General features: G+C 64.1%; 45 protein-coding genes (2 of these 45 cut by a window edge). 18 read left to right on the top strand and 27 right to left on the bottom strand.

Features of this window, described 5'->3' with window-relative positions; genetic code table 11:
• Window positions 1-601, bottom strand: partial view of an NAD-dependent epimerase/dehydratase family protein gene (locus tag UB31_RS39355; RefSeq protein ID WP_045014654.1) — the 5' portion only. It extends 329 nt beyond the left edge of the window; only the first 601 of its 930 coding nucleotides appear in the window; its start codon is at window positions 599-601; its stop codon lies beyond the left edge, outside the window.
• A gap of 155 nt (window positions 602-756) precedes the next feature.
• On the opposite strand from UB31_RS39355, the gene UB31_RS39350 reads away from it, so the two are divergent.
• The gene (locus tag UB31_RS39350; RefSeq protein ID WP_045014653.1) at window positions 757-1,710 is read left to right on the top strand and encodes a sulfotransferase family protein; all 954 of its coding nucleotides are present in this window, start codon (window positions 757-759) and stop codon (window positions 1,708-1,710) included.
• Complete coding sequence (locus UB31_RS39345) at window positions 1,700-2,587, top strand: phosphotransferase family protein (protein ID WP_045014652.1); 888 nt, start codon at window positions 1,700-1,702, stop codon at window positions 2,585-2,587. Before UB31_RS39350 ends, UB31_RS39345 begins: the two co-directional genes overlap by 11 nt.
• 17 nt (window positions 2,588-2,604) lie before the next feature.
• Here UB31_RS39345 and rfbG read toward each other — a convergent pair whose 3' ends face one another.
• A complete protein-coding gene (gene rfbG / locus UB31_RS39340; protein WP_045014768.1) occupies window positions 2,605-3,672 on the bottom strand; it encodes a CDP-glucose 4,6-dehydratase in 1,068 nt (355 codons plus the stop codon).
• Window positions 3,669-4,439, bottom strand: coding sequence for a glucose-1-phosphate cytidylyltransferase (gene rfbF, locus UB31_RS39335; protein ID WP_045014651.1), 771 nt, complete (start codon window positions 4,437-4,439; stop codon window positions 3,669-3,671). Before rfbF ends, rfbG begins: the two co-directional genes overlap by 4 nt.
• A 269-nt stretch (window positions 4,440-4,708) precedes the next feature.
• Between rfbF and UB31_RS39330 the strand changes: the two genes are divergently transcribed.
• The 9 genes from UB31_RS39330 to UB31_RS39290 all read left to right on the top strand — a co-directional run bounded on the left by UB31_RS39330 (window position 4,709) and on the right by UB31_RS39290 (window position 15,848).
• Entirely contained in the window at window positions 4,709-6,748 is a 2,040-nt protein-coding gene (locus tag UB31_RS39330) for a hypothetical protein (protein WP_045014650.1), read from the top strand.
• Between the two features lie 215 nt (window positions 6,749-6,963).
• Window positions 6,964-7,926: a UDP-glucuronic acid decarboxylase family protein gene (locus UB31_RS39325; RefSeq protein ID WP_045014649.1), complete on the top strand. Its 963-nt coding sequence runs from the start codon at window positions 6,964-6,966 to the stop codon at window positions 7,924-7,926.
• A 42-nt stretch (window positions 7,927-7,968) separates the two neighbouring features.
• Window positions 7,969-9,273, top strand: coding sequence for a hypothetical protein (locus tag UB31_RS39320; RefSeq protein ID WP_045014648.1), 1,305 nt, complete (start codon window positions 7,969-7,971; stop codon window positions 9,271-9,273).
• A gap of 4 nt (window positions 9,274-9,277) precedes the next feature.
• A complete protein-coding gene (locus UB31_RS39315; RefSeq protein ID WP_045014647.1) occupies window positions 9,278-10,456 on the top strand; it encodes a CgeB family protein in 1,179 nt (392 codons plus the stop codon).
• 126 nt (window positions 10,457-10,582) lie between these two features.
• Window positions 10,583-11,029: a cupin domain-containing protein gene (locus tag UB31_RS39310; RefSeq protein ID WP_045014646.1), complete on the top strand. Its 447-nt coding sequence runs from the start codon at window positions 10,583-10,585 to the stop codon at window positions 11,027-11,029.
• Entirely contained in the window at window positions 11,026-12,159 is a 1,134-nt protein-coding gene (locus tag UB31_RS39305) for a DegT/DnrJ/EryC1/StrS family aminotransferase (protein WP_245306150.1), read from the top strand. Before UB31_RS39310 ends, UB31_RS39305 begins: the two co-directional genes overlap by 4 nt.
• The gene (locus UB31_RS39300; protein ID WP_045014645.1) at window positions 12,156-12,923 is read left to right on the top strand and encodes a class I SAM-dependent DNA methyltransferase; all 768 of its coding nucleotides are present in this window, start codon (window positions 12,156-12,158) and stop codon (window positions 12,921-12,923) included. Before UB31_RS39305 ends, UB31_RS39300 begins: the two co-directional genes overlap by 4 nt.
• Window positions 12,924-12,943: 20 nt before the next feature.
• The gene (locus tag UB31_RS39295) at window positions 12,944-14,128 is read left to right on the top strand and encodes a glycosyltransferase family 4 protein (RefSeq protein WP_245306149.1); all 1,185 of its coding nucleotides are present in this window, start codon (window positions 12,944-12,946) and stop codon (window positions 14,126-14,128) included.
• Between the two features lie 85 nt (window positions 14,129-14,213).
• The gene (locus UB31_RS39290; protein ID WP_082078820.1) at window positions 14,214-15,848 is read left to right on the top strand and encodes a tetratricopeptide repeat protein; all 1,635 of its coding nucleotides are present in this window, start codon (window positions 14,214-14,216) and stop codon (window positions 15,846-15,848) included.
• On the opposite strand, the gene UB31_RS39285 is transcribed toward UB31_RS39290, so the two are convergent.
• Together UB31_RS39285 and UB31_RS39280 are read right to left on the bottom strand one after the other, a co-directional pair.
• A complete protein-coding gene (locus tag UB31_RS39285) occupies window positions 15,845-17,425 on the bottom strand; it encodes a lipopolysaccharide biosynthesis protein (protein WP_045014643.1) in 1,581 nt (526 codons plus the stop codon). The two genes, UB31_RS39290 and UB31_RS39285, sit on opposite strands and share 4 nt — an antisense overlap.
• 178 nt (window positions 17,426-17,603) lie before the next feature.
• Complete coding sequence (locus UB31_RS39280; RefSeq protein WP_045014642.1) at window positions 17,604-18,302, bottom strand: hypothetical protein; 699 nt, start codon at window positions 18,300-18,302, stop codon at window positions 17,604-17,606.
• A gap of 276 nt (window positions 18,303-18,578) precedes the next feature.
• On the opposite strand from UB31_RS39280, the gene UB31_RS39275 reads away from it, so the two are divergent.
• Window positions 18,579-22,193, top strand: a complete 3,615-nt coding sequence (locus UB31_RS39275; protein WP_245306148.1) for an autotransporter outer membrane beta-barrel domain-containing protein — start codon at window positions 18,579-18,581, stop codon at window positions 22,191-22,193.
• Window positions 22,194-22,209: 16 nt separating this feature from the next.
• Here the strand turns inward: UB31_RS39275 and gspM are convergent, their stop codons facing one another.
• From gspM to UB31_RS39230, 9 genes are read right to left on the bottom strand one after another with little or no spacing between them, the layout of a single operon-like run.
• A complete protein-coding gene (gspM, locus tag UB31_RS39270) occupies window positions 22,210-22,803 on the bottom strand; it encodes a type II secretion system protein GspM (protein ID WP_245305418.1) in 594 nt (197 codons plus the stop codon).
• Complete coding sequence (locus tag UB31_RS39265) at window positions 22,800-23,837, bottom strand: PilN domain-containing protein (protein ID WP_045014640.1); 1,038 nt, start codon at window positions 23,835-23,837, stop codon at window positions 22,800-22,802. The genes gspM and UB31_RS39265 overlap by 4 nt, the downstream gene beginning before the upstream one ends.
• A 1-nt stretch (window position 23,838) precedes the next feature.
• Window positions 23,839-24,807: a type II secretion system minor pseudopilin gene (locus UB31_RS39260; protein WP_245306147.1), complete on the bottom strand. Its 969-nt coding sequence runs from the start codon at window positions 24,805-24,807 to the stop codon at window positions 23,839-23,841.
• Window positions 24,804-25,508: a hypothetical protein gene (locus tag UB31_RS39255; protein ID WP_045014639.1), complete on the bottom strand. Its 705-nt coding sequence runs from the start codon at window positions 25,506-25,508 to the stop codon at window positions 24,804-24,806. The genes UB31_RS39260 and UB31_RS39255 overlap by 4 nt, the downstream gene beginning before the upstream one ends.
• Window positions 25,505-25,915 (bottom strand): type IV pilus modification PilV family protein, encoded by a 411-nt coding sequence (locus UB31_RS39250; RefSeq protein ID WP_045014638.1) that lies wholly within the window; start codon window positions 25,913-25,915, stop codon window positions 25,505-25,507. The genes UB31_RS39255 and UB31_RS39250 overlap by 4 nt, the downstream gene beginning before the upstream one ends.
• Entirely contained in the window at window positions 25,893-26,432 is a 540-nt protein-coding gene (locus UB31_RS39245; RefSeq protein ID WP_045014637.1) for a prepilin-type N-terminal cleavage/methylation domain-containing protein, read from the bottom strand. The genes UB31_RS39250 and UB31_RS39245 overlap by 23 nt, the downstream gene beginning before the upstream one ends.
• Window positions 26,395-26,850: a type II secretion system major pseudopilin GspG gene (gene gspG, locus UB31_RS39240; RefSeq protein WP_045014764.1), complete on the bottom strand. Its 456-nt coding sequence runs from the start codon at window positions 26,848-26,850 to the stop codon at window positions 26,395-26,397. Before gspG ends, UB31_RS39245 begins: the two co-directional genes overlap by 38 nt.
• Window positions 26,851-26,875: 25 nt before the next feature.
• The gene (locus tag UB31_RS39235) at window positions 26,876-28,087 is read right to left on the bottom strand and encodes a type II secretion system F family protein (protein ID WP_045014636.1); all 1,212 of its coding nucleotides are present in this window, start codon (window positions 28,085-28,087) and stop codon (window positions 26,876-26,878) included.
• Window positions 28,088-28,091: 4 nt separating this feature from the next.
• Window positions 28,092-29,777, bottom strand: coding sequence for a GspE/PulE family protein (locus UB31_RS39230; RefSeq protein ID WP_502691326.1), 1,686 nt, complete (start codon window positions 29,775-29,777; stop codon window positions 28,092-28,094).
• Window positions 29,778-29,914: 137 nt separating this feature from the next.
• On the opposite strand from UB31_RS39230, the gene gspD reads away from it, so the two are divergent.
• On the top strand, window positions 29,915-32,299 hold the full coding sequence (gene gspD, locus UB31_RS39225; protein ID WP_082078818.1) for a type II secretion system secretin GspD: 2,385 nt from the start codon (window positions 29,915-29,917) through the stop codon (window positions 32,297-32,299).
• A 106-nt stretch (window positions 32,300-32,405) separates the two neighbouring features.
• Entirely contained in the window at window positions 32,406-33,002 is a 597-nt protein-coding gene (locus UB31_RS39220) for a prepilin peptidase (RefSeq protein WP_045014634.1), read from the top strand.
• Between the two features lie 136 nt (window positions 33,003-33,138).
• Here UB31_RS39220 and UB31_RS39215 read toward each other — a convergent pair whose 3' ends face one another.
• Window positions 33,139-33,699 carry a tetratricopeptide repeat protein gene (locus UB31_RS39215; protein WP_156175760.1) on the bottom strand — a complete coding sequence of 187 codons (561 nt, stop codon included), beginning with the start codon at window positions 33,697-33,699 and terminating at the stop codon, window positions 33,139-33,141.
• A gap of 81 nt (window positions 33,700-33,780) precedes the next feature.
• The gene (locus tag UB31_RS41075) at window positions 33,781-37,260 is read right to left on the bottom strand and encodes a CARDB domain-containing protein (protein ID WP_082078816.1); all 3,480 of its coding nucleotides are present in this window, start codon (window positions 37,258-37,260) and stop codon (window positions 33,781-33,783) included.
• Window positions 37,261-37,550: 290 nt separating this feature from the next.
• Between UB31_RS41075 and UB31_RS39205 the strand changes: the two genes are divergently transcribed.
• Both UB31_RS39205 and UB31_RS39200 read left to right on the top strand, forming a co-directional pair.
• A complete protein-coding gene (locus UB31_RS39205; RefSeq protein ID WP_349643884.1) occupies window positions 37,551-37,763 on the top strand; it encodes a hypothetical protein in 213 nt (70 codons plus the stop codon).
• Window positions 37,764-37,893: 130 nt separating this feature from the next.
• Window positions 37,894-39,087, top strand: coding sequence for a CaiB/BaiF CoA transferase family protein (locus UB31_RS39200; RefSeq protein WP_045014632.1), 1,194 nt, complete (start codon window positions 37,894-37,896; stop codon window positions 39,085-39,087).
• A gap of 108 nt (window positions 39,088-39,195) precedes the next feature.
• On the opposite strand, the gene UB31_RS39195 is transcribed toward UB31_RS39200, so the two are convergent.
• The 11 genes from UB31_RS39195 to UB31_RS39150 form a co-directional block, all read right to left on the bottom strand.
• A complete protein-coding gene (locus UB31_RS39195) occupies window positions 39,196-40,326 on the bottom strand; it encodes a right-handed parallel beta-helix repeat-containing protein (protein ID WP_197090920.1) in 1,131 nt (376 codons plus the stop codon).
• A 220-nt stretch (window positions 40,327-40,546) separates the two neighbouring features.
• Entirely contained in the window at window positions 40,547-41,074 is a 528-nt protein-coding gene (locus UB31_RS42765; protein WP_245306145.1) for an outer membrane protein, read from the bottom strand.
• Window positions 40,996-41,415: an outer membrane protein gene (locus UB31_RS42760; RefSeq protein ID WP_245306144.1), complete on the bottom strand. Its 420-nt coding sequence runs from the start codon at window positions 41,413-41,415 to the stop codon at window positions 40,996-40,998. The genes UB31_RS42765 and UB31_RS42760 overlap by 79 nt, the downstream gene beginning before the upstream one ends.
• A 164-nt stretch (window positions 41,416-41,579) precedes the next feature.
• Entirely contained in the window at window positions 41,580-43,097 is a 1,518-nt protein-coding gene (locus UB31_RS39185) for a tripartite tricarboxylate transporter permease (RefSeq protein ID WP_045014630.1), read from the bottom strand.
• 11 nt (window positions 43,098-43,108) lie between these two features.
• Window positions 43,109-43,651, bottom strand: coding sequence for a tripartite tricarboxylate transporter TctB family protein (locus tag UB31_RS39180; protein ID WP_045014629.1), 543 nt, complete (start codon window positions 43,649-43,651; stop codon window positions 43,109-43,111).
• Window positions 43,652-43,827: 176 nt separating this feature from the next.
• Complete coding sequence (locus UB31_RS39175) at window positions 43,828-44,802, bottom strand: tripartite tricarboxylate transporter substrate binding protein (RefSeq protein WP_045014628.1); 975 nt, start codon at window positions 44,800-44,802, stop codon at window positions 43,828-43,830.
• A gap of 237 nt (window positions 44,803-45,039) precedes the next feature.
• On the bottom strand, window positions 45,040-48,936 hold the full coding sequence (locus UB31_RS39170; protein ID WP_045014627.1) for a beta strand repeat-containing protein: 3,897 nt from the start codon (window positions 48,934-48,936) through the stop codon (window positions 45,040-45,042).
• Window positions 48,937-49,455: 519 nt separating this feature from the next.
• Window positions 49,456-50,253, bottom strand: a complete 798-nt coding sequence (locus UB31_RS39165) for an enoyl-CoA hydratase/isomerase family protein (RefSeq protein WP_045001386.1) — start codon at window positions 50,251-50,253, stop codon at window positions 49,456-49,458.
• Between the two features lie 24 nt (window positions 50,254-50,277).
• Window positions 50,278-51,477 (bottom strand): pyridoxal-phosphate-dependent aminotransferase family protein, encoded by a 1,200-nt coding sequence (locus UB31_RS39160; RefSeq protein WP_045014626.1) that lies wholly within the window; start codon window positions 51,475-51,477, stop codon window positions 50,278-50,280.
• A 117-nt stretch (window positions 51,478-51,594) separates the two neighbouring features.
• Window positions 51,595-52,878 carry an MFS transporter gene (locus UB31_RS39155; RefSeq protein WP_045014625.1) on the bottom strand — a complete coding sequence of 428 codons (1,284 nt, stop codon included), beginning with the start codon at window positions 52,876-52,878 and terminating at the stop codon, window positions 51,595-51,597.
• A 58-nt stretch (window positions 52,879-52,936) separates the two neighbouring features.
• Window positions 52,937-54,139: a pyridoxal-phosphate-dependent aminotransferase family protein gene (locus UB31_RS39150; RefSeq protein ID WP_045014624.1), complete on the bottom strand. Its 1,203-nt coding sequence runs from the start codon at window positions 54,137-54,139 to the stop codon at window positions 52,937-52,939.
• A gap of 133 nt (window positions 54,140-54,272) precedes the next feature.
• Between UB31_RS39150 and UB31_RS39145 the strand changes: the two genes are divergently transcribed.
• Complete coding sequence (locus tag UB31_RS39145) at window positions 54,273-55,010, top strand: GntR family transcriptional regulator (RefSeq protein WP_045001382.1); 738 nt, start codon at window positions 54,273-54,275, stop codon at window positions 55,008-55,010.
• A gap of 105 nt (window positions 55,011-55,115) precedes the next feature.
• On the top strand, window positions 55,116-57,671 hold the 5' portion of the coding sequence (locus UB31_RS39140; RefSeq protein WP_045001381.1) for an FAD-binding and (Fe-S)-binding domain-containing protein. 423 nt of this gene lie beyond the right edge of the window; the window shows 2,556 of its 2,979 coding nt (coding positions 1-2,556); its start codon is at window positions 55,116-55,118; the stop codon falls past the right edge of the window.

Here is a 57,671-nt window from a genome sequence, read left to right as displayed (position 1 = left end):
GCTCGCAGGCCGTCAGCGCCATGTGTCGTCTGGAGCGCAAGTTCCGGATCATGCTCGGGATCAGCCAATAGTCGGCGTCCCTTGGACCGTAGGTCGAAAAGATTCGCAGCCACGCCGCCCGCACCCTCCGCTCATCGCACAGGCGCATCGCCATCGATCCAGCGGCGAGCTTGGCCATGCCATACAGCGTCACCGGCCGCGCGGTGTCGTCCTCGCGGATCGCGCGATCATAGCGTCCATACTCGGCCTGCGATCCGGCACCTACAAATATTTTGGCGCCGGCCTCGACCGCGAGCCCGGCGAGCCTCACCGTGTCGGCGACATTAGTGGCCTGAACCGGGCTGTTGCGATCGGCCCCTGCGACGCCCCGCCAGGCCATGTGCACAACTGCCTCCGGCGCGAATGCGCCGAGCGCCCCGCGCAGCTGGTTCAAATCCTCCAGATCGCCGAAGATCGCGTGCAGCCGGTCATAAGCGTTACCGAGACGCCAGCGGGGGCTCTCAGGCCGTAACAGGACGGCCACCTCGTGTCCATGCGCCACGAGGTCTGTAACGAGATAGGAGCCCAGAAATCCGCTCGCGCCAGTCGCAAAAACACGCATGGTCTCCCAGGTAAATCAGCAATCCCCGGCCGTCAATGTCCGCCCCTCGCCCGAGCCGCATTCTGGCGCAGTCGAAGCCCGATCGGAGCTTGATTATCCGGCCCGTACAGCTAAACGGGTGGTCGGGATCGACGTTCGACGATGCAGGGTGATGCATGAGCGACTTCAGGCTGGCCATGGTTTCCGCGGGCTTCGAGCACGGCGGTAACGTCACCCATCGTCACTTCGACGGCCATCCCGACCTGCTCGTCTATCCCTTCGAGTCGCAGCTCGGAAACCGCAACTTCAACGACTTCCTCGCCTCGGTCGAGCGCGTGCAGTATCGCTATCCCGAATTCCCGGAAGGGCTGACGGCGACCGAGCTCTACGAGCAGATGATCGATGAGGAGCTGAAAACGTTCCTGCGCAAGCGCAACGGCTCCAAGTTCCGCGACGCCGACTGCGTTATGGACGAGAAGAAGCGCGTCGCCGAATTTGCGCGGATCGTGGGCGAACCCCCGATCTTTCGTCGTCAGGTGGTCGAGGCCTACTTCCGCTCGACCTTCGCGGCGTGGGAGAACTACTACACCAGGCCGCGCCCGGGCATGGTCCATGTCGGCTACTCACCCGCGATCGGTATCGACGCCGACCGCATGGTGCGCGACTTCCCCGACGTCCGCATCCTGCACATCGTGCGCAATCCGTTCTCAGCCTATCGCGACACCAAGCGCCGCCCGTTCCCGCAGCCGCTGACGAAATATTTGATCACTTGGAACATCTATCACTCGACGGTCGAGATGTTTGCCAAGATGTATCCGGAGAACGTACGGATCTTGCGCTACGAGGACCTCGTCGAGGACAAGCGCAAGTTTATGACGGAGGCCGCCGGCTTCATCGGCGTGCCGTTTGCCGACAGCATGCTCTATCCGAGCTGGAACGGCGTCGAGATCAAGGACTCAATTGCGCCCTGGGGAACCGTGCTCAAGAGCACCAAGGACTACAACCAGGCCGTCATCCAGGAACTCTCGGACGATGAGCGCAAGCAGATCGCGCAGGGCACCGCGGCGCTGGCCCGCCATTTCGGCTACGACCGCATCGACTATCTGAGCCCGCTCTATCGTGCTGGGTAAGATCGCGTTCTTCGAAACCGACGGCCGCCCCGACATCAGCGCCGAACACGCGCGCATCCTTTCCGCGCTTCAGCGACATCTGCAATTGTCCGGCCGCGACGCCGTCGTCACGCCGGCGCTCGGCGGCACGCTCGGCGTCTGCTTCGATGCGGAGATCGCGGGCGAGAAACGGTTTCTGAAGATGCATCTTCCAGGCGTGGACGCCGTTGCGAGCCTCGCCAAGGAAGCCGACATCCTCTCCTGGCTCTACGGCAAGACGATCGTGCTTGACCGTTTCGAAGTCCCGATTGCGGACGGAACGACGCGGCTGTGCCTGCTCATGCCGGCGCTCGCGCCGCTGCCCGCGCCGATGCAGCCTGCGGATGCCACCGCGATGGCACGCGGCTGCAGTGAACAGCTCGGCGACTGGCGGCCGGACAATCTTGCCTCGTTCGAGCACTATCTGGCATCCGCCGTGCGCGCCCTGAAGACCCTTTCGGACCTCGGCCTGCTGGAGCAAGCAAGTGCAACCGAGATGCGCCGGCTGATGCTCCTGCTCGAGGAACGACTTCCGGGCCTGCCTGCAGCGCTCTGCCACGGCGATTTCGGACCAAAGAACGTCATGCTCCAGGGCGCCGAGCCGCGCGTCATCGACTGGGAAGACGCGTTCGCTGGCATCGACGGCTACGACTATCTCTACTGGCTGACCTTCATGGAGAACCGGTCGTTCCTGCAGACGGCGGCCTTCGGCCGAACCGGTCTTGCGCCCGATATCGAGCGCGCGATCCTCGCGCTCGTCGTCCTGCTCAAATCCTACCTGGCGGTGCGCTCGGGTGCGTACCTGAAACACGCGGTCTCTCCGCAGGCGCGCATCGCCGAGATTCTCGAGCTGCGCTGATCACGCCACTTGGCTGATCACGCCGCCTGCGCGGCGCTGACGACCTGATCGAGCTGATCGAGCGAGAATGTGCGCAGGTCCCGGCCCTCGCGCAGCGCCTTGTACCAGTCGACGGTGAGGCGCAGGCCCTGCGCCAGATCGAGCCGCGGCGTCCAACCGAGCTCGCTCCGCGCCTTCGCACAGTCGAGCCTAAGATAGGCGGCTTCGTGCGGATGCAGGCCGGCATCGGCCGTCCAGCGCGCGCCGTCACCCCACAGTGCGATCAGCTGATCGACCACGGTCCCGACCGGCACCTCGCTTGCGGCATCGGGCCCGAAATTCCAGCCGCCGATGAAGCGTTCGTCGCCCGCCAGCCGCTCCACCAGCTTGAGATAGCCGAGCACCGGGTCGAGCGCGTGCTGCCAGGGCCGCACCGAATTGGGATTGCGGATGGGCAGCGCCTCGCCGGCAAGGAAGGCCTGCATCGCATCGGGCACCAGGCGGTCGCGCGCCCAGTCGCCGCCGCCGAAGACGTTGCCGGCACGCGCAGTCGCGACGCGAGCCGCGCCCTTGGCGTTGAAGAAGCTGCGGCGATAGGAATGCGTCACGAGCTCCGCACAGGCCTTGCTGTTGCTATAGGGATCGTCGCCGCCGAGACGGTCGCCTTCGCGGAAGGCAGTGCCCGTACCGTTGTTCTCGTAGCATTTGTCGCTGGTGACATTCAGGATCACCCGTACCGAGCTCAGCCGCCGGGCGGCCTCCAGCACATGCACCGTGCCCATCACGTTGGTCGCAAACGTCTCGACTGGCTCCTTATAGGACGGCCGCACCAGCGCTTGCGCCGCCATGTGGATGACGATGTCGGGCTCGGCCTCCGCCATCGCGGCACGTAAGGTAGATAGATCGCGGATGTCGGCGATGCGGTGCTTGATGTCGTCGGCGATCCTCGCCGTCACGAACAGCGAAGATTGATGCGTGGGCGCCAGCGCATAGCCGTAGACGTCCGCCCCGAGGCGGCGCAGCAGCAGCGAGGCCCACGCGCCCTTGAAGCCGGTATGTCCGGTCAGGAAGATCTTCTTGCCGCGCCAGAACGAAGGATCTGTCACCAGACCCTCCATTTGGCGCGGTTGCCGGCCCACTCGGCCTCGAGGAAGTTGCGATCGCGCAGCGAGTCCATCGGGTGCCAGAAGCCGGGATGCACATAGGCGCGCAAATCGTCGCCGCGCACCAGCTGCTCCATCGGCTCGCGCTCCCAGATCGTCTGGTCGCCTGCGATCAGCTTGCCGACCGACGGCGACAGCAGGAAGAAGCCGCCGTTGATCCAGCCGCCGTCGTCGCTCGGCTTCTCCTCGAAATCGACGACCCGGTCGCCCTCGATCGCGATCGCGCCGAACCGCTTCGCCGGCCGCACCACCGAGACGGTCGCACTGCGCCCGTGCGCCTTGTGAAACGCAATCTGGGCGGTGAGATCGATATCGGCGACGCCGTCGCCATAGGTCAGCGCAAAGAAGGGCTCGTTCGCGACATAGGGCAGCACCCGCTTCAACCGGCCGCCGGTTTGGGTGTCTTCGCCGGTGTCGACCAGCGTGACCCGCCAGGGCTCGGCAGTTTCGCGGTGCACTTCCATCCGGTTCTCGGCGATGTGGAAGGTCACATCGGACATGTGCAGGAAATAGTTCGCGAAGTACTCCTTGATCATGAAGCCCTTGTAGCCAAGGCAGATCACGAAATCATGGAAACCGTGTTCGCTGTAGATCTTCATGATGTGCCAGAGGATCGGCCGGCCGCCGATCTCGACCATCGGCTTCGGCCGCGTGCTGGTCTCTTCGGCAATTCGGGTTCCCAGACCACCCGCAAGGATGACAACTTTCATAAGCCGGCTCCGGACGGGAGGCCCCCTCCCTTTCACTTTCCAGACGGCTTCTATACGAACCCGAGGCGGCTGGAAAATCATTTGGTCTAAGGGACGAGGTGGCGAGATCCATCATCGATCGACGCAGAGGTCCCGCGGGATTGACGGCGAGTACAGATTCGGCCAACTTTCGGTTGCAGATGATGAGATCGAGGCGTTCGGGCCGAAAGTCGGTTGGGGTGTTCATAGCAAAAGTGCGGGAAGGCAGCTGGCGACGCGGAGCCTGGGGGTTGATAGCGCTGCTCTCTCTGGTTTGGTTCATCGTTTACCGGCAAAACACGGCGCTGCTTCCATATTACGCGGTTTCGGACATGGACCAGCTGACCACGCTGGACGTGCTCCTGATCGCTGGAGGAAAGCTGCCCGACCACGTCACTCACCCAGCCGCCGGCATGTATCTCTTCCTGTCCTGGAGCCAGTGGTTCGGCCGGCTGGTCGGACTCCTGCATATGCAGGACTACACGGCGATCTATAGCTGGGCAAATCCGCTGCTCGGCATCGCGGAACTGACCGAGTTTCTCCGCGCCCATCTCGCATTTCTTGCTGTCGGCTCGGCCTTGCTGCTTACAGGCTCGCTCGCATTGGTTACCCGCGGCGGGGCCTTTTTCCTCGTGTTCCTGTTTCTCTGTTTCGCCGGCTCGCGATCGCTCGCGTACCATACGATTCTGTTCCGCACGGACATGTTCGCTCTGTTTTATGCGGCATGCAGCCTGTTCGCGGCCCTGTTTGCGGTCGAAACCGACAGAAAGCCGCTCTCCTTTGCTTTGACGGTCACATCAGGAATCTTCGCCGGGCTCGCGCTTAGCTCGAAGCTACAGATTGTCCCGACCATCGCGGCGACGCCGCTGCTTGCAATGCTGATGATGCACCGGAACCCGCAGCTGTCTGCCGGTTTAAACACGTCGCAGAGGCGAAATCGACGGGTTGCGACGATTTCGATCAGCCTCTACCTCGCGCTGGTCGCGATCGCGCTTTTCGTCAAGCTGCCGACGACCTTCTACCACTATCGGGATGCGTTCTCGATCACGCCGTTCTGCCTCGCCGTCGGCCTGTCGCTGGCCGTACCCGTCGCACTGACGGAACGTTTCAAGCACCAGCCGGATGGCCCGGTCTATCGCTTCGCCAGCTTCGCGAACCTGTTGGGACTTGGTTTTGTGCTTTCGATTCCCGCGCTGGCGCTGGCTTTCTCAAACGCGCTGACCGGCGGCTTCTATGCGCTGGCTATCGCCAAAATCATCTTTCTCGGCAAGTTCAACACCGAAATATTTGTCTGGCCAAGTTTATGGACCCAGTTCTCTTACGCACCGATTCTACTTCTTTCGCCAACCCTGATGCTCTGTCTGCTGGCGTTTGATCAGAGACGTGCCTTGAACTACGCCGAGCTCGCGCTTTTTGGGCTAATTTACCTGCTTTTTGTCATCTCGGTGCTGGTCTTCAATAGAGGCATCAATGGACAGGACATCATATATTCGGAGCCGCTGGGCCTCGTCTTGTGTGGCGTCCTTCTGCACGCGCTTTGGCAGCGACGCATCCTTGCGCGAATTGCGGCCGTGGGCTTCTCCTTGCTGCTGGCCGTCAATGTGGCGATACAGGGCCATCCGTCATCGCGCATTAGCGCGGAAATCGCGAACTATTTCGAGGAGAGCCGGCAGCTCGTCACCTACTTCGGGCGTGGGTCCCAGGGCCTGTTCGAGGGGCAGTTGCGACGCCTGTTCGTGCGCGATGACAACGGGCGCGAAATACCGGCACGATCGCGTGACGCGATCTTCGACGAGGCCGCCGACTATCGTACGATCATCTCGCAGGTTGGGTTCAGCCTGCCTAATCAACCCCTGGACTGGAGCCGCATTGGCGTGGTCGCCAATGGGTTAGCGCCCTATGGGCAGCAACGCCCAGCAGAAAGGTTCTCGAACGTCGCCGAAAATCTTGCCGGCGCGATATCGTTCATCCCGCGCGACACCCCTCCCAGGCGTTACGCGGATACGCTCGACAAGGTACTGAGTTTTCTTGGCGTGTTCTCGGGAGATCGGAACGCCATGCTTCGTCTGCATCCGGAGACCATTCGGACACGGCGCGATCTAGCCGTATTCGTTCTCGTCCCATCGGCGCGGAAGACCGAGTTGGAGGGGTCCGAAAATTTCGACGAGATCAAGGTGGGCGAGCAAAGCTATGCTGCGGTGGCAATACCAGCCCAGGCCACAGATACGTTCATGGCCAAGCTCGCGGCGTTTCCGGACCGGATCATCGTGATCAGGCGAAAGCATAGCTAGGCCCGTTCTCGCGATTGCGGGGGCGGGCAGGCCAACTGCAAAGACCACGCCCGCCTTACCCTGGCGCGAAACAAGTTCGGTGGAGGCGCGGCACAGAGGTATTAAAATACCCTCACGAAACAGGGTTGGCGATTCCGTTCGATCCCGATACCACTCTGCTCGCCTAGGTCGGCGAAGTCCTCCCCGCTCCGCGCAAGACCAACCCGGAATCGATAATGCCGTTTGAAAACTACAAGACCAGCCGCATCCTCGTGACCGGGGGCGCCGGTTTCATCGGATCGCACCTCTGCGAGCGACTGCTCGATACCGGGGCCGAGGTGGTCTCCGTGGACAATTATTTCACCGGCAGCAGGCGCAACATCGCCCATCTGATCGCAAATCCGCTGTTCGAGGCGGTCCGGCACGACGTCACCTTCCCGCTCTACATCGAGGTCGACGCGATCTTCAACCTGGCCTGCCCGGCCTCGCCGATCCACTACCAGCGCGACCCCGTGCAGACCACCAAGACCTCCGTGCATGGCGCCATCAACATGCTGGGCCTCGCCAAGCGGCTCAAGGCGCGCATCTTCCAGGCCTCGACCAGCGAGGTCTATGGCGATCCGCTGATCCATCCCCAGACCGAGGATTACTGGGGCAACGTCAACCCGATCGGCATCCGCTCCTGCTACGACGAGGGCAAGCGCTGCGCCGAGACGCTATTCTTCGACTACTGGCGCCAGCACAGCCTGCCGATCAAGGTCGCGCGCATCTTCAACACCTATGGCCCGCGCATGCAGCCCAATGACGGACGCGTGGTGTCGTCCTTCATCGTCCAGGCGCTAAAGGGCGAGCCGATCACCGTGTTCGGCGACGGCGGACAGACCCGTTCGTTCTGCTACGTCGACGATCTCGTCGAGGCCATCCTGCGACTGATGGTGTCTGCGGAAGACGTCACCGGCCCGATCAACCTCGGCAACAATTCCGAGTTCACGATCCGGGAATTGGCCGAGAAGGTCATCAAGCTCACGGGCTCACGCTCCAAGCTGATCTTCAAGCCACTGCCGCAGGACGATCCGCGGCAACGCCAGCCTGATCTCGCCAAGGCCAAGGCGGTCCTGAACTGGGAGCCGAAGGTCGCGCTCGAGGACGGCCTGAAGGAGACGATCGCCTATTTCAAGCACACGCTCGAAATCGCCTGATCCCGCTCGCAAACCCCGTCGTCCGCAGCGAGCCTGTCGACCATGAGCGCACCGTCCGGCATCATCCAGAATCTGCGATTGTGGCTGGACTCGAAGGCTGCGCTGGCGATCCTGGTGCTGCTGCACAATGCCGTCACCTGCCTGTCGCTGATCAAGGTCGCGACCTTCCAGTCCTATATTCACTTCAGCGGCGAGCGTGTCTGGATCGCGGTCGCCGTTGCAATCGCCTTCTCCGTCGTCTCGCTGCTGTTCGCCTTCACCCGCTTCAGCTTCGGCTATTTCGCCGGATTCTATTTCTACACGATGATCCTGGGTTTCCTGTGGATCGACGTGTTCTCCGAATACAGCTACCCGCGATTGCTCGCGGGGCTATCGGCGGCGTTGGCGCTGGTACTGTTCCTGCTGCCCGTGCTTTTCGTCCGGGCGCCGCTCCGACAGCTCATCGTGCTGTCGAATGCCCGTTTCGAGCATCTGCTCACGCTGATCCTGGTGATCTCCATAGGCACCATCGCCGTGGCCTCGACGTACAATTTCCGGCTGGTCGCGATCGCGCAGATCTACGACTACCGCGATGCGCTCGAATTCCCGGGGGCAGTGCGCTATCTCACGGGTTGGGTCTCCAGCACGTTGCTGCCGTTTGCGTTCGCCTGCTACTGGCTGCTCGGCCATCGCTGGCGCGCCTTGCTGGTCTTGATCCTGCTCCTCTTCTTCTATCCGATCACGCTGACGAAGTTCGCTTTCTTCACGCCCGCGTGGTTGATCGCGCTGGCCGCGGTGTCGCGCTTTGCGGCGATGCGGACTTCTGTCATCCTTTCGATCTTCATTCCGATGCTGATCGGCCTCATCGCGATCGTCGTGACAGGCGCAAGCCTCAACGGCATCACCGGCAAATATTTCGACCTGGTCAACATCCGCATGATGGCGACGGCGTCGAGCGCGCTTGATATCTACAACCATTTCTTCGCGAGCCATCCGCCGACTTGGTTCTGCCAGATCTCCGTCCTCAAGCCGCTGACGCACTGTCCCTATCAGGAGCCGCTGGCGGTCGTGATGCAGAACACCTACGGCTTCGGCAATTTGAATGCGTCGCTGTTTGCGACCGAAGGCATCGCCTCTGTCGGTCTTTATCTTGCGCCTTTCACCGCGCTCGCAGCGGGCCTCGTGCTCGCGGTCGGCAACCGCGCCTCGGCGGGACTTCCGCCCCGCTTCGTCCTGATGTCCGCCGGCGTGCTGCCGCACGTCCTGCTCAACGTGCCGCTTTCGGTCGCCATGCTCACCCATGGCACCGCCATCCTGTTTCTGCTCTGGTACGTGATGCCGCGCAACGTGTTCGAACAGGAGCCGTGACGCCGTGCGCATCCTGATCCTCAACGCCGACTATCCGCGCTTCCTCGCCTGGCTCTACCGGCGCCATCCCGGTCTGGAGAACGAGCCTTACGCGGCGCAGATGGCGGCACGAAACGCCAGCCTGTTTGGCGTCGCCGATTTCTACTCGCGCAATTTCGCAGGCCTCGGACACGTCGCCGCCGACATTCATGTCAACAATCCCTGGATGCGGGCGGCCTGGGCACGCGAGCACGGCCTTGCCGTCACCGAGCCGCAACCGCCCGGCGCGCCGGCCGCGCGCGACGCCATTCCCGGCTGGCTGCAACGCAGTGTCGCGCCGTTCAAGCCGATGCTGCGGCCGCTCGCGCGCAAGGTCGGCCTGAGCCCGCGCCTCGACGCGGAGGCGGAGGCGATCCTGCTGGCGCAGATCGAGGACTTCAAGCCGGACCTCGTCCTCAACCAGGATCTGTTTCACGTCGATACGCGCCTGGCGCGCCGGATCAAAGGGATCGGCCGGCCGATCCTGATCGGCCAGGTCGGCATCTCGCCCTCGCGCGGCCAAGACTGGTCGGTCTACGACCTCATGATCTCGCAGATGGCGGCCGTGGTGGATTTCTTCCGTGCCCACGGCGCGCGCGCCGAGGTGGTCCATCTCGCCTTCGAGCCTGACATCGTCGACATACTGCCTCCGCCACCGTCGCAGAGCTTCGACGTCACCTTCGTCGGCGCGGTGTCGGCGGATCATCAAGTGCGCGTCGCGCAGCTCGAGGCGGTGGCACGGCGCTATGATCTGAAGCTGTTCGGCAGCGGCCTGCACACGCTTCCGGCTTCCTCGCCGCTGCACCGCTGCTATCAGGGCGAGGTGTGGGGCGTGGAGATGTACCAGGCGCTTCGCGCCTCGCGGGTCACGCTCAACTCGCACATCGACATGGCCGGCCGCGAAGCCGGCAATGCACGGCTGTTCGAGGCGACCGGCGTCGGCGCGTTCCTGCTCACCGATTTCAAGGACAATCTCCACACGCTGTTTTCTCCCGAGACCGAAGTCGCGGCATGGCGCACGGTCGAGGACTGCCTCGCGATGATCGACCGTTATCTCACTGAGGACGCGGCGCGCCTGTCCATTGCAAAGGCGGGACAGGCCAGGACATTTGCCGCCCACACCTTCCGCCGTCGCGTCGAAGAGATCCTCGCTTTCGTCGGCTAAATCCTGCTGACGGACGCACCGATCGTCATATCCGGTCCACCCTTGACGGTCCCAGCCAAAATGGCCAAAGTGCCGAGCTTGGACGCTATGTCACTCTAATTACAGCGCTTTTTATCGAGGCCCAAGATGGAACACGTCGAACATGTTCGATTCGGCGACCAGCTTTATGCGATCATCGTGCGCGCCTCGTTTCGCGAGCCGGGGATCCACTTTTTTTCGACTCCGGAACTGTCGCAACAGCTCGCCTTCATGAGCCATCCGAAGGGCAAGAGCATCGAGCCGCATCGCCACAACAAGGTGACGCGGGAGGTGCACTACACCCAGGAAGTCCTCCTGATCCAGAAGGGCAAGCTTCAGGTGGACTTCTACACCGTCGAGGAAAAATATCTCGAAAGCCGCGTGCTCGGTGCCGGCGACATCATCTTGCTGTGCAGCGGTGCGCACGGCTTCCACGTGCTCGAGCCGCTCGAGATGGTCGAGATCAAGCAAGGTCCCTATTCCGGCGAGAACGACAAGACCCGGTTTGCCGAAGTCTCCCCGTCCGAAATCCGGATCAAGGGGCCAAACCTGTGACGACGCCTGTGACCGCGCCGTTCATTCCCGTCAACACGCCGCTGCTCGACGGCAACGAGGCTGACTATCTCGCCGAATGCATCCGCACCGGCTGGATCTCGTCGGAAGGACCGTTCATCAAGCGCTTCGAGCAGGCGATGGCCGAGGTCGCCGGACGGCGCCACGGCATCGCAGTGACCAACGGCTCGGTCGCGCTCGACATCGCCGTCCATGCGCTCGGGCTCGAGGAAGGCTCCGAGGTCATCATTCCGACCTTCACGATCATCAGTTGCGCCGCCGCCTTGGTGCGGGCCGGCCTCGTCCCCGTCGGGGTCGACTGCGATCCCGCGACCTGGAACATGACGGTCGAAGGCGTTGAGGCGGCAATCACGCCGCGCACCCGCGCGATCATGCTGGTCCACATCTACGGCCTGCCGGTCGATCTCGAACCGATCCTGGAGCTTGCCCGCAGGCATGATTTGAACGTGATCGAGGACGCCGCGGAGATGCACGGCCAGACCTATCGCGGCGCGCCCTGCGGCAGCTTCGGCGACGTCTCGACCTTCAGCTTCTATCCGAACAAGCATGTCACCACGGGTGAAGGCGGCATGATTCTCACCGACGACGACGCACTCGCCGATCGCCTGCAAGGCCTGCGCAATCTCTGCTTTCAGCCGCAGCAGCGCTTTGTCCACGAGGAGCTCGGCTGGAACGCGCGTATGACCAACCTCCAGGCCGCGCTCGGCGTCGCCCAGGTCGAACGCCTGCCGCGCACGGTCGAGATCAAACGCCGGATCGGCCGGCTCTATGACGAGCATCTCGCCGGCGTCGACCGCATTCGCCGCCCGGTCGCCCGCACCAACTACGCCGACAACATCTACTGGGTCTACGGCCTCGTGCTGAACGACGACGTGCCGTTCGACGCCAAGGAAGCAATGCGGCGTCTCGGCGAAAAGGGCATCGGCACACGGCCGTTCTTCTGGTGCATGCATGAACAGCCGGTGCTGCGCCGGATGGGCATGATGCTCGATGAATCCCATCCGAACGCGGAATACATCGCCCGCCGCGGCTTTTACCTGCCGAGCGGACTTGCTTTGACCGACGACGAGATCGCTCGCTCCGCGCGGGCGCTGAAGGAGATTTTGGCGTGACGGTGTTCGCCGACTACGCGCCCTGGTACGACCTCCTGTATCAGGACAAGGATTACGCGGCGGAGACGACGTTCGTCGAAGCTCGCCTGCGCGACCACGGCGCCGCCCCCGGCAAGCTGCTCGATCTCGGCTGCGGCACTGGCCTGCACGCAATCGCTTTCGCCCGCAAGGGATGGCGCGTTGCCGGCATCGACCTCAGCCATGAGATGATCGCAAGTGCCAAGACGCGCGCCGAGCAGGCCGGGCTCGCGATTCCATTCCGGCAGGGCGACGCCTGCGAGGCAGGCCCCGAACGCGATTTCGATGCGGTCGTGTCGCTGTTTCACGTCGCAAGCTACCAGACCAACCGCGACCGGCTCGAAAAGATGTTTCGCACCGCGCATGCGGCGCTGAAGCCGGGCGGACTGTTCTTCTTCGATTACTGGTATGGCGGCGCGGTGCTGGCGCAGGGCGTCGAGACCCGGGTCAAGGAGATCGAGCAGAAGCCGCTGCGCCTCACCCGTATCGCGCAATCCGACCATGATGAGCAGGCCGCGACCGTCACTGTGAACTACACGCTGTTCTGCGAGGACACGGATCGTGCCACGATCCGACGCGTCGACGAGGCGCACCACATGCGCTACTGGTTTCCGTTCGAGATCGACGCCGCTTTGCAGGCGAGCGGCTTACAGCCTGCCGGTCACTCCGCGTGGCTGACGCAGGATGCGCCGAGCACGAAGAGCTGGGCGGCCTACGCGGTCGCCAGAAAGAGCGTCACGCCGTGAGGCCGCTGCGGCTAGCCGTCATGCTGGAACAGGCGCTCGAAGTCGGCGGTGGCTTCCAGCAGCCGCTCAACGATTTGCTCTGGCTGCGCGACTGGGCGACGCAATCCGGCAACGAGATCGTGGTGTACTCGCCCTACCCCAAGACGCTCGAAATCCTGAAGGAGTTCGGCATCGAGGGGCGGCTGCGCAAGTTCGGCGTTCTCGACCACGTCTTCCTGTTCCTCAAATATTGTGGCCCCTTCGATCTCGTCCAGATCGCGCTAAAGCTCAGATCGCCGTTCGAGCGCGCCCTGATCCGCGACGGCATCGACGTTGTGCATTTCACCTCGACATCGAAGCGGCATTTGCTGCTCTACGAGCTGCCCTTCATCATCACGATCTTCGACGGCTGCCATCGCGACGCGCTGGAGTTTCCGGAGGTCCGGACGTTTGGCGAATTCGAGCGCCGCGAGATCCTGTTCCGCCTGGCAAGCACGAAGGCGGCCGCGGTGATCGTCAATGCGCCCGAGCTCATCGACGATCTCTGCCGTCGCTACGCCATGGAACGGGATCGCGCGGTCTGCATCCCGTTCTCACCCTCGACCTATGTCAGCCAATCGACACCGGAGGCTGCTGCGGACGCGGCGGTGCTGGCAAAGTACCGGCTGGAGCCGAGCTATCTGTTCTATCCGGCGCAGTTCTGGCCGCACAAGAACCACATGACGCTGCTCGCTGCGCTCGCAAACTTGCGCGAGCGGGGCATCACCGAACGGTTGGTGCTGTGCGGCTCGGATCGCGGCGGCCGCAACAAGATCAATGCGGCGATCCGCACCTACGGATTGTCGGACCAAATCTCCATCATCGGCTTCGTCGATTCCGCCGAGCTCGGCGCGCTCTACCGCGGCGCATCGGCGCTGGTGATGCCGAGCTATTTCGGCCCCACCAATTTGCCACCGCTGGAAGCCTGGGCCGTCGGCACGCCCGTCATTTATCCCGAAGCGTTCAAGACGCAGGCCGGCGATGCCGCGATCCTGTTCGACTATGACGACCCGCGCTCGCTTGCGGACGCGATCGTCGATCTACGCACCGACGGCACGCGCGAGCGGCTGCGCACGGCCGGCCAGCTCCGGCTCGCGCAGTTCGCACAGGAGACCGAGGCCGGCCGCCTTCAGTTCGCGCGGCACCTCGTGCGGCTGAAGCATCGGCTGGCGCTGACCACGCGCTGAGACGCTCTACAATTCCGCCTGAAATCTGCTCCTCGCTCGTTCAACAGATGACACGGAACGAATCATCCAATCGGATGGGGCAGGAATGAAAGATCGAACTGGAGAAGCCGCGCTCGCCGGAGCAATGGAAGCTGTTCTGGACCGCGGCAATCATATGATGGATCACGGCGAGGTCGCCAAGGCCGTCGAGGCCTACCGCGAACTCATCACCATCGCTCCCCAATTCGGCCCGGGATATCGCAATCTCGCATTAGCGCTCGAACAAGATGGAGAGCTTGCGGAAGCGCTGTCGGTATGCCGCCATGCGGTTGAGCTCCAGCCCGATGATCTCGAAGCCTATCTGGTCATGGCCAGCCTTTTGCTCAAGCTTGAGCGGACAGACCAGGCGGTTTCGATGTACCAACTTGCAGCTTTGGCAGCGCCTGCGAGGTCCGACGTCCAGGCCAGCCTGGCGGCTGCTTTGGTGCGGCAGGGACGTCTGGATGAGGCGAGCGCGGCGTGCCAAAAGGCAATTGAGCTTTCTCCGCAAAACGTCGGCGCGCATCTCAATCTCGGGATCATTCACAGCAAGAGAGACGATTTCGAAGGCGCGGTCGAGCTATACAGAAAAGCAATCCGGCTCGATCCGAATTCGCCGGAAGTCTCGACGAATCTGAGCATCGCGTTGAGCAATCTAGGCCAAGGCGAGGCGGCCATAGAGGCTTCTCGTCACGCAGTCGATCTTAGGCCTGCCGATCCGATGCTTCACTACAATCTCGCGATGCTTCTCTTGTTGGCTGGTGACCTCAAAGAGGGCTTCCGGGAGTTCGAGTGGAGGCATTCGCATCCCGCGCCGAGGTTCAGGCCCGGAACATTTAAGGTCCCGCGCTGGAGCGGAGAGCGTCGCAACGGCCGAACCCTGTTGATTCATGCGGAGCAGGGACTTGGCGACACTTTGCACTTTGCTCGCTTCGTGCCCGCAGCAGCCGCCACCGAGGGTCCGGTCGTTCTCCAGGTTCAGCCCCAATTGGTTGAGTTGTTGAGAGACAGCCTCGACGTGACCGTGATCTCGCGCAACGAGCCAGAGCCGCCGTTCGACCTGCATGTGCCGCTGATGAGTCTTGCCTACGAGCTTGGTGCCACCATCGAGACGATTCCACCAGCGCGACCGTATCTCGAGGTTGCCCCGGCAAGGATTGCCGAATGGCAACGCAGGCTTGCCAAATACTCCGGCCTCAAAGTCGGAGTCGTTTGGGCAGGAAACCCCGGCCATCTGCACGACCGAAAGCGGTCTCTGCCGGTCGAAGCCCTTTTGCCATGCCTTCAGGTTCCCGGCGTCCAGCTCTTCAGCCTGCAAAAAGAGGTCCGCACGAGCGACCGTCAAGCGCTCGAACGGCTGAAGGACAGCGTCGTTGATTTGGCGCCTCTTCTGACGAACTTCGCGGAGACAGCGGCAGCTGCCAGCGCGATGGATCTCGTGATCACTGTGGATACTGCCGTCGCACATCTGGCAGGCGCACTCGGCAAACCGACCTGGATTCTGCTGCCACATATTCTGGACTGGCGGTGGTTCTATAGGCGGGAAGACAGTCCCTGGTATCCGACCGTTCGCCTATTCCGCCAGCCTCGGCCCGGCGACTGGGAAAGCGTACTCAATCGGCTGCCCGGAGAATTGGGACGGCTCGCGATGCGACCTGAGTTTCGCCAGGAGCACCTCTCAGGCGACATTCCGCGCTACTAGGCCGGCACCAGCGCCCGCAGGCGTTCGCGCAGCGTCGCACTAAGGAGCGGGCTTGCGAGTGCGCCAACCGCGACCAGCCAGATCGCGCATTCCACGACGAAGTGCACGAGCCCGCTCCCCGGCACGAGCCCGATAATCGCCAGCCCGATCAGCCAGCCCGACGCCACGATGGCGACGGCCATGAGCAACAAGAACGCAACGTGCCTGAACGGCTGACGCAAGGTCTGCCGCATGATCACGAGCCCGAGCAGGCCGAACTGAACGAGGATGTCGCTCGCGACCACGGCCAGCGCGGCGCCGAGCGGTCCAAGCCGCGGGATCAGGACGAAGGACAGCACCAGGAAGACGACGAGCTGGAGTCCCTTGGTCCGGATCAGAAGCTCGCCGCGATTGCTGTGATTGGCAAAGACCAGTGCCAGCAGCGAGGGCGCGACCACGGCCGAACCGAGCAGCAGCGTCACCGCAAGCGGCCCGTCATAGGGAATGCTGCCATGGGTCCACAGCGCGAAGAAGTCCGGCCAGAATGGCAGGAGTCCCGCGACGATCAGGCAGGCAAGCCCGGTCACGAACACCGAGCCCTGGGCGTAAAGCCGACGCAGCCGCTCCTTGTCGCCGATCGCATGATCGTGGCCGAGCTCGGCGCCGAGCGGCAGGGTAACCTGGAGACAGAGCCCGCGCACCAGGCTCGCGATCACGCGCGTCAGCCCCCATTGCGCCACCGCGACGCGGTCGGTGACGAGCGCGGAGACCAGCAAGACCGGAACGTTGACGAGCGCGAGCTCGGTGATGTTGGCGACCGCAAACGGCAGCGCGCGGCCGAACTGCCCGATGCTCCAGCGCCAGGACGGCGGCACGAACGTCGACTGGCCGTCACGGCGCAGAAACGGAAACAGGCGTGGCGCATCGAACGCGACGATGAAGATCGTGAACAAAAGCTGCATCGACACGAAGGCGATCGCAACCGCAAGCAGGCTGCCGAAGGTCGCAAGCGCGGCGAGCTGGGCGATCTGGCCGAGCAGCAGCGCGGCATTTTGCAGCCAGACCGTCCGGCCATATTGGCCTCGGACGCGGTAGAGGCCGGAGGCGAGGTTGGCGGGCAAGGTCAGCAGCATGCCGAGCGTCATCACCAGCATCGCGGAATCGATCGTCGGCGTCGCGTGAAAGCCGAGCACCGCTGAGGGCGGTGCGAGATACACGGCCGCGCACAGCACGACGCCCAGCACCGCGACAATGGCGAGATAGATCCGCAGCATGGCGCGATAGAAGCTCGCGGTGCGCCCGTCGCAGTCAGCGCAGGACTTGAATGCGAGAAACCGGTTGATGGCGCGAAGCTGCAATCCCGAATCCGCCACGACGACGAGACTGCCGGCGGCATAGATCGCAAGCCACGCCGCAAGCAAATCGCCGCTCCAGACGTGCAGGAAAGCCGGAATCAGCAGCAGCTGCTGGGTCAGCCCCAGCACCATCTGGACCAGGTTCGCCGACCAGCCATGAATGAGCCGGCGGCCGCGCCCGGCACCGCCGGGTCCGCTTCGACCATCGGCCTTGCCCGGCGCGTCAGTCTGCGTGTCGGTCAAGCCGCATCCTTCCCGGCGAGCGATCGGCCCGGCGCGCCCGATCGGCGATCGAATCCCGCAATGAAGGCCGCCCGTCTGGCGCCATCGGATTGGGGCGTTGAAGCCGCGTCTTAAGGCCGTTGGACAGCTTAGGCAATGGCGTCCGAATTCATCCCCTTCGCGCGACCTGGTTCGGCGCTCAGAGCCCGTCCGACTCGCCGTTCTTCGGCACCGATCGCGGCACGAAGGGCGCAAATGACGTATTGGCTGTGGTCGGCATCGTCAGCTTGCCGTCGGCATCCGCAGGCGCAGTCGCGACTGCGGGCGGGCCGGCAGGCGCAGTCGTTCCGTCCGACCGCTGAAGCGCCAGCACCTCGCTGCGATCGCCTTGCTTGAGCGTCACCTCGCGCGGTTGGACCGAGGTCAGCGACCAGCCGCCCAGCGATTCACCTTGCCGCAGGCGGACCACCTTCTGATCGGTGCGGTTGACGAGGATCGCGATCGCATCGCCCTCGCCCACCACGGCCCCGACCAGCAACAGCGGCGGCGGCGCGTCGACCGGCTTCGGCGGCGCTACGTTGGCCTCTTCGACCGGGGACGCGGCAACCGCGCGCGGCGGTGGTCGGCGCATAGCCGAGAAGATCGGGCGCTCCTGGGTCACGGTCAGCGCCGACAGCGGCACCGACCACAACGGATTGCCACGGGGAGCCGGCTTGCTCGCAGCCTGCGCGGGTCGGGCAATCGGCCTCACTGCGCCGACATCGACGCTCTCTGCGGGACCGCTGGCGGCATCGTCGGACAGGATGTCCATGCGTGACGATGTGGCGGCCACGGTTTCGGCAATGCCGAGAACCGCGCACAGCACAGTCAACCCCGTCGGTCTCAGCCACCCGGACATCAAAATTCCCCTGCGACCGGCGGCCGCGCCAGCGCGCGGGCCAAGCCTTTCGCAGCAAACTAGGCCTGATGCGCCTCGCCTTCAACCCGCACCGGATCTGCTCAGACCCCGCCCTTTTTGTCCCACATGTTGCAACGCATAAAAATGTTGCCCAATGGCCACGATCAATGAAATTGCAAAGGAAACAGGCAGGAACCCTGCGCAAATGGACGTCCGTTCATTGCGGGTCGTCGCGACGCCGTGGGATCATGACGCGGAGCGATTTGAGAAAATCCGATGGCTGGACCGACAATGGCGCGTGAAACGATCGGATGCAGGCTACGCTCCGTCGTCCGCCATTCGCTGGCCACCCTGCTCGCGACCACGGCGCTCGGCGTCGTCGCCGCGCACGCCGTCGACGGCACCTGGACCGGCGCCTCTTCCAACGAGTGGACGGATGGCACCAATTGGACCTCGAATCCGAGCGTGCCGGACGGCACTGCCACCTTCACCAACACTGGCCTGAACAGCGTCACCAGCAGCGGCGTCGTCGATCTCGGCAGCGTGATCTTCACTGCCGCTCCGAACGCCCAAGCCTATACGATCACCACCAACGACATCTTCCTCGTCCACGGTGCCGGCATCTCGAACAATTCGACCAATACCCAGACGTTTACCGTCGGGGCCAGCATGATTTTCCAGAATTCGAGCACCGCGAGCGGAGGTACCAAGGCTGTCACGTACAATGTCGTCGGCGGCTCGATGACTTTCGGCGACACCAGCACCGCGGGTACGGCCATCATCACCAATGGCGGCGATGTCGAGTTCAACGGCAGCAGCAGCGCGGCAAGCGCTGCCATCACCAACAACGCCACGCTCAACTTCAACGAGACGAGCTCGGCTGGTAGCGCCAGCATCACAAACAATGCGGCGGGATTCCTGAGCTTCACCAGCACGACTTCGGCGTCCGCCGCGTCGATTTCCAACGCCGGGACGCTGATCTTCAACGGCTCCGCAACCGCCGGCAACTCCACCATCACGACCACCAATGGCGGCACCACCAGCTTCACCGGCACCAGCACCGGCGGCAGCGCAGTCTTCGTCACCAATGCCGGCGGCACCGTCGATATTTCCGGCCTGACCAACGGCGGCACGACCGCGGGCTCGATCGCAGGCGCTGGCAATTACGTTCTCGGCGCCAACACGCTGACCACCGGCAGCCTCAACACCTCGACCCAGGTCGATGGCGTGATCTCCGGCACCGGCGGCGGGCTGACCAAGGTCGGCACCGGCACGCTGACGCTGACCGGCACCAACACGTATACAGGCGCGACGACGGTCTCGGCGGGAACGCTGGCGCTGTCCGGGTTCGGCAGCCTCTCCTCGTCCAGCGTCGTAACGGTGAATGGAACGTTGGACATTTCCGGTTTGACGCCGTTGGATTCATTCATCACGACGCTGGCCGGCAGCTCGAGCGGCATCGTGCAACTCGGCATCAACAGGCTCGACATCACCAATGGTTCGACCGAGTTCGCAGGTTCGATACAGGGTGCCGGCGGGATCGAAGTTATTGGCGGAACTCTGACACTATCTGGCACCAACACCTATACCGATCCCACCCAGATCCAGGGCGGCGCCACGCTTGCGCTAAAGGGCAACGGCTCGATCGCAAATTCGCTATTTGTCTCATTCGTGCCCGGCTTCGGAGTTGCAACGCTGGATATTTCGCAAACGAATGTGGGCGCCTCGGTCGGCGGCCTTTCTGATTTGCTCAGTTTTGGAGTCGTGGCGCTCGGATCGAAGACGCTAACCATCACCAACGGCGGCCTCTTCGGTGGCGTGATTCAGGACGGCGGCATTGGCGGCGGCGCCGGCGGCAGTATCCTGATCGCGAATGGGGCTACGCAGCAGCTCTTCGGCACCAATACCTACGCCGGCACAACGACGATCGCCGCGGGCGGTGAGCTTGATCTCACTAACTTCGGCGGCACGAACGGCAGCATCGCGACCTCCAGCAGCGTCATCGCCAACGGCTTCTTCGATATTTCGGGACTGACCAACGGCGGCACCTCGATCAAGTCGCTGTCGGGCGCGGGTAACGTCAATCTCGGTGTCAACACGCTGACGATCACCAACGGCAACAGCACCTTCGCGGGCGTCATCGACGACGGCGGCGCCGGCGGTGGCCTCACGATGGCTGGCGGAACGGAAATCCTCTCCGGCGCCAACACCTATACCGGCGCCACCACCGTGAACGGCGGCAGGCTGGAGGTGGATGGCTCCATTGTCAGCGCAAGCACCGTCAATGCCGGCGGCACGCTTGCAGGCTCCGGCACGGTCGGCAGCGTCGCGGTGAACGGCGGTACGCTTGCGCCGGGCAGCACGGCGAACCCGTTCGGACCGCTGACGGTGAACGGCCCCCTCAGCTTCACTTCGGCCTCGACCTATCTCGTGCAGGTCTCCTCCACCAGCGCCAGCCTTACCAACGTCCTTGGCGCAGCCAACCTCGGCAACGCGACGGTGAGTGCGAACTTCATCTCGGGCACGGTCCAGAAGCAGTACAAGATCCTGTCCGCGATCACCGGCTTCGGCGGCACCGCCTTCAATGCGGCCGTCGTCTCCAACATGCCGACCATCAACGCGACGTTGAGCTACGACCCCAACAACGTCTTCCTCAACATCGGTGTCAATTTCACGCCCACCGGCGGCGGCCTCACCATCAACCAGCAGAACGTCGCCAACACGCTGACGAATTTCTTCAACACGACCGGCGGCATTCCTGCCGCCTTCGCCGCGCTGACGCCGGCGGGGCTGACCACCGCCTCGGGCGAGTTCGGCACCGGCATCATCCAGTCCGCGATCAACGCCGACGGCCAGTTCCTCAATTTGATGCTCGATCCGACGGTCGCGGGCCGCAGCGGCGGCTTCGCCAAGGCGGGCCACGTCGCGCAATTCGCCGAGAGCGATGACGCATCGGCCTACACCGCCCCGATGCGCCCCGCCACGCCGCGCGAGCGCGAGGCCTATGCGATGGCGACCAAGGCGCCGCTGCTGTCGTCGCAGCCGAGCAGCCGGTGGAGCGTCTGGTCGGCCGGCTATGGCGGCTCGGCGCAGGTCGGCGGCAATGCCGCGGTCGGCTCGCAGGATTTGACTGCGCGGGTCTGGGGCGGCGCGGCCGGCGCCGACTACAGGATCTCGCTGGATACCCTGGTCGGCTTTGCGCTCGGCGGCGGCGGCCTGAACTATTCGCTCGCCAACGCCATGGGCGCGGGCTCGGCCGATTTGTTCCAGGCCGGTGTCTACGGCCGGCACAATTTCGGACCGGCCTACATCTCGGCCGCGCTCGCCTATGGCTGGCACGACGTCACCACCAACCGCACCGTGGCGCTTGCCGGCGCCGACCAGCTCCAGGGCCGCTACAAGGCCGACACCTTCTCGGCGCGCTTCGAGGGCGGCTATCGCTTCACGACGCCGATGGTCGGCATCACCCCTTACGCGGCGGCGCAGGTCACGAACTTCAACCTGCCCAACTATTCCGAAGTCAGCCTCAATGGCGGCGGCCTGTTCGCGCTGAATTATGCCGCGCAATCGGTGACCGACACCCGCTCCGAGCTCGGCCTGCGCACGGACAAATCCTACGCAATGCAGAACGGCGTGCTGACCCTGCGCGGCCGTGCCGCCTGGGCGCATGACTACGATCCGAACCGCGCCGTCACCGCAATGTTCCAGACCCTGCCGGGCACCAGCTTCGTCGTGAACGGCGCCAAGGTCGATGCCGACTCCGCGCTGGTCGGCGCCAGCGCCGAGATGAAATGGCTGAGCGGCTTCTCGATCGCCGGCACCTTCGACGGCGAGTTCTCCGGCAACGTCACCAGCTATTCCGGCAAGGGCGTGTTCAAGTACAGCTGGTGAGCGCCGCGACGCGCTCCTATTTCCCCGCCTGCCACTGGCCGGAAACGCCCAAAATCACCCTGACGCGGCCGGTGGCAGCGTCGCCGAGCGCAGTGGCCTGCGGCACCTGGACGTCGAGCTGATCGATGAACAGGAACGGCATGCCGGCCTCGAGATCGTAGAGCACCTTCTGGAGCGCGGGCTGCTCCAGCTCGCAGCTCACGACGAGGCCGACGAAGCCGTCCTTGGTCTGCGCACCGGAGACGTCGACCTGCGAGGACTGCACCGAGCCGCCGACATTGCTGACCGCAGCCGCAACCCGTTGCAACAGATTGGCACCGGCAACCGTCACGGTCGGCCCTTCCAGGAACGGCGTCCCGGGATGCTCGGCCAATGCGGCCGCGGCATTCTTGGCGGCGCCCTTGCGGCCGCGCAACTGGTCGAGCAGGTCGGAGGTCTGCGCCAGGGCCTGGCGGTGGGCGAAGACGTCGGCGATCGACAGGCCCGCCATCAGCAGCAGCCCGCCTGTCACCGCGAGATAGAGCGTGACCGCGATCGGCCGCGAGCCGGTCAGCGTCCGCACAACGGCATTTCCGCTTCCGATTCCTGCGCTGCTCATGATGTTGCTCATGGCGCATTCCTCGGTTCGATCTGCGCCTCGATGTGGAAGCGCTCGCCGGGATCGGTGGAGCTGCGCGTCGTCGGGGCGTAAAAGGTCGCGCGGGTGAAATGCTGCGACTGCTCGATCAACGGGATCAGCGAGGGCGCATCGCGGGTGATGCCGGAGATCTGGACCTTGTTGCCGGCCAGATGCATCTCGGTGACGTAAGTGTGGTCCGGCAGAAGACGGCTCAGCGATTCCAGCACGATCACGCTCGCCGGCGTCTCGTATTTGCGCCGCTCCAGCAGCGCCAACGGCGAGCGCTCGCCGCCGTCGATGCCGCGGATCGCGGCGCGGCGCTGGGTGATCTGCTGCTGGAGCTCGTTCTCCTGCGTACTCAAACTGTCGGCCAGATAACCGGCGGCAATCGACCCGACAACCGCCGTGACGGCGGCAACGGCCAGCACCGCTTGCAGCGTTCGGCTCAGCCGCACCGGGTCGATCGCGCCGCGCGACTTCTGCTCGAACACCTTGATGCGCCCGCCCTCGGCCGCCTCCGTCACGATCGCAATCGCGGACGGATGATAGCCGGACACGGCCTCGACATAGCCGATCACCAACCTGCGCGGCGCGGCCGCGATCAGCGTGGTGAGGCTCTCGCTGCCCTGCGCGACCGGCGCGCTGCAACCGAACACGGCGTCACCGGCACTCCACGGCGTCAGCCGGTCGATCTGCGCCCGCACGATGCCGTCGAGGAAATCGGCCGCACGCGCCGGCAGCTCCAGCGGGCGGAACAGGAAACGCGAAGGCCGCAGCACGATCTCGACGCGGCTGCCGCGGACGATCTGCGCGAGATTGGCAGCCGCAAACTTGCCGTCCCCGAACGCGATCTCCTTGAGGCTGTTCTCCGGCTTCGCAGCTTCCAGCGCGAACGTGCCTTTCTCGTCCTCGACCAGCCGCACCAGGCGCGGCGCCACCATCCGCTCCAGTCCGGTGACGATGGCACCGGCCACCGTGCCGGTCCAGGCATCGAGAATGGTGCGAATGGAACTGAGCGAGCTCATCTCACAGAGGCTTTCCGGCGGAGCCATCGAAGGCGTTGTGCCACGACAATACACGATAGGGCTCATCGCCGCTTTCGAGAAGCAGGATGACGATCTCGGCCGAGCTCTGCCGGTGCGACGGTGCTTCGACGGCGACCGTCAGCCGGTAGGCCTTCGAGCCCTCGATCGTCGCACCGGCGCTGCCGGCAAGCCCGACCAGGGATTGCGGATTGACGTTGGGATCGGCGCGATCGCGCAGCACCTGTTGCAGCGTCTCCGGCGTCATGCCGGGCAGCGCCGCCACCACCTGCGGCGCGGCGTCCACCAGGTTCACCGTCCGCATGTTGCTGAACACGGTGACGAAGGGCAGCACGCGCTCGATTACGGCAGACGGAATGCCGCGTACGAGCCAGAGCTCGTCGCTGTGTGGAAACGGCGCATGGCGCGGCAGATAGGGCGCGCCGAGCGTGCGGTAGTAGGAATCCTCCGGATTGTCCTGGCCGGGCTCCGTCGACGATCGCCACGCCATGATCCGGTCGGCATAGACCGGTGCATCCATCGCGGAGACGCCGAGCGTCGTCATCAGGCCTGCGAGCATGGCCTTCGGCGCCATGTTGAGATCGATGCGCGCGGCCTCCGAGCGGAACGTCACGGCTACCCGGCCCGCGCCGACGCGGACGTTGAAGGTGCCGCTGGTCGGGCGCGTCGCCTCGTCCTGCGCGGTGAGCCGGTAGGCGGCGAGCTCGAGGCCGGCATTCATCAGTGCATCGGCCTGCAACCGGTCGGTGTTGACGGCGACCGTGACCGCGGTGTTGGTGACATAGCTCAGATAGATCAGCGCGAGCGCAGCCAGCGCAGCCAGCATCCAGAGCACGACGACGACGATGAAGCCGCGGCCATCGCCAAGTTTTCCCTGGCCAAGTGTTCCCCCAAGTGTTCCGCCAAATTTTCCCTGGCGAAGCGCCGCATGGTCGTGCCGCGCGCGGCTCAAAGCTGCTGCTCCTCTTTCTGCGCCTGTTGCGGCCTTGTACCCGCCGTCACGCAGGTCGTCGGATTCTTGGCCCGCGCGCATTCGGGCGGCGCGGTGATGTGAGGGATCGCCGCCGCCGACACCGCCAGCACCTGGCCCGTGCCGGCGTCACGCACCGTGATGCGAATGCGGTCCGGCAGTTGCGCCTGGCCGCGCCAGGTCGGCTGCCACTGCCTGTCCGGTCCGGCATAGGCGAAGCTCACGCGGAACGGCGCGCGGATCAGCACCACCTGATCGACGAAGCGGATCTGCCCGTCCGTCGGCATGGTCTGAAACGGCGCGCGCTCGCGCACCAGCGCCAGCCCTTGCGCGTCGGCCTTCTCGATCAAGCGGATGAATTCGAGCCCAGGACGCGCGCTCGGACCGAGCGCCGAGCGCAGGAAGGTCACCGACAATTCGGCGCCGTCGAACAACGGTGCCTTGGCGTCGCCGTTCAACGTCGTCTGCTCGGCGACCGACAGGTCGGCGACGATGCGGTCAAGACCGGTGGCGAGACGTTCGGCCCGCTGCACACGGGCGATACCGCGATTCCAGTTCGGCAGCCACTGCGCCGTCACGGTCGCGAGCGCGGCCAGGATCACCGTCATCAACAGCGTGGCCAGCAGCACTTCGAGCAAGGTGAAGCCCGCCTCTGAGGCGAGCGCGCGGTGCAGGCGTTTCATTGCGCGGGCCTTGATGCGAGGCTTGGCACCAGCTTCACCGTCGTGACCTGGATCGCGCTGCCGTCGGCGCGCTGGAGGCGCAGATTGACCGCCAGTGGCACGAAGCGATCGGTGGCGGGATTGCCGCCCGCCACATTCATCGGCGCGACGTCGACGCGCCAGCGGCTGCCGGCCAGCTCGCCGCTCTGCCGGCCAGGCTTCAGCACCGCCCGCGCCGGCAGGTCCGCAAGCAGCGTCTCGGCCGTGCCGGCCAGCGCCAGGCGCTGGTCGATCGAACGCGTGCCCTTCGCGGTGGTGGCGATGACCGAGCCAATGGTTCCGAGCACGATGGCAATGATCGCAAGCGCGACCAGCGTCTCGATGAGGGTGAAACCGGCGGCGCCGTCAGAGCAATTTCTGCGGGACAATCTCGACGCCTCCGGTCAACCAGTTGACGCGCACCTCGTAACCCATGCCGGGCCGCGCCAGCGCGATCACCCCGCCGCACGACATGCCCGACGGAAAGAAATCGATCGACCGTCCCGTGGCGCGGTCGGCGCAACGCGAGGCCAGCGTCGCCTGCACGATCACGTCATTCGGCAGGCGGATGGTGCGCCCGGTGACGCCGGAACGGATCGCGCGCGCCTCCGCATCCACCTGGGTTGCCACCCAAACCTGCCGGCGCAGCGCCGAATTGCGATCGGCTTTCAGCAGCGCGGCAGTCTCGACCGCGTAACTCTCCAGCTTCGCGCGCGTCGTCGTGCGCGGGATCGCCGGCAGGATGATCGCTGCGAGCAGGCCGATGATCGCGAGCACGCACAGGATCTCGATCAGCGCGAAGCCATGCGCATCCAAGCCGTGCGCGTCCAAGCCTTGCGCATCGAAGCCTTGCGCATCACAGCTTGCCTCAGCGCGTGCCGCTGACAATGTCGGCTGCTGTTCCACTGCCGCCTTCCTGACCATCCGATCCGAGCGAGATGATCTCGTAGGGTGCACTCGCGCCCGGCGCGCGATAGACATAGACGTGGCCCCAGGGATCGTTGGGTACCAAGCCACCGCGCAGATATGGCCCGTTCCAGCCGGCCTGGTTGTTGCTGCGCGTCAGCCCGGTGAGGCCTTCATTCGACGTCGGATAGCGGCCGAGATCGAGATAATAGAGATCGAGCGCGCTGGAAAAGCTCTCGATCTGGATTTTTGCCGCCTTGGCCTTGGACTCGCTGAGATAGTTTAGCACCCGCGGGCCGACCAGCGCCATGATCATCCCGATGATGGTGATGACGACGAGCATTTCGACCAGGGTAAAGCCGGCCTCTCCTCGATCTGCGCGCCGCCGGCTGCGCCTTGACGATGGATGTTTGGTCACCTCGAGCCCCTCCAATTACCCTCGCCTAACCGACAATCTGGCTCACCGACATCAGCGCCGTCATCACCGATGTGATCAGGCCGCCGACCACCAGGGAAATCGCGATGATCGCCGCAGGCCCCGCAATGCCGACCGCGCGGTCGAGCGTGCGTTGCAGCTTGACCTCGTAAAACTCGGCGACCCGGCCGGACAGCATCGGCAACTGCCCGGTCTCGTCGCCCAGCCTTAGCATGCGTACCGCCATTGCCGGCAACGCCTCTGTTTCGGCGAGCGCGTCGGAGAGTTTCGAACCATGGCGGACGCGGTCGGCGGCATCGCTCCAGACCGCGGACGGCCCTGTCGTCGCCATCATGTCGATCAGGATGCGCAGCGTGGTGGTGAGATTGACGCCACTGCCGAGCAGCAGGCCGAGATTGCGGCAGAACAGCGCGGTGCGGTACGAGCGCATCACGTTGCGGATGGCGGGCAGACGCGTGATCACATTGGTAATGCCGCGGCGGACGCGCTCCTGGCGCAACAGCAACCAGCCGGCGGCGATGGTGGCGGCAAGCCCGGCCAGCACCGCATCGGAATTGCCGCGCAAAAAGGTCGAGATGTTCAGGAACACGCCGACGATCGGATCGACCTTGGCGCCGAAATCCTGCAACACGCTGGCAAACTGCGGCAGCACGAAAGTGAGGAAGAACAGCAGCACGCAGCCGGCCGCGCCGAGGACGAAAACGGGATAGCGGATCGCATCCGTCAGCCGGCGCCTCAGTGCCTCGCTGCGCGCGCGTTCACCGGCCAGCACCTCCAGCACCTGGTCCAGCGACCCCGACGCCTCGCCGACCCGCACTAGCGCGATATACATCGCCGGAAACAGCCCCTCATGCCGCGTCAACGCCTCGGCAAAGCTCTCGCCGGAGACGACGCGCGCGCGGATATCGGCGACGACCGGCCGCAGCTTCCCGAAATCGGGATCGACCGCGAGCAGTTCCAGTCCGTCATTGATGCGGGCGCCGGCGCGCAACAGCAGCGCGAGGTCGCGGGTGAAGATGGTGACGTCTTCGGCCTTCGGCCTGTTGAAGAAGCTGAGCGCGCTACGCGCTGCGCCGCCCTCCTCCGGCGTGACGTTGTCGACCAGCACCAGGCCAAGCCGCTCGATCCGCTGCGCCACATCGCCGGGCGCCGGCGCGGCGATGGCCCCAGAGACCAGTTCGCCGTTGGCATTGAGCGCGCGGTAGCGATAGTTCGGCATGACTTCAGCGCACCGTCGTGACGCGGAAGACTTCAGGCACTGTCGTCAACCCGGCCCGGCATTTTGCGACCGCATCCTCCAGCATCGTCGTCATGCCGCCCCGCATCGCGGCGGCATCGACAGTGTGGGAATCGGTCTGCGGCCCGATCAGCGTCCGCACCTCGTCGGACATTTCGAGGATCTCGAACACGCCGTTACGGCCGCGATAGCCGGTGCCGCCGCAGCGCTCGCAGCCGCCCGCCTCGTGGACGACCTCACCGGCCTTGAAGCCGATCACGGCAAAGCGCGGGTCCTTGGCAAGATCGGCCTCGGTCAGCGCGTGCGGTACCTTGCAACGGTCGCAAAGCACGCGCACCAGGCGCTGCGCCACCACCGCGCGCAGCGTCGACTTGAGCAGAAAGCCCTCGATGCCGAGATCGATCAGGCGCGGCACGGCCGCCGCCGCGGTCTCGGTGTGCAGCGTCGTCAGCACGAGATGGCCGGTGAGTGCGGCATGGATCGCGATATGCGCGGTCTCGGCGTCGCGGACTTCGCCGACCATGATCACGTCGGGGTCCTGGCGCACGAAGGAACGCATCGCGGAGGCGAAGGTCAGGCCGATCGACGGTTTGACCTGGGACTGGTTGATGCCGGGAATCTCGTACTCGACGGGATCCTCGATGGTAAGGATCTTGCGCGTCGGCTCGTTGAGGATCGACAGCATGGTCGCAAGCGTCGTGGTCTTGCCGCTGCCGGTCGGCCCCGTGATCACGATCATGCCGTGCGGCATCGCGAGCAGCTGCGTCATCACGCTCTCGTCGCGTGTCCGGAGGCCGAGCTTGCTCATCTCGAGCAGGCCGCGGTCGCGCGGCAACAGGCGGATGACGGCGCTCTCGCCGTGTTGCGTCGGCATGGTCGCGACGCGAACGTCGAGTTCGCTGCGCCCGACGCGGACGCGCGCCGCGCCGTCCTGCGGCAGGCGGCGCTCGGCGATGTTGAGACTGGCGAGAATCTTGATGCGCGAGATCAGCGCCTGCGGCGGAATGCCGTGCGGTGACGGCAGCGCACGCAGCAGGCCATCGACGCGCATGCGCACTACAAGCCCGGCACGGAACGGCTCGACGTGAATGTCGCTGGCGCGCAGATCGACCGCGCGCTCCAGCAGATCGTTGAGCGCACGCACCACCGGCGCACCGCTGGCGAGATCGCGCAGGCTCTCGATGTCGTCGTCGGACTGCGCCGCGCGGCCGGCGGTTTGGTCTGTGTTCGCATCGTCGGCATCGGCTCGCTGATCGAGGACTGTCGTAATGTCCTCATATGACGCCACTACGACATCGACCGGTGCCCCGAACACGATTTCGGCGGCACGAATGGCGGCCGTGTCGGAGGGGTCCGCGACGGCCAACCGAAAGCCACCATCCGGAGCACCAAAAGGAAAGATCGTGGATTCTCGCAGAAATCGACGCGAAAAACCTTCAAGGCGAGGTGTCGTCGTCAGCAGTTGGGGAAGGCTCAGCCGAGGCAGCGCAAAATATTCGGACACTTCGTCGGCGAATTCCGCCGCCGAGAGATCGGTGGCTTCCCAGAATTCGCGCAACGGACGCGTGATCGCGGGATTGGCTGCCTTGTCCGCACGGACATGCGCGCGCGACGGCAGTGAATATTTTTCCAGGAGGTGCTGCCGGAAGCTATCGGCGGAGCGCTCTCGCATCGCATTCACAGCGTTGACCTTGTTACTTGAATGCAACAGCTTCTACGGGCACGGGAGGTCCTTTACCCTTGACTTATTTCTTAGCAAAAACATAATCGTGGCGCAAATTATTGCGCGTCCGAACCAAGGGGGATCGGATGCCTTTTTCTCGCAGCGTTGGTGGGCGTATTTTGTTTAAAGTGGTCCAGCCGCTTTCGCGCCTGCGCTCAGCGTTGACTGGAACGCTTGTCCTTTGCTCGTCCGCCTTCCTGCTTACCGCCTGCATCGTCACGGCTGATCAGTCGGTCGAAGCCGATCCGAAGGATCCGCGCGCACAGGATATTGTCGACAAGATCCGCGGCCTCGACCTGCAGCCGCGGCAACCTTCGGATGCCGGGGCAGGCGGCATTGGCCAGGCGAAATCGTCCAAGCCCGCGATCTATCTCAGCGATGGTGCAGCGCCGCAAGGCGGCGCGCTTGCCGAGCGCGACGATGGCGGCGGCAGCGGCTACGACCTCAACTTCGAGAATGCACCGGTGGCGACCGTCGCAAAGGTCATCCTTGGTGACGTACTCAACGTCGGCTACACGATCGATCCTCGCGTGCAGGGAACCGTGACGCTCGCCTCGGTGCGTCCGGTGCCCAAGGCGGACGCGATCTACGTGCTGGAGAATGCGCTGCGCATGTCTGGCGTGGCGCTGGTGCGTGACCGCACAGGCTATCGCCTGCTGCCGGCGCCGGAAGCAGGGCCCGGCAGCATCGACCGCTCGGCGAACGCCGCAGCCGGCCAAGGCATCACGGTGGTGCCGCTGCGCTATACCTCGGCCCAGAACATCTTCAAGCTGCTCGACGCCTTCGGCGTGAAGGCCTCGACCATGCGTCCCGACAGCGCGCGCAACACGCTGATCGTCAGCGGCAGCGGCAGCGACCGGGCAACCGCGGTCGACACCATCCTGTCCTTCGACGCCGACTGGATGCGTGGACAATCGGTCGGCATCTTCCCGGTGCGCAATTCCTCACCCGAGCCAGTCATCGCCGAGATCGAGAAGATCATGGATTCCGGCGAAGGCGGGATGGGGCAGAACGTGATCAAGCTCCAGCCGATCGCGCGGCTCAATTCGATCCTCGTGGTGAGCCAGAAGCCGGAATATCTGAAGCGCGCGCAGACCTGGATTGCGCGGCTCGACCGTTCCGACACCGATGGCGTGAACCTGAAGTCCTATCCGCTGCGCTACGGCAATTCCAAGCTGGTCGTGGCGATGCTGAACGACATGCTGTTCAACCAGAGCGCGACAAGCAACACGTCGCTCGACAGCGCGTCAAGCCAGGTCGCGCCCGGTTCGGGGATCTCGACATCGACCTCCGGCAATCCGGTCGCCTCGCTGAGTGCAATGCCGACCGCCGCATCCGGCGCCGCGACCCCGGTGACCGGAGCTCCGGGATCATCGTTCAGCGCCCGCCCCGCTCCGGCCGCGACCGCAACACCTGCGCAGGACAACGGCAACGGACTATTGGGCAGCGGCAACGGCGCGAAGTCCGGCGTCAACGGCATCCTCCAGAACGTGCGGATCACCGCCGACGTCACCAACAATGCCGTTCTCGTCTATGCCAACCAGGAGGCGCAGCGCATCGTCGAGCAGACCGTCCGGCAGATCGACCGGCCGCAGCGCCAGATCGCGATCGAAGCGACGATCGCCGAGGTGACGCTGAACGACCAGTTGAACTACGGCGTGCAGTTCTTCCTGGCGAGCCAGAAGGGCTCTATCTCCAACACGATCTCGGGCGTCAGCAATGCCGCGACAGTTGGCAGCGGCTCCGTCGAAGCCGCGTCGAACGCCGTCAACGCCGCGTCCGGCGCGCTGCTCGGACGTGTCTTGCCAGGCTTCAACTTCCTGATCGGTTCCGAGAATTCGCCGCGCGTCATTCTCGACGCGCTGCACGGCGTCACCGACGTCAAGGTGCTGTCGAACCCGTCGCTGGTGGTGCTGGACAACCAGCCCGCGACCTTGCAGGTCGGTGACCAGGTGCCGTTCTCGACCGGTACCGCGACCGTGCTGACCGCCAACAACACCGTCGTCAACACCATCGACTACAAGAACACCGGCATCATCCTGCGCGTGCTGCCGCGCGCCAACGCCAACGGCAATGTCGTGCTCGACATCGAGCAGGAGATTTCGAGCGTCGCGGCCGGCACCGCCGCCGGATCGCTGACGCCGACGATCTCGCAGCGCCGGGTCAAGAGCTCGATTGCGGTGACGAGCGGACAGACGGTGCTGCTCGCTGGCCTGATCAGCGAGACCGAGAACAAGCAACGGCAAGGCATTCCGGTGCTGGATTCCATTCCCGGCGTGGGCGACGCCTTCTCGCACCAGACCACTGCGCGCGCGCGTACCGAGCTGATCCTGTTCATCCGCCCGACCGTCATCAAGGACGGCGTCGATGCGCGCGTCATCGCCGAGGAGATGCGCAGCAAGATGAACGGCCGCCTGATCGGGACCAGCAATCCCGTGGTTACCGTCAGCCCGCCCAAGGTGGCGCGCTAGAGCGTTTTCGAGCGAAGTGGATACCGGTTCGCGTGAAGAAAACGCGTCAAAATAAGAATCCAGAGCCCCGTTCCGATTCCATCGGAGCGGAAAAGGCTCTAGGCGCGTGACGGACGAAGCGGCGCATGACGGGACGCGTGCCCCGCTCGTCCTCAGCCTCGCACTGCTCGTCAGCATGTTCGCAAGCCTCGTCGCCGCACCGGGAGCGGAAGGCCTCTACGGCGCGTTCCTCGCCGCCCTGATGCTCGCCATCGCCGCGAACGACGCCCGCCACTATCTCATCCCGAACGAGCTGACCGGGGCGGCCTTCGCGCTCGCCCTGCTCCGCGCTGCCGCGTTCGTGCCGGATGCGGGCGCCGAGGCGCTGCTCTGGCCGGTGGCGCGTGCTGCGGCCATAGCGCTCCCGCTGCTGCTCCTGATGGTTCTGTACCGGCGCTGGCGCGGCCGTGACGGGCTCGGACTCGGCGACGTCAAGCTCGCGGCCGTCTGCGGCGCTTGGCTCGATCTTGTGACGGTCGCCGCGGTGATTGAGCTCGCCGCGCTGCTCGCGATCGGCGCCTATGTCCTCAATGCTGCACTGCAAAGAAAGCCGCTGCGCGGGACCGCCTTCCTGCCGTTCGGGCTGTTCCTTGCCCCCACGATCTGGATCGGCTGGCTGGGCGAGACCTGGTACGTGAACTGGCTCGGCGGCTGGCCCGGCTAACGCGCGACAAGATCAGGATGAACCGTCGTCGCGGCGCAGGCCCGCGCCATCTCGCCGGCGGTCATCTTCTACTGTGCATGGGGGTTGTTTTCGATTTTTTTGTCGGACGGGGCCTGGAACCTCGACGGTCGAGGAGTCAGTGCTCGCGGCTCGGCGCCCATTCCAGCGCCCGCAGGCGGGCCTGGGCGATCTCCCCGCGCGTCATCTTGGTGGTGACGACGTCGCGGATCCGGGCCCTCGCCTCGCGCACCCGAGGCGGGGCGGCCGCTGTCGACAGGTTCAGCCATTTTGAGGCTTCGACGATGTCCTGCGGCACGCCCTGGCCGCGGTCGTAGAGCAGCCCGAGCGAATATTGGGCCCGGCTGTCGCCCTGCTCCGCCGCCCGGCGGTACCACATCGCGGCTTCGGTGTAGTTCTGCGGCACGCCGCGGCCGGTCTCGAACAGGAAGCCAAGATGGGACTGCGCAGCCGCATTCCCGCGCTCGGCGAGCGGAATGAGGATGCGGGACGCCGTCACATAGTCCTGCCGCTGGAAGGCGGAGAGGCCCCGGCCGAGGGATTGGGCGTGGGCCGGCGCAGCGAGAGCGAGCACAAGCCCGATCATCAGCAACACCCAGCGTCCTCGTCGCGTCGAGCCGCACATCCGCCGCAAGACCACACGGCGAAGCGCCCAACTACACTTATCAAGAATCTCCATGCCACTCGCTCCCCGCATAGGTGGCAAGATTAGTCTACGGATATCGGAGAATCCATAGCGGCAGCTGAAGCCGTGTTTCGATCAAACCAGATGATAGTCGCCGAAATGGTGCTGCGTGACCTCAGGCAGGGTGTCGAACACGAAGTGAGCACCCGCCGCGTCCGTCGTGGCAGCCTGCTCCAGGGTTTTGACCATCGACGCCGCCCCGAGTTCCGTGAGCTGGGCATGATCCGTCGAAATACCGCCGAGGGCTGACTGCCCGGTGCTCATCGAGGACAGCACGAAATTGTCCTGAACATTCGGATGCCCAAAGAACAGGGCGCCACTTGATATTTGCGCCGCCGGTGACGAGACGGCTTGCGCTTGCGCGACTGACGAGCTGCCCGCCGCCTTCACGGTAATCTGCACCACATTGTAGGTATTGTTGCTCTCGTTGCTCTCGGCAAGGTGGTTGTTGTAGTCGGCAATCCCGCCGACATAATAGGTGCCTGGCGCCAGATTGCCGGGCAGCGTCACCGTAACCGTCTGGTGATCGTAGTAGCCGGGCTGGCTGACGGTGGCCAGCGTCGACGATGTCGTCAGCGTCGTGAGCAACGTGTCCGACGTCGTGATGGTCGCGTCGGCCGAGAGATAGATGCCGGCAGTCGTCGGGGTCGCATCCACCGCGTTGCCCAGGTTCATGTTGTAGGCGTCGATCGTCACGCTATCGCCGGCCGCAACGGTCGTCTTGTCCACTGCCAGATATTCGATCAGATCGGGCTGCGCCGGCGCAGTCACCGTGACCTGCACCACATTGTAGGTATTGTTGGTCTCGTTGCTCTCGGCAAGGTGGTTGTTGTAGTCGGCAATCCCGCCGACATAATAGGTGCCTGGCGCCAGATTGCCGGGCAGCGTCACCGTAACCGTCTGGTGATCGTAGTAGCCGGGCTGGCTGACGGTGGCCAGCGTCGACGATGTCGTCAGCGTCGTGAGCAACGTGTCCGACGTCGTGATGGTCGCGTCGGTCGAGAGATAGATGCCGGCAGTCGTCGCAGTCGCATCCACCGCGTTGCCGAGGTTCATGTTGTAGGCATCGATCGTCACGCTGTCGCCGGCCGCAACGGTGGTCTTGTCCACGACCAGATATTCGATCAGATCGGGCTGCGGCGGCGCAGTCACCGTGACCTGCACCACGTTGTAGGTGTTGTTGGTCTCGTTGCTCTCGGCGAGGTGGTTGTTGTAGTCGGCAATCCCGCCGACATAATAGGTGCCTGGCGCCAGATTGCCGGGCAGCGCCACGGTGACCGTCTGGTGATCATAGTAGCCGGGTTGGCTCACCGTCGCCAGCGTCGACGATGTCGAGATCGTCGTGAGCAGCGTATCCGACGTCGTGATGGTCGCATCGGTCGAGAGATAAATTCCGGCCGTCGTCGGGGTCGCATCCACCGCGTTGCCGAGGTTCATGTTGTAGGCGTCGATCGTCACGCTGTCGCCGGCCGCAACGGTGGTCTTGTCCACGGCCAGATATTCGATCAGATCGGGCTGCGGCGGCGCCGTCACCGTGACTTGAACCACGTTGTAGGTGTTGTTGGTCTCATTGCTCTCGCTAAGCTGGTTGTTGTAGTCGGCGATGCCGCCGATGTAGTAGGTCCCCGGCGCCAGGTTGCCCGGCAGCGTCACGGTGACTGCCTGGTGGTCGTAGTAGCCGGACAGACTGACGGTCGCCAGCGTCGATGACGTCGCCAATGTTGTAAGCAGCGTGTCCGACGTCGTGATCGACGCGTCGGTCGAGAGATAGATTCCAGCGGTCGTCGGGGCCGCGTCCACCCCGTTGCCGAGGTTCATGTTGTAGGCATCGATCGTCACGCTGTCGCCGGCGGCGACGGTCGTCTTATCCACGGCCACGTACTCGGACAGGTCGGGATGGCCCGCCGCCGTCACGGTAATCTGCACTACATTGTAGGTGTTGTTGGTCTCGCTGCGCTCGCCGATCTGGTTGTTGTAGTCGGCAATACCGCCGATGTAGTAGGTGCCGGGCGCCAGATTGCCCGGCAGCGCGACCATGATGGTCTGATAGTCGTAGTAGCCGGGTTGGCTGACGGTGGCGAGCGTCATCGAGGTCGACACCGTCGCGAGCAGCGTATCCGACGTGGTGATCGTCGCGTCGGTGGAGAGATAGATTCCGGCAGTGGACGGTCCCGAGACGGCATCGCCGAGATTCATGTCGTAGACGTCGACCGTCAGGTTGCTTCCGGCCGGAACGGAGCTCTGGCTGACCGCTACATACTCTGACAGATCGGGCTGGGCAGGCCCGGTCAGGGTGGAGCTTGCCACTGTGCCACCGGCAAACTGGAGATATTCGACACCGGTGACGGTGTCAGTGCCGTCGGGCGAACCGGAGCGCTGATCGACCACAGTCAAGGTCTGCGTGACCGTATTGTAGGTTATCGCGTAATTGGCCTTACTGCCCGAATACACCGCCGTATCGGTGCCCGCGCCGCCGTCGATGGTATCGTTGCCGCCGCCGCCGGTGATCGTATCGTTGCCGCCGCCGCCCTTCAGTATGTTGGCGATGGGGTTGCCGATCATGATGTCGTTGCCGGAGCCGCCGCTGGCGTTGTCGATGTAGGAGCGCGCGTCGCCATTGTAGAGATACGCGTTGTAGACATTGCCGGACGCGTAGTGGCTGTTGCCGAGATAGGCCAGTTGCGTGGTCGAGAACACCGACGACGCGCCGGGATTGAGATTGATGCTGAGGTTCGTCGTGTAGTTCGACAGGTCGTAGGTATCGACGCCACCGCCATCCCAGACTGTCTCGTAAATGCGGTTGGCCGAGCCGCCGGCGCCGCCGCCCGGCGCGAGCTGCCCGACGCCGTTGATAAACTCCTGCCCCGTCGTCGGGCTCCAGGTGTAGACGGTGGCTCCGCTCTGGGTCGCGTAGTCCGCGCCATACAGCGTCTGGAGCGCGAGGATATCGTTGGCCATGTAGGTCTGTGGATATCCGTAGGCCTCGTTGGTGTAGCCACCCGTCACCGAAGCACCGACATAGCTGCGATAGCTCATGACGGTGTATTCGCTGTCGTCATGCGCGCTCGGCACCGCGACATTGGCGACGCCGCCCGTCTCCTGGCTGTGCTTGAGGCCGAAAGCGTGGCCGAGCTCGTGCAGCGCGGTCGTGAAATAATAATTGCCTAGCTGCGCCTGCGTGTAGTCGTAGTGCGTGCCGAACCACACATCGCCGCCCGCCGCATAATTGCCGGGGTAATAGGCGTAGGAGGTTGGATTGGCCGCCGGCGACTGCGCAACCATGATGTCGGCGCTGCTGGTGCCGTTATAGCTGATGCTGGCGTTGGTGTAGCTCTCGATCAGCCCGATCGCGTAATTGATCGCTGCCTGCATCTGGGTCGGCGCCGCCGAAAAGCCCGACGTCGTCGGCTCGCTGCTGCCGCCGGAATAGGGATTGGCGTAGGTATTGGCGGACGTGGGAAAGCTATAGCTGATCGTGCCGGTCCATTTGTAGCCCGACAGCATGCCGTCGATATCGGCGTTGTTGGTCGCACTAATGGTGACAGAGGTCGCCAAGGGAATCTCCGAGCAGCAAACCCCGTTCGATTCGGGGGCAGACAGCAGTTTCTAGCTAGAGAGTTGTACGTTTGGTTTAAATTTGGCGAAGCGACCCCGATCTCTTCAGCAAGGCCATGTTAGGCATCAAATCCCGTAGTCATACGGACCGGATCACGGTATCGGTTCCGGCGGCCCATCGTGATTTTGCAAGGGAAATCATGAGAAGATGCCCACTCTCAGCTGGCTTGGTCGGCGCTCTGATGGCGCTTTCAGGCCCCGATCATCTTCCCCTCGGAGGACTGCCTGTCATGGTCGGAAAAGCCAACGCGGACGAGGGCGGCAAGGCATTGCGCGCGCCCTCGGTTCCACCGGCCCGCGCCCCCTCGGCGGCGGTCGCGGAGGAATACGAGCTCGCCAGCCAGAGGGGGACGCCGGAGGCGTTCGAGCTCTTCATCGCGCGCCACGGGGACGATCCGCTGGCCGAGAAGGCGCGTGCCGAGTTGAAGCGCCTGACGCGCTGATCCCTTCACCGCAGCGAAAGTCGCGCGAGGCATCGCATTTTGGCAGGCGGCACCGGCGCCGAGCCGGACTTGCCGCATGATCTTTCGGCACTATGGTAGGGCCCGCAATCTGTCCCCGGAGCCTATCAAAATGCCCTTTCCGCATGCCTCGGAAGCCCTGTCGCGCTTCACCGTGCTCGATCTGACCCGCGTCCGCTCCGGGCCCACCTGCGTGCGGCAGCTGGCGGACTGGGGCGCCACCGTGATCAAGATCGACGCGCTGACCGAGGATTCCGGCGGCGAGCAGCCGGGCGGGCCGCGACGGGGATCCGACTTCCAGAACTTGCACCGCAACAAGCGGGCGATGACGCTGAATCTGAAGGACGAGCGCGGGCTTGCCGTGTTCAAGCGCCTCGCCGCCAAGGCCGACGTCGTGGTCGAGAATTTCCGGCCCGACGTGAAGAAGAAGCTCGGCATCGATTACGAGAGCCTGCGCGAGATCAATCCACGCATCGTCTATGGCAGCATCTCCGGTTTCGGCCAGGACGGCCCCTATCACAAGCGCCCCGGCTTCGATCAGATCGCGCAGGGCATGGGCGGGCTGATGTCGATCACCGGCGCACCGGGCGAAGGTCCGATGCGGGTCGGCATTCCCGTTGCCGACCTCACAGCGGGCCTGTTCTGCGCCATGGGCATCCTTACCGCGCTGCTCGAGCGCGAGGTCTCGGGCAAAGGCCAGTGGGTGCAGACCTCGCTGTTGCAGGCACAGATCTTCATGCTCGACTTCCAGGCCTCGCGCTGGCTGATGGAGAAGGAGGTCGCCAAGCAGGCCGGCAACAACCATCCGACCAGCATTCCGACCGGGGTGTTCAAGACCTCCGACGGCTACATCAACATCGCCACGACCGGCGGGCGGATCTGGGAACGCTGTGCGCAGGCGATTGGCGCCCCCGAACTCTACAGCCATCCCGATTATGCGACCGCGCCTGCGCGCTCCAAGAACCGCGACGCACTCAACGCCAAGATCGAGGAACGCACCCTGACCAAGTCGACCGAGACCTGGGTCAGGGAGTTCAACGAGGCCGGCGTACCCTGCGGGCCGATCTATGCTATCGACCAGATGTTCGAGGACGCGCAGGTCAAGCATCTCGGCATTGCACAGGACGTGCCGAATGACGAGGACCGTCACATCCGCCTGGTCGGCCAGCCCGTCACGCTGTCGCGCACGCCGAGCAAGATGGTGGCGCGCCCGCCGGAATTCGGCGAGCAGACGGAGGAAGTGCTCAAGGAGTTCGGCTTCGGTACCGACGAGATCGCCGACCTGCGGCAGCACAAGGTGGTGTGACACCACATGCGGGCTTCATCGCGACGATCAGAGAAAAAGCCCCGGAGAAACCGGGGCTTTTTTGCATTTCCGTGATTGACGGCCGATGGGCCGTGAATATCCATCAGGCTATTGCAGCCCGCTCGGATTGGTCACGCCCCCGATGGGGGTGATCGTCCCGCCTCCACCGTTGTTGGTGAAGCGGTTGTTGGTATAGGAATTGACGGTGCCCGATACGCCGGCGCTGTTGAACGAGAGATCGTTGTTGGAGAGGTTGACCGATCCTCCGGTCTGCTTGATGCCAACCGCATTGAAGGAGATCGTGGTGGCGTCGACGTTGATACCGCCGCCCGAGATCACAACGCCTCCGACGGAATTGCTTGACACGACCGAATTGCTAAGATGAACGGCTCCGCCGGTACCGACCGCAACACCGCTCGCAGCATTGAACACCTTTACATTGCTCAGCGTCGCGCTGATCAGGCCGCCACCCGCGCTTGCCACCGTAATGCCGCTACCGCCCATGTCCCGAACAGTGGTGTTCACCACGGTCAGGGCTCCGTTGGTGCGTTGATCAGCAATGCCGGTCGCCGTACTGGAGAACATGCCGTTGATCAGGCAGTCCTCGATATTGACGAAGCTTCCGGCTCCCGCGCCGAAGATCCGGATGCCGATAATGCCGCTGTCAAAGCCCTGGATGTTGATGTTGCGGATGTTCACCGTCTTGCGCGCGTCGCTAAAGGAGTCGAAGGCGATGTTGATGCCGTTCGTTCCGGCATTGAGGATCGAGGAGAACACCTCGTGACAATCGATGGTGATCGATTTCGTGATGGTCACCGCACCGAAACCGCCGGGATCGATGCAGTTGATCTCGCCGTTCACCGCTGTCTTCGAGATCGCGCCCGCGAAGGTCTTGCACGGCGCCGTGCGACTGCACGGGTTGACGTCGTCGCCGACACCGGACACCCAGGTTCGGCTGGCTTGTGCGCTGGCGGGACTTGCGAGGAGGAAGAGCGCGATGATCGCTCCGGCGATAGCAAATGGCGCAGCAAGGAATCGTTTCATTTCATCAGCCTCCAATAAAAATGATAACTGCAAATGGATCGTTCGGCTCCACAAACAGCGGCTACGCTGTAGCAGACAATTGCAACTCCGAGATGTTAACCATATCACTAGCGCGCGGCAACGCCCACGTGTCGCGGCGACCGCAAGACCACACATCGCAAGACCACACGTCGCGTTGAGCATGATTTGCGGCATGAGAAGCCAATTTGGGAGTCGCAGCAAATCATAGGACAGGATCGTTGCCAGATGCTACGATCAAGCTGACATCATGTGCTGCACACTATGTCGACGCGAATCGCCGAGCCGACGACAACCAAGGTGATGGTGTCCGCAACTGATCCACGCTGAACGACAAAGCCCGGCACATGCCGGGCTTTGCTTCTTGTTGGACGCCTCTGCTGATTTCAGAACTTGCTCAGTACTTCGCGACGACGGGGCCAGCGAACTGATAGTTGATGCCGGCGCGCAGGATGTGGTCGGTGAAGCGCGACGACACGTTGGCGGCGATCGCCGAGGCCGGCGCCAGCGTGAACGGACCGGAGCCGAAGCGGCCGAGATCCATGTAGAGATATTCGAGCTTGGCGCTCCAGTTCTGGGTGATCTTGCCTTCGACACCTGCGCCCACGGTCCAGCCAGCGCGCGTCGTCGAGCTCGAGCCGATCGAGGCGGCCGCGAGACCGGCGGGCGTGAAGCCGGTCATGGTGCCCGTGGTCTTGATCTCGCCGAAGGCCAGACCGCCAGTGCCGTAGAACAGCACCTTCGGGGTCGCCAGGATGCCGACGCGGCCACGGACGGTGCCGAACCACTGGAGCTTCTGATCGATCGTCAGGGTCGTGCCAGCGAGGCCACCAGCCGGAAGGAATGTCAGACCGGGAAGACAGGTGCCACCGGCCGGCGCAACGCCAGCGCAGTTGAAGATGGCACTGCCTTCTCGCCCGACCATTGCAGGTCGCCCTCGATGCCGTACACCCAGTTGGCACTCTGCCAGTTGTAGCCGGCCTGGCCGCCGGCGACGCCGCCATTCATGTCGAACGAGGCATTGGTGATGGAGCCGGCAGGCGGCGCAATCACAGCGCCGGTTGCCGTGTTGGTGTAGGAGACGTCTGTGCGCGAACGGCCCCAGCTGTAGCCGCCATTGGCGCCAACGTAGAAACCCGTCCAGCTCCAGACCGGATCGACCATGACCGGTGCCTTGACGTAGGGTCTCGCCGCCAGGTCGGCAGCCAGTGCGCCCGTTGCGAACAGCGACATCGCCGCGGCCATTCCGATCACGATCCGCTTCATGGAATCCCCTCCGCACAATTTTGTGATCAAAATATACGCTGCTGCTTGCCCAACGGCTGTGCCGCAACAGCAACATTCAGAAACAATACCGCCGTCAGCAGCTTCAGGATCGGGGCACCGCCGGAAGATTACTCATTTGATTTCAATATGACAACCTAACAACCCTAGCGCGACGCAGGCGTCGTCCGCTGCGTCCATCCGACGCGGCCGAGCAGGCCATCGATCACCGGCCAGAAAAGCAGCAGGATCGCCAGCGTCGTGATCGAGCCGACCAGACCGTTTGACCAGAACACCTTGAGGTCACCACCGGAGCCGATCATCGACAGCCGGAAGGCATCCTCGGCGCGGTTGCCAAGCACGAGCGCCAGCGTGAACGGCGCAAGCGGAATGCCGATCTTCTTGAAGACATAGCCGACGACGCCAAAGCCCAGCATCAGCCAGATGTCGAACATCGCGTTCTGGATCGCATAGGCGCCGATCGCGCAGGACACCACGATCATCGGCGCCACAGCGGCGAATGGCACCCGCAGGATCGAGGCGAAGATCGGCACCGTCGTCAGCACCAGCACGAGGCCGACGACGTTGCCGAGATACATCGAGGCGATCAGGCCCCAGACGAAATCCTTGTGCTCGACGAACAGCAGCGGGCCCGGATTGAGCCCCCACACCATCAAGCCGCCGAGCAGGATCGCGGCGGTGCCGGAGCCGGGAATGCCGAGCGCCAGCATCGGCAGCAACGCCGCGGTGCCGGAGGCGTGCGCGGCGGTCTCCGGCGCGAACACGCCTTCGATGCGGCCCTTGCCAAAGCTCTCCGGATCCTTGGAGAAGCGCTTGGCGAGATTGTAGCCCATGAAGGACGCCGCGATCGCGCCGCCCGGGGTGATGCCGAGCCAGCAGCCGATGAAGGAGGAGCGCAGCAGCGTCACCCAGTATTTCGGCAGGTCCTTCCACACGCTCAACACCACGCGGAGCGAGATGCTCGCGGCGTGGCCGCGCAGCGCTAAGCGCTCCTCCATCGTCAGCAGGATCTCGCTGATGCCGAACAGGCCGATGACGGCGACCAGGAAGTTGATGCCGCGCAGTAGCTCGGACGAGCCGAAGGTCATGCGCAACTGGCCCGACACCGTGTCCATGCCGACGCCGGCGAGCAGAAGCCCCAGCGACATCGAGATGACCGTCTTGTGCTTGGCCTCGCGCCCGAGACCGACGAAGGAGCAGAAGGTCAACAGATACACTGCGAAGAACTCGGGCGGGCCGAACTTCAGCGCAAAGGACGAGATCATCGGGGCGAGGAAGGTGATCAGGAGCACCGCGACCAGCGAGCCGATGAAGGAGGACGTGAACGCCGCGGTCAGCGCTTCCGCCGCCCTGCCCTGCTGCGCCATCGGATAGCCGTCGAAGGTGGTCGCGACCGACCAGGCCTCGCCGGGAATGTTGAACAGGATCGAGGTGATGGCGCCGCCGAACAGCGCGCCCCAATAGATGCAGGACAGCATCACGATCGCCGAGGTCGGATCCATCGTGAAGGTCAGCGGCAGCAGGATCGCCACGCCATTGGGACCGCCCAGCCCCGGCAGCACGCCGACGAAGATGCCGAGCACCAGCCCGACCATCATCAACGCGAGCGTCTTCCACGTGAGCAGGACGGCGAAGCCGTGAAGCAATAGACCAAACGCTTCCATCGCAATCAGCCCTAGTAGCCGAAGGCCGCTTCAAGCGGCCCTTTCGGCATGATGACGTCGAAGGCGATGTCGAAAGTGACGAACATGATCGCCGTGAACAGGAAAGCGGTGAGCAGCGACTTCCACAGCGCGATCTTGCCGATCGCCCGCATGAAGCCCGCGATCAGGAAAAAGCTCGCGACATACAGGCCGAGGAACTGCGTCACCAGGCAGAACAGCAGCGTCGGCACGAACACCGCCATCACGCGGCGCGCCTGCGCGCGCGTGACGAAGGTCTCGGATGTGGCGCGGCGCGCCAGCAGCACTGCGATCAGGCCATAGAGGCTCGCGGCGCCGAGGATGATGGAGAGATAGAACGGGAAATAACCGGGCTCGGGCCCGGTCGAATCCCAGGAGGCGCCGGCGCGCCAATTGTCGTAGCCGAGGATTGCGGCCAGCGCGAGCAGCAGGAGGCAGACGATGATTTCGACCGTGCTGGAGTTCGCCACAGAGGGCGAGTCCTCTTCAGGCGCGGTCGGATCGTCGACAACGATTTCAGAATCGGTTTGGGACATGGGTGAACAACAAGGCTCTGGCCAATCCCCTCGTCCCGCTTGCGGGGAGAGGGTTAGGGTGAGGGGGAGTCTCCACGAGGACGGTGAAAGCTGGACTCGTGGAGAGTCCCCCTCACCCGCATCGCATCTACGATGCAATGCGACCTCTCCCCGCAAGCAGGGCGAGGTGAAGACGGCTACTTCGCGACGAATCCGGCTTCGGTCATCAGCGACTTGTTCTGCGCATCGTCCTCCTCGAGGAATTGCACCATGTCCTTGCCGGTGAGGAAGATCGGCTTCAACGCCTGCTTTTCCATATAGTCCCTGTACTCCGTGGTCTGCGTCACCTTATGGAACAGCTCGACATAGAACGCCTGCTGTTCCGGCGTGACCTTGCCGGGCAGGAACATCGCACGCAGCATCAGATACTGCACGTCGACGCCCTCTTCCTTGCAGGTCGGGATGTCGGCCCAGGACTGCGTATCCGTCACCTTGCCGGTGTAGGAGATGCGTTCCTTGTCGAACACGCAGAGCGGACGCACCTGGCCGGCACGCCAGACTTCGAGATTTTCGCTCGGATTGTTGACGTTGGATTCGGTGTGGTTGCCGACGAGCTGGGTCGCGGCCTCGCCGCCGGACTTGTAGGGAAGATACGAGAATTTCGCGCCGGTCTTCTGCTCGAGGAAGACGGTCAGCACGTGATCCTCGCGCTTGGAGCCGGTGCCGCCCATCTTGAACGGAGCGGCTGCCGCCTTCGCGGCCTCGACGAATTCCTTCACCGTCTTGGGGCCGGCGCTGTTGTCCCACAGCACGAACTGGTCGAGAGCGATCACCGAGACCGGCGTCAGCTCGCGCCAGTTGAACGGAATCTTGGCCGACAGCGGCAGCATGTAGATCAGCGAATAGGCGATCAGCACCTTGTTCGGATCGCCCTCGTTGGACTTCATGTACATCAGCGCTTCCGCGCCCGAAGCGCCGCCCTTGAGCGAGACCACGATCGGCTGCTTCATCAGATCGTTCTTCTGGATCGCGGCCTGCATCATCCGCGCCATCTGGTCGGAGGCACCGCCCGCGCCGGCCGCGACCACGATCTCGACGGGTTTGGTCGGTTCCCAGCCGGCGACCGCCGGTGCAGCCCAAAGCGCGGCCGTCAGCGCCATCGCGGCATTCATTCCATGTCCCACGCGCATCGTCCCCAATTCTTGCCTATGTTCTTGTTCGGATTGGCAATTCGCGAAAACCAAAGGCGGATTGCATTGTGCGGTCGAACGCCGGCCAGTTCAAGCTGCCCAACGTCGCACCGCTTATGACTTTGGAATGAGATTGATTGCAAGCGCGGCCGGCCCGCAAAAAAGCGCGGGCCCCTTGCGGAGCCCGCGCCCAGCTCGCAAAGCCAGTGCGCCGATCGGCTACACCAGCAGGATGTCGTGCGGGTTGATCACCACGCCGGCCTGGACCGCCACGATCGCATGCGCCGATGCCTGGGTGCCGTCCGCGCTGAAATAGAGCGTCTGGTTGCCCGTGTCGAAGTGGAATTCGGCCGCGCCAGAGAACGTATTGTCGGCCGAAGTCTCGAAGGTGGGCGTCACATCCATACCGGGCGTCAAGCCGCCGCCGAAGCTGTTCGCGGAGATGGCAATGCGATCGTGCTGGCTCGTGTTGTTGAAGTCGGTAATCTGGCTGATAGCCGTCGGTATCTGTAGGAACGCGAAGGTGTCGTTGCCTCCACCGCCGGACATGACGTTGCCGCTGGCGGTGCCGATCAGAACGTCGTTGCCCGCGCCGCCGACGAGTTGCTCGGTGCCTTGGGTGGCGACCAGAACGCTGTCGCCGCTTCCCGCTGTCAGCGTGCTCGCGGACGCCGCGTTGTTCACCACGGTGTCAGTCGCGGTATTGCCTGATGTCGTCATCCCATCAGATGCGGTGTAGTTGAACGAACCGCCGATCGTAGCGTCATCCGTGAAGAGGGCGTAGCCGGAGGCCAAGCTGGCGGTACCTCCGGAGCTTCCCGTGACCGCGCCGAGCGAGACCTGGTCCGTCGCGTCGGGATCGGTGTCGTTCAGCGCCAGCGCCCAGCCTGGAATCGCGACCGAGCCGTTGGCGCCAGCATCCGTGACCACGGTCTCGCCCACAGCCGTGGGGGCATCATTGACACCGTTGATGGCAACCGAGACGTCCTGCACGGTGGAGGCGCCGTGGCTGTCGAGGACCGTAACGGCATAGGTCTGCACCAGCGTCTGCCCCTGCGCCAGGAACTGGATGTCGGCGTTGTTGACCGAGTAGTGCCAGGCGACTGATCCGCTCCCCGGTACCTCCGATACCGGATCGAGCGAGAACGTGCCGACATAGCCGCTGCCCAGGGGTGTGATACTTGCCGTATGCGTATCCGCGGCCTCGGCGTCGGACAACGAGATTGATCCGTCAGTGGTCTCCACCGCAGGTCCAGGCGTCGGCGAAACCAAGACGGCATCGAGCAACAGGCCGGCGCCGTCGGTGGCGAAGTCGAACTCCAGGGGTGTCGAGCCGCCTCCTCCATCGCCAACGACGTCGAACGTGAATTTGGTGAACCCAAACTCCACGTGGGTCGAAGCGAGAATCTGCGCGCCGTCCCAGAAAACCGAAAACGAGGAGGATGACGCGTCAGGATCGCCGGCAACCTCAAAGCTCAGCGTATAGTGCTGGCCGGCGACGGTGGCGATGTTCTGCTCCAGGAAGCCGTTGCTGAGCAGCGCGGAGTAGTCGCCATACTGGCCGCCTAGCACCAACTGGTCGGGGATGGCGCCCACCGCCGTCCAGCCACTCAGATTGCCGGCCTCAAAGCCGCCGTTGACGATGACCGCAGTGCCCGCGTCCTCGGTCAGCGTCCCGACCGAATTGGCCGCGGTGATTACCGGCGCGTCGTTGGCGCCGAACACGTTGAAGGTCAGCGTGGTGTCGTGGCTCTCTCCGAGGCCGTTGGTGACCGTGATCGTGAACTGTTCGGTCGAATTGTCCTCGTTCTGAAGCTGATCGAGCGCCGACGAGGCGGTGTAGCGATAGGAGCCGTCGGACTCGACCAACAGCGTACCATGCGCAGCGGCGATCGACGTGCCGACATTGGCCGCTTGTCCGTTCACAGCGGTGATGCTGAGCGACACGCTGCCGTCGCCCGGGCTGTCGGACACGTCGTGGATGGCATCGCCCTGGGCAACGATGCTTCCGGCGTCGATGGACGATGTGTCGTTGATCGTCGCGGTGACCGGATTGACGGTCATGGCGTCGGCCGCACCGGTCGCGGTGATCGTGACCTGCTGGGTCGAGCTCGTCGAACCGTCGCTCACCGTGACGACGTAGGTAGCCGTCAGCGTCTCGCCGGCGCCCAGGAAGTCCAAATCCCGGTCGGGCAGATTGAAACTCCAGTCGATCCCGCCCGTGCCGGAGCCAGTGGAATCGTGCAGCGCCGTCACGAGTGCGGCCTGCAGATCGTTCAGCGTGTCACCTGGAACGAAAGACGGATCGGCCGACCACACCGCAGAGGTGAGTGTCACACCGACCGAGTGGACATCGGACAGATCGACGTCGGTGAAATTCAGCGTCTGCACCGCCGTCGTGTCGGGCGCCGACGAGTTGGCCTGGCCGGGCTGCTCGGCGACCGAAGCGGATTCCGGCCCGCTGGTGATCGCAACCGCATCATTGGCGCCGGTGATGACGACGGAGACGGTCTGCGTCGAGCTGGTCGAACCGTCGGCCACCTTGATGTCGTAGTTCACCGTCAGCGTCTCGTTGGCCGCGAGATAGTCGAGGTCCTTGTCGGGAATCGCAAAATTCCAGTCGATGCTCCCGGTACCGGTGCCCGTGGAATCGTGCAGCACTGTTGTCACCGCTGTGGCGAGATCGGCCTGCGTCGCCGCCGGCGGCGTCGGCCCCGAGGTCGAGTCAAGCGTCGTCGTCACCGTATGCGTATCGTTGGTGTCCTGATCGGTGAAGGCGAGCGTGCCCGCCGGGATTGTCGGCGTCGTGTCGGGTGTCGGTGAACCCGTGACGACATCCTGCTCGGTCACAGTCGAGGATTCCGCGCCGCTCGTGATCACGACGGGGTGGTTGACGCCGAGGATCGTGATGGTGACGTCCTGGGTGGTGGAACCGCCGTGACCATCGTCGACCGCAACGTGGTAGACGAGCTTGAGCGTCTCGCCGCCGTTGAGGAAATTGGCCGAGGAGTTGGGAAACGCGAAATTCCAGTCGATATCGCCGATGACATGCCCGGTCGAGTCATGGAGTGAGGTTCCGAACGCCGCCAGCAGTTGCGCATTCGTCAGGGGTATCGAACCGCCGCCCGAGCGGGTCGCCGTGACCGTGGTCGAAACACTATGCACATCCGCCAGATCAATATCCGAGAACAACAGGCTGTCATGCGCGGTCAGATTACCGGTCGGACTGACATTCTGATCCTCAGCAAGAGCCGCCGATTCCGGGCATGACAGGAACACAGGCTTGTCGTTGGTGCCGACCACAGTGACCATGACTGTTTGCGTAGAGACGCCGCCGGCATGATCGTCGAGCTGGACAGTGTAGGTGATGTCGAGATGCTGGCCCGCCGCGAGGTAATCGAAGGCGAGATCGGGCGCGGAGAAGGTGGTGTTGATGGTGCCGGTGCTGGAGCCGGAAGTCTTGACGACGTTGTTGACATGATAGAACGCCATCAGCTCGGCGTTGCCGAGCGACCCCGGCAGCAGGCCTGCGATGGCACCGGAGGCGGATACGCCGATCACGGTCGCGGTATGGCCGGTATTGGTGAGATCGTCGTCGGTGAAGTTGAGCGCGACGTGAACCGTGTCAGGCGACAGCGACAGCGTCTGGTTCGCCTGCTCGGTGACGGTCGCCGTCGTCGCCATGTTGATCACCGGCTTGTCGTCGGTGCCGGTGATGGTGACCTTGACGGTCTGGATCGCGGTGCCGCCGTGATTGTCGGAGACCTTGATGTCGTAGGTCAGAACCAGCGTCTGGTTCTTGGCGAGGAAATCGAAATCGTCGTCCGCGTCGCTAAAATTCCATTTGAGCTGACCCGAGCCGTTGTGATCACTGAGGATCTGCGACTGCATCGCAGTCTGGAAATGCGCAAGCGAGAACGCCGGGATGATCGTTCCGCTGGAGAGCACGGCGGAGTGCAATGTCGCCGCAGTCGTATGCGTGTCGCTGTGGTCGCTGTCGGTAAAGGTCATCGTCCCGGACAACGTGTGCAACGTCGTCGAATCGGTGGCGTTGGCGAGTTCGGTGAAGCTGCCCGTCGCGGATGAGGAAGTGAAAGCCGGCGTATGATTGGTCATGGAAAAATTCCTGCCTGCGTTTGCCATGGAGACGCCGCCACATGAGGACGCGGCGACGCGACTAATCGGTCTGAGAACCCAGACGTGACTCAACGGTCTTGGCTTAAGAAGCTTGCTAGGAGTCTTGGCTTGTTCGCGAGGTCGTGCCTGGCGTCGGGATGGTCAGCGGCAATGAAATTCTGGCGCGTCTCGCGTCGTCGAACGTACTTCGCTACTTTTTCAGTACAATGACTTCTGGTTGCAGTGTGATCAGCCAAAAACAGCTCAAAAAATGGCTGACCTATCGGCTCTGAAAACGCGAGCGATAGCGTGCAACCTCGGCGATCTTATTCCCGAGGTTGTCACGGCGTCAATGTGGACGCAAAGGCGCGCTCATCGCCGCGGTTCCATTCACGTGGAACCAATTGAAAGATTTACGACAACCCGGCGCGAGATGAGCGGCTGACGATTGATCTCAACCATCGTCTGGGGCCTCGCTGTCGCATCGAGACGATGCGAACGGCGCGCGAGGCGCGGGCGCTACTTGCCCTTCCAATTCGGCGTGCGCTTGTTGAGGAAGGCGTCCATGCCCTCGCGAAAATCTTCGCTCATATAGGCCTTGAGGATCAGGTCCTCGCCCTGTTCGCGGGATAGCGTGGGGCGGATGCGGCGCACCGCTTCCTTCGTCGTTTCGAGCGTCAGCGGAGCATGGCTCGCGACGAGCTTTGCAGTCTCCTCGGCGCGGCGTTGAAGTGTCTCGACGTCCGGCACGATCTCGCTGAGCAGCCCGAGGGCCAGGGCTTCCGGGGCCTCGACCAACCGCGCCTTGAAGATCATGTCCTTGGTGCGGGCCGGTCCGACCAGCGAGACGATGCGGCTGATATTCGACATCGACAGGCAATTGCCAAGCGTGCGCGCGATCGGGAAACCCATCCGCGTCGTCTCGGTACCGATGCGGATGTCGCAACATGCGGCGATGCCGGCGCCGCCGCCGGTGCAGGCCCCCGCGATTGCCGCGATCACGGGCACGCGGCACTGCTCGAGCGTGCCGAGCACGCGGTCGATCCGTGCCTCGTAGTCGAGCGCATCCTGCGCGGTCTTGAAGGCGCGGAACTGGGAAATGTCGGTGCCCGACGCAAACGCCTTGTCGCCGGCGCCGGTCAGGATCAGCGCCTTGATCGAGCGGTCGCCGTTGATCTCGGTGCAGATCTCCGCCATGCGATCATACATGGCGAAGGTCATGGCGTTGCGCGCCTGGGGGCGGTTGAAGGTGATCCGCGCGATGCCGTCCGTGACGGAGTAGAGCAGGTCTTCGTTGGTCGTCGTCGGTGCATTCATCGCGCGCTCACTTTCCAAGTTACTTCAAGCCACTTGTGCCTTGGCCATCGGCACCACGTCGCGTCCCTTCAGGACGTCCATGGCCGCCAACACACCGCCGCTCCTGTGCGGAATCTTTGCAAGATCCAGGCCCATCTCGACGCCGGCGAGCGTGCCCATCAGCATCAGATCGTTGAAATGCCCGATATGGCCGATACGGAACACCTTGCCCTTGACCTTGTTCAGGCCAGTGCCGAGCGACATGTCGAAGTTGTCCAGCACCACCTTGCGGAAGGCATCGGCGTCGTGGCCCTCGGGCACGCGCACGCCGGTCAGCGCCGGCGAATGCGCAGCAGGATCGGCGCACTGCGTCTCCAGGCCCCAGACCTTGACCGCGGCGCGAGTCGCGGCGCTGTGACGCTTGTGGCGGGTCCACACGTTGTCGAGACCTTCCTCCTCCAGCATCTTGACCGCCTCGCGCAGGCCCATCAGCAGATTGGTGGCAGGCGTATAGGGGAAGGTGCCGAGCTTGTTGAAGCTGATGACCTCCTGCCAGTCCCAATAGGAGCGCATGCCCGGATTGGCCTTGGCCACCGCGAGCGCCTTCTCCGAGACGGCATTGAAGCCGAGGCCCGGCGGCAGCATCAGGCCCTTCTGCGAGCCAGCGACCGAGACGTCGATGCCCCAGGCATCGTGCTCATATTCCATCGAGCCGAGGCCTGAGATGGTGTCGACCATCAACAGCGCCGGATGCTTGACGCGGTCGAGCAGCTTGCGCACCTCGAGCGGCGGCGTCACGCAGCCGGTCGAAGTCTCGTTGTGCACGACGCAGACCGCCTTGATCTTGTGCTGCTTGTCGGAGGCCAAGCGCTTCTCGATCTCGGCGAGGTCGGCGCCATGGCGCCAGTCGCTCGGGATGAAGTCGACGTCGAGCTTGAACTTGTCGGCAATGCCGCGCCACAGCACGGCGAACTGGCCGGTCTCGCACATCAAAACCTTGTCGCCGGGCGCGAGCACGTTGACCATCGCCGCTTCCCAGGCGCCGGTGCCGGACGACGGGAAGATGATCACGGGCTGCTTGGTGCGGAACACGCGCTGCATCGAGGCCAGGACGGCAAAGCCGAGCTCGGCGAACTCCGCACCGCGATGGTCCAGCGTCGGCATGTCCATCGCCCGCAGCACCCGGTCGGGCACGTTGGTCGGTCCTGGAATCTGTAGGAAATGCCTTCCAGTATGCACGGTCATCGGCGTCCTTCCCGGTCTTGCCTTGATTTTGATGGCCGCCGAATAGCACCATTTGACCGGCTTGTCCCCTCTCCTTAGGGCGCCTCCCATGCATAACCGACGGACCTCCGCCGCCCCCTACTCCGCGGCCACCACCCGTCCGGACGGCACCTGCCCCTCGACCTCCTCAAACGGACGTTCCGGGTGCATCAGGAAGGCGGAGAAGCCGCCGAGCAGCAGCAGCCCCATCGACATCAGGAACGGCAGGTACCAATTGCCGGTCGCGTCGATCACGAAGCCCGCAACGAGCGGGGACACGATCGCGGCGAAGGCCGACCCCGTGTTCATGAGTCCGGACGCGGTGCCGGAATGTTTCGGGGCAATGTCCATCGGGATCGACCACATCGGGCCGATCACCAATTCGGCACAGAAAAAGCCCGCCGACAGACACAAGGCCACCACGGTGATGTCGTGCACGAACAGGATCGGCAGCAGCGAGAGCAGCGCGCCCGCAAATCCCGCAACGGTGACGCTGAGCCGCGCCAGACGGACATTGCCGGTGCGGTCGAGGATCTTGTCCGACAGCACGCCGCCGACGCTGTCGCCGACCACGCCGGCGAAGAACACGCCCGAGGCGAACAGCGCCGAGTTCTTGATGTCGAGATTGTAGTTGTTCTTGAAGAACAGCGGCAGCCAGTTGAGGTACAGCCACAGGCTCCAGCCGTAGCAGAAATAGGTCAGCGTCACCGGCCACATCCGGCCGAACAGCGGACCCCATGGCACGCGCGGCCGCTCGCCGGTCGGGCGCGGCGGCAGCGTCGCAAGCTCGGCTTCGGTGATGGAAGCATGCTCCTTCGGCTCGTTGCGGAAATACCAGACCCAGATCACGCCCCAGATCAGGCTGACGAAGCCGAGCACGACGAACGACCCGCGCCAGGTCAGCCAGACGATCAGGAGCGCGACCACCGGCGGCGTTATCGCATTGCCTAGCCGCGCGAAGGAATGGGTCAGCCCTTGCGCAAAGCCGCGGCGGTTCGCCGGGGTCCAGTATTGCATCGCGCGCGTTGCGGTCGGAAACGTCGCGCCCTCGCCGAAGCCGAGCGCGAAGCGCGCGACGAACAGCGCGGTCAAACCGTGCACGAAGCCGGTCATAATGGTAGCAGCCGCCCAGATCATGCCGCACCAAAACAACGTCTTGCGCGGCCCGAAATGATCGCCGACCCAGCCGCCGATCACCTGGAACAGCAGATACGGATAGGCGAAGGCGGAGAAGACCAGACCAAGCTGGGTGTTCGAGAGACCGAGCTCTTTCTGGATCTCGCTCGCGGCGGTGCCGATGTTCACCCGATCGACATAGGTGATGAAGTACATCGCGCAGAGCATCGCCAGCACGACATGCGTGGCCTTGAACCGAACTCCCATCTCCACCCCTCCCGAATTGCTGTTGTTATGATTGCCGCTCGCGTGTGCCCTGCGCGATTTAAGTGCCGACCACTTTCAGATGCGGCGACGCATTGCCCTGCGGCCGCTGCTCCAAAAGCTTCATCGCGACGGCTACGCCGCCGGAGCGGTGCGGCACGCCGGCAACCGACAGACCCATCTCCACGCCGGTGAGTGCGCCAAGCAGCGTCAGCGCATTGCATTCACCGAGATGGCCGATGCGGAAGACTTTTCCGGCGACTTTCGACAGGCCCGAGCCGAGCGACATGTTGTAATTCTCGAGCACAATCTGCCGGAACTGATCGGCATCATGTCCCGGCGGCATCAGCACCGCGGTAAGCACCGGTGAGAATTCGGCCGGCTCCTGGCAGAGTACCTCGAGGCCCCAATGGTTGACGGCGGCGCGCGTTGCGGCAGCTAACCGCTGATGGCGCGCGAACACGTTGTCGAGGCCCTCTTCGAGCAGCATCGCGATCGCCTCGCGCAGGCCGTAGAGCAAATTGGTCGCCGGCGTGTAGGGGAAGAAGCCCTTGGTGTTGGGCTTGAGCATCTCCTCCCAGTCGAAATAGGAGCGCGGCATCTTGTTGGACTTGGACGCGGCGCGCGCCTTCTCCGAGATCGCGTTGAAGCCGAGACCGGGCGGCAGCATGAAACCCTTTTGCGAGCAGCTGACGCTGACATCGACCTTCCACTCGTCGTGGCGGTAGTCGACCGAGCCGAGCGAGGAGATGGTGTCGACCATCAACAGCGCCGGATGACCCGTGCGGTCGATCGCAGCGCGGATCTCCGCGATACGGCTGGTTGCACCTGTCGAGGTCTCGTTGTGCACGACCATGACGGCCTTGATCGTATGAGCCTTGTCCTCGGTGAGCCTCGCCTCGATCAATGCGGGATCGGCACCACGGCGCCAGTCGCCGGGCACGAAGTCGACTTCGATGCCGAAGCGGCCGGCCATCTGGCGCCACAGGGTGGCGAAATGGCCGGTCTCGACCATCAGCACCTTATCGCCCGGCGACAGCGTGTTGACGATGGCGGCCTCCCAGGCGCCCGTCCCCGACGAGGGGAAGATGATGACCGGACCCTTGGTCTGGAAAATTGTCTGACTGCCTTCGAGCACGGTCCGGCCGAGTTCGCCGAATTCGGCGCTCCGGTGGTCGATCACCGGCATGTCCATGGCGCGCAACACGCGCTCGGGGACCGGGCTCGGGCCCGGAATCTGAAGGAAATGGCGTCCCTGATGCATGAAAACCTCCCTGGCGGCGGATTCTGGCCGGCTCATTTGGCTATTTTGCATTCATTTTTTGTCATTTCAATCGAAATTTGGTATTCGATTGTGGACGTCGACGCGACCAACCGAGCAAACTACTGTGCTGCAAATGAAATCCACGATTCCCGACACCGGGGTTCCGATCGCCCCGCCGGCCAGCAATGGTGGCGACCGCGAGGCAGCCTCGCTTCATGGCGAGATTCTGCTGCGGCTGCGCGACTATGTCGTGGAAGGCAACATTCCCGACGGCGCGCGCGTTCCCGAACGCCAGCTCTGCGAGATGCTCGGCATTTCCCGCACACCGCTGCGCGAAGCCCTGAAAGTGCTCGCCGCCGAGGGGCTGATCGAGCTCCTGCCCAACCGCGGCGCGCGGGTACGCCAGCTCAGCCAGCGCGACCTCGAAGAGCTGTTCGACGTAATGGCCGGACTGGAAAGCCTGGCCGGTCGACTGGCCTGCGAAGCCATTACCGACGACGAAATCGCGGCGATCGAGCAGCTGCATTACGAGATGTACGGCCACTATCTGCATCGCGACATGCACGGCTATTTCCAGACTAACCAGCGCATCCACGAGAGCATCGTCACGGCCGCACGCAACGAAACGCTGAAGACGGCCTACGCCAACTTTGCCGGCCGGATCCGCCGTGTCCGCTACTCCGCCAATTTCGCCCGCAAGCGGCAGCGCTGGGCGGAAGCGATGCGCGAGCACGAAGCCATCCTTGATGCGCTGCGCCGCCGCGCCGGCAGCGAACTGAGCGACATCCTGTTCCAGCATCTGCGCAACAAGCGGACGGCCGCGATCGAGCACCTGACCGAGCCCCAAGAGGACGCGCCAGCGTCACCCTGAGGTGGCCGGCTAGCTCATTTTGAATTCATAATATAATCGGTCAGAAACAAGAATGAATAATCCAGAGAGCGCAGATGGCCTCGCTGGATCACTCCAGGACCAGGGATGACAAACGCCTCCTCGCTCGAACGGCGCCTGCGCGCGGAAATGACTGGCGACGTCCTGTTCGACGGTTTTAGCCGCGGCCGCTACGCCACCGACGCCTCGTTCTACCAGATCATGCCGGCCGGCGTGGTGGTGCCCAGGACCATGGACGAGGCGCTGCGGGCGCTGGCGATCGCCCGCGACGAGGGACGCAAGGTCACGCCGCGCGGCGGCGGCACGTCGCAATGCGGCCAGACCGTCAATGACGGTCTCGTCGTCGATCTCTCAAAACACCTGAGCCGCATCCTGTCGCTCGACGTCGCGAACCGCACTTGCGTGGTCGAGCCCGGCATTGTGCTCGACGACCTCAACCGCCAGCTCAAAAAGCACGGCCTGTGGTTTCCGGTCGACGTCTCCACGGCCTCGCGCGCCACCATCGGCGGCATGGCCGGCAACAATTCCTGCGGCGGCCGCTCGCTGCGCTATGGCACCATGCGCGACAACACGCTGTCGATGGAGGCAGCGCTGGCCGACGGCACACTGAGCCGTTTTGGTGAGGTGTCGCGCGATCTCTCCGATGTCGGAGCGAGCGACAACGCGCGCGGCCTGTTCCGTGACATGCTCGATCTCGGCGCGCGCGAGGCCGACGAGATCGCAGCGCGCTTTCCACAAGTGCAGCGCCGCGTCGGCGGCTACAATCTCGATGCGCTCATGCCGCGCAATGCGCGCAACAACATGGCGCACCTGCTGGTCGGCTCGGAAGGGACGCTGGCCTTCACCACCAAGGTCGAGCTGAAGCTGTGGCCGGTGATCCGCAACAAGGCGCTGGGCGTCTGCCATTTCGGCAGTTTCTACGAGGCGATGGATGCGGCCCAGCATCTGGTCAAGCTGAAGCCGATCGCGGTCGAGCTGGTCGACCGCACCATGCTCGCGCTCGGCCGCGACATCGCGATGTTCCGCCCCATTATCTCTGCCGCGATCAAGGGCGATCCGGATGCCGTACTGGTGGTCGAGTTCGCCGAAGAAGACCAGGCCGACAATCTTCTGCGTCTCAAGCAACTCGGCGAGCTGATGGGCGATCTCGGCTTCGGCTGGAATAACGACAAGCGCAAATGGGGCGGCGTGGTGGAGATCACCGAGCCGGCGCTTCAGGGCGGCATCGCCGATTTCCGCGCCGCCGGCCTCAATGTCATGATGTCGATGAAGCAGGAGGGCAAGCCGGTCTCCTTCGTCGAAGACTGCGCCGTGCCGCTACCGCATCTGGCCGACTACACCGCGCGGCTGAGCGAGGTGTTTGCCAAACACGGCACCAGCGGCACGATGTATGCGCATGCCTCCGAAGGCTGCCTGCATGTACGACCGGTGCTGAACCTGAAGCTGGAGAAAGACGTCAAGGCGATGCGCGCCATTGCGGAGGAAGCCTTCGCGATGGTGCGCGAATACAAGGGCTCGCATTCCGGCGAGCATGGCGACGGCCTGGTGCGGTCGGAATTCCACGCCACGATGTTCGGCGAACGCCTCGTCGCCGACTTCAAGGAGGTGAAGACCCGCTTCGACCCCGATGGCGTCCTCAATCCCGGCAAGATCGTCGATGCCCCGAAGATGGACGACCGCTCGCTGTTCCGCTTCAAACCGGACTATCGCGTCGCTGACCTCAAGACAAAACTCGACTGGTCGGCTTATCCCGGCGCCGGCGGTGGTTTCCAGGGCGCGGTCGAGATGTGCAACAACAATGGCGCCTGCCGCAAGCTCGAGGGCGGCGTGATGTGCCCGTCCTACCGCGCGAGGCGCAACGAGAAGGACGTCACCCGAGGCCGCGCCAATACGCTGCGGCTCGCGATCTCCGGCCAGCTCGGGGCGGGTGCACTCTCCTCCGACGAGATGATGGAGACGCTCAAGCTCTGCGTCTCCTGCAAGGCCTGCCGCCATGAATGCCCGACCGGCGTCGACATGGCCAAGATGAAGATCGAGGTGCTGGCCGCGCGCGCCGCCTCCCACGGGCTAACACTACGTGATCGCTTGGTCGGCTACCTCCCGCGCTATGCCGGCCTCGCCGCGCGCTTCGCGCCGCTCGCCAATTTGCGCAACCGCAGCCCGCTGCTGCGAAAGCTGTTCGAGCGTTTTGCCGGCATCAGCGCGCGCCGCGCCCTGCCCGCTTTCCGCAGCGACGTGTTCGTGCCGCCGGCGGAAGCGGTCGGGCCGGAGACCGGCCGCGAGGTCGTACTGTTCGCCGACACTTTCAACCGCATCTATGAACGCGAGAACCTCGACGCCGCGTTGCGCGTGCTCGCGGCCGGCGGCTATCGCGTCCATCTGCCGAAGCCGGCGAGCGGCAGCCGGCCGCTCTGCTGCGGCCGCACGTTCCTGTCCGCCGGCCTCGTTGACGAAGCCAAGACTGAGCTTGATCGACTGGTCTCAGCTTTCGCGCCCTTCGCCGCGCGCGGCGTGCCGATCGTCGGCCTCGAGCCGAGCTGTCTGTTGACGCTGCGCGACGAGCTCGCCTCGCTGCGCAAGGACAATGACGCCAAGGCCGTCGGCGCCCACGCGCTGACCTTCGAGGAATTTCTGGTGCGCGAG

This window comes from Bradyrhizobium sp. LTSP849 (genome assembly GCF_000938255.1).
In the GTDB taxonomy this organism is placed as follows: domain Bacteria; phylum Pseudomonadota; class Alphaproteobacteria; order Rhizobiales; family Xanthobacteraceae; genus Bradyrhizobium.
The sequence above is the reverse complement of the archived record's forward strand: the minus strand, read 5'-3'. Positions and strand labels throughout refer to the sequence as shown.

What these genes read in the sequence shown, in the direction of transcription:
- UB31_RS39235 (WP_045014636.1), bottom strand. Translation starts at nt 28,087, where the DNA reads ATGCCGAACTATCGCTACCGCGCGCTCAATGCCAACGGCGAACTGGTC.
- UB31_RS39180 (WP_045014629.1), bottom strand. Translation starts at nt 43,651, where the DNA reads ATGTCCCAAACCGATTCTGAAATCGTTGTCGACGATCCGACCGCGCCT.
- gspD (WP_082078818.1), top strand. Translation starts at nt 29,915, where the DNA reads ATGCCTTTTTCTCGCAGCGTTGGTGGGCGTATTTTGTTTAAAGTGGTC.
- UB31_RS39310 (WP_045014646.1), top strand. Translation starts at nt 10,583, where the DNA reads ATGGAACACGTCGAACATGTTCGATTCGGCGACCAGCTTTATGCGATC.
- UB31_RS39265 (WP_045014640.1), bottom strand. Translation starts at nt 23,837, where the DNA reads ATGAGCTCGCTCAGTTCCATTCGCACCATTCTCGATGCCTGGACCGGC.
- UB31_RS39295 (WP_245306149.1), top strand. Translation starts at nt 12,944, where the DNA reads ATGCTGGAACAGGCGCTCGAAGTCGGCGGTGGCTTCCAGCAGCCGCTC.
- UB31_RS39200 (WP_045014632.1), top strand. Translation starts at nt 37,894, where the DNA reads ATGCCCTTTCCGCATGCCTCGGAAGCCCTGTCGCGCTTCACCGTGCTC.
- UB31_RS39350 (WP_045014653.1), top strand. Translation starts at nt 757, where the DNA reads ATGAGCGACTTCAGGCTGGCCATGGTTTCCGCGGGCTTCGAGCACGGC.
- UB31_RS39290 (WP_082078820.1), top strand. Translation starts at nt 14,214, where the DNA reads ATGAAAGATCGAACTGGAGAAGCCGCGCTCGCCGGAGCAATGGAAGCT.
- UB31_RS39175 (WP_045014628.1), bottom strand. Translation starts at nt 44,802, where the DNA reads ATGAATGCCGCGATGGCGCTGACGGCCGCGCTTTGGGCTGCACCGGCG.
- UB31_RS39280 (WP_045014642.1), bottom strand. Translation starts at nt 18,302, where the DNA reads ATGTCCGGGTGGCTGAGACCGACGGGGTTGACTGTGCTGTGCGCGGTT.
- UB31_RS39320 (WP_045014648.1), top strand. Translation starts at nt 7,969, where the DNA reads ATGAGCGCACCGTCCGGCATCATCCAGAATCTGCGATTGTGGCTGGAC.
- UB31_RS42765 (WP_245306145.1), bottom strand. Translation starts at nt 41,074, where the DNA reads ATGGTCGGGCGAGAAGGCAGTGCCATCTTCAACTGCGCTGGCGTTGCG.
- UB31_RS39185 (WP_045014630.1), bottom strand. Translation starts at nt 43,097, where the DNA reads ATGGAAGCGTTTGGTCTATTGCTTCACGGCTTCGCCGTCCTGCTCACG.
- UB31_RS39275 (WP_245306148.1), top strand. Translation starts at nt 18,579, where the DNA reads ATGGCTGGACCGACAATGGCGCGTGAAACGATCGGATGCAGGCTACGC.
- UB31_RS39145 (WP_045001382.1), top strand. Translation starts at nt 54,273, where the DNA reads ATGAAATCCACGATTCCCGACACCGGGGTTCCGATCGCCCCGCCGGCC.
- UB31_RS39215 (WP_156175760.1), bottom strand. Translation starts at nt 33,699, where the DNA reads ATGGAGATTCTTGATAAGTGTAGTTGGGCGCTTCGCCGTGTGGTCTTG.
- UB31_RS39155 (WP_045014625.1), bottom strand. Translation starts at nt 52,878, where the DNA reads ATGGGAGTTCGGTTCAAGGCCACGCATGTCGTGCTGGCGATGCTCTGC.
- rfbF (WP_045014651.1), bottom strand. Translation starts at nt 4,439, where the DNA reads ATGAAAGTTGTCATCCTTGCGGGTGGTCTGGGAACCCGAATTGCCGAA.
- UB31_RS39170 (WP_045014627.1), bottom strand. Translation starts at nt 48,936, where the DNA reads ATGACCAATCATACGCCGGCTTTCACTTCCTCATCCGCGACGGGCAGC.
- UB31_RS42760 (WP_245306144.1), bottom strand. Translation starts at nt 41,415, where the DNA reads ATGAAGCGGATCGTGATCGGAATGGCCGCGGCGATGTCGCTGTTCGCA.
- UB31_RS39160 (WP_045014626.1), bottom strand. Translation starts at nt 51,477, where the DNA reads ATGACCGTGCATACTGGAAGGCATTTCCTACAGATTCCAGGACCGACC.
- UB31_RS39150 (WP_045014624.1), bottom strand. Translation starts at nt 54,139, where the DNA reads ATGCATCAGGGACGCCATTTCCTTCAGATTCCGGGCCCGAGCCCGGTC.
- UB31_RS39255 (WP_045014639.1), bottom strand. Translation starts at nt 25,508, where the DNA reads ATGAAACGCCTGCACCGCGCGCTCGCCTCAGAGGCGGGCTTCACCTTG.
- gspM (WP_245305418.1), bottom strand. Translation starts at nt 22,803, where the DNA reads ATGAGCAACATCATGAGCAGCGCAGGAATCGGAAGCGGAAATGCCGTT.
- UB31_RS39195 (WP_197090920.1), bottom strand. Translation starts at nt 40,326, where the DNA reads ATGCCGCAAATCATGCTCAACGCGACGTGTGGTCTTGCGATGTGTGGT.
- UB31_RS39230 (WP_502691326.1), bottom strand. Translation starts at nt 29,777, where the DNA reads ATGCGAGAGCGCTCCGCCGATAGCTTCCGGCAGCACCTCCTGGAAAAA.
- UB31_RS39205 (WP_349643884.1), top strand. Translation starts at nt 37,551, where the DNA reads ATGGTCGGAAAAGCCAACGCGGACGAGGGCGGCAAGGCATTGCGCGCG.
- UB31_RS39325 (WP_045014649.1), top strand. Translation starts at nt 6,964, where the DNA reads ATGCCGTTTGAAAACTACAAGACCAGCCGCATCCTCGTGACCGGGGGC.
- UB31_RS39165 (WP_045001386.1), bottom strand. Translation starts at nt 50,253, where the DNA reads ATGAATGCACCGACGACGACCAACGAAGACCTGCTCTACTCCGTCACG.